Below are 49,911 nucleotides of genomic sequence, written 5' to 3' on the forward strand. Positions count from 1 at the left end.
CGGTCAGCGGGCGTGCGTCGAGCCGCCGGGCGGTCCGGTGGGCGTCGCGCAGCAGCGTCGTGACTGCGGACCGGTCGCCGGAGGCGATGAGGAGGGCCTCGGCCCAGCGGTGACGGATCTGGGCCAGCTCGTACGGGCGTTGCAGAGGGGCGAAGGCGGCGGCGGCGCGGGACCAGTGGTCGGGGGTGTCGAGGCCCTCGGCCCTGGCCAGTTCGGCGTCGACCAGGAGACCGTAGGCGGCCCAGATGGGGATGAGCATCGGCAGCCGCTTCAGGTGGGTCCGGATGCTCGCGAGGATCGCGGGACGGCCGGGTTCGGCGGCGGGCAGACCCCGGGCGTCGGCCTCGGCGGCGGCGGCGACATGGAGCAGCGGCAGCGCATAGCGCTGGGTGCCGGGCGGGAAGCCCTCCTTCGCCTGGGCCTCGAACGCGGCCCGCGCCTCGGAAAGCCTGCCCTGTTGCACGGCGAGGGCCATGGCATGGCGGACGGGGGAGATGAGGTGCTGGGGCTGCGGGTCACGTGTTCCGAAATGGCGCCGGGTCAGGGCGAGTTGGATCTCGGCCTCGGCCAGGTCACCCCGGACGAGGGCCAGTTCGGTACGGCGTGCGGCGACGAGCCCCTGCGCCTTGCTGGACTGGGCGGCGCGGGCCGCCGCGTCGGTGGTGGCCCGGCTCTCGTCCCAGTGGCCGAGGGAGAAGAGCGAGGTCGCCTGGTTGCAACGGACCCATGCCTCCATGTCGACGATGCCGTGGCTGCGGCTTATCTCGATGCCGTGGTCGGCGGCCGCCACGGCTTCCAGGGAACGCCCCATGGCTTCGAGGGTGGAGGGGAGGTTGATGCCGGCCCGGCTCATGATGCCGACCAGGTGCAGTTCGTCGGCGCGGTCGCGGACCGCGTACATCTCGGCGATACCCTCGTCCACACCACCCGCGTCGGCGGTGAGCCAGCCACGGGTCAGTCTGGCGTGCAGTTCGATGTACTCGTCGCCGACGAGTCGGGCGTACTCCACGGCACGGTCGACGGCGCGCAGCGTCTCGGCGCCCGGCCGGTGCAGGGCGCCCCAGCCCGCCACGCTCATCAGGACGTCGGCATGGACGACGGACGGGGGCAGGCCCCGGACCAACTCCTGGGCGTTGGCCAGCTCCTGCCGTCCGTCACCACGGGTGAGGTCCTGCATCAGCCGGGAGCGCTGGACCCAGAACCAGGCGGCACGCAGCGGGTCGTCCTCGCCGTCGAGAACGCGCATGGCCTTCTTGGCGATGGCCAGGGCGCGTTCGCGTTCGCCGCCGAACCGGGCGGCGACGGTGGCCTCGGCCATCAGGTCGAGATAGCGCAGCGGGGTGGCCTCGGGGTCGCAGCCGCAGGCCGGGTAGCTCTCGGCGTAGTCGATGGGGCGCAGGGTGCGGCGCACGCTGTCGGGAGCGTCGTCCCACAGCTCCATCGCCCGTTCCAGGAGACGGAGTTGCTCGGAGAAGGCGTAGCGGCGGCGGGCCTCGACCGAGGCCTTCAGTACGGCGGGCAGGGCCTTGGCCGCGTCGTGAGCGCCGTACCAGTAGCTGGCGAGCCGGGTGGCGCGTTCACCGGCGCGGACCAGTGCGGGATCGATCTCCAGGGCTTCCGCGTACCGCCGGTTGAGCCGGGAGCGCTCGCCGGGCAGCAGATCGTCACTGACGGCCTCGCGGACCAGGGAGTGCCGGAAGCGGTAGCCGTTGCCCTCCGGGGTGGTGAGCAGCAGGTTGGCGCCGACGGCCGCCCGCAGCGCCCCGATGAGCTCGTCCTCGCCCAGGCCTGCGACCGCGGCCAGCAGTTCGTACTCCACGGCGGAACCACCCTCGGCCACGATCCGGGCGATCTTCTGCGCGTCCTCGGGGAGCGCTTCGACGCGGACGAGCAGGAGGTCGCGCAGTGAGTCGGAGAGCCGGGAGCGGTCGCCGCTCTCCAGACTGCAGGCGAGTTCCTCGACGAAGAAGGCATTGCCGTCGGAGCGTTCGAAGATCTCGTCCACGAGGGCGGCCTCGGGGGTGGCGGCGAGGATGCCGGTGAGCTGGCGGCAGACCTCGGCGCGGTTGAAACGGGCGAGTTCGATCCGGCGGACGGTGCGGAGCCGGTCCAGTTCGGCGATGAGAGGGCGCAAGGGGTGGCGGCGGTGGATGTCGTCGGAGCGGTAGGTGCCGATCACGACGAGGCGCCCGCTGCGCACGGTACGGAAGAGGTAGGCCAGGAGATGCCGGGTGGAGGCATCGGCCCAGTGCAGGTCCTCCAGGACGAGGACGACCGCGCGCTGCGCGGAGATGCGCTCCAGGAGTCTGGCGGTGAGTTCGAAGAGTCGGGCGGTGCTGTGCTCGTCGGTCGCGTCCCGGTCGGCCTCGCCGAGTTCGGGGAGCAGCCGGGCGAGTTCGCCCTCCTGCCCGGCGCAGGCCGCGGCCATCTCGTCGGGCAGGGTACGGCGCAGGGCGCGCAGGGCCGTGGAGAACGGGGCGTAGGGCAGACCGTCGGCGCCGATCTCGACACAGCCGCCGACGGCGACGACAGCCTCGCGGCGCACCGCCGCCGCGAGGAACTCCTCGACCAGCCGGGTCTTTCCGACCCCCGCCTCGCCCCCGACGAGCAGCGCCTGCGGCTCGCCGCCGGAGTGGTCGGCCCGGCCGGCGCCCTCGGCGCCGACGCGGGTGAGCGCGTCGACGAGCGAGGCGAATTCACCTGCGCGGCCGACGAACACCGGACTGACGGACCTGGTCTCCACGTCGCCGAGCATCGCACACGGGTCCGACAGTCCGGGCGACGGAATCGGTTCGTCCGACATGACGACGGCCGTCACACGGCCGCTACGCGGCGTGGACGAACCGGTCCCAGTCCGTACTCACCGGCCCCTCCGCCTCCTTGTGCACGGCATCACGGGCGGTCCGGCGAGCGGCCCGGCGAGCGCGGCGCGCCTCCACGGCGAGCCGCTCGTACTCGGCCCGGCGCAGCAGTTCGGCCTCTTTCACCTGGTGCAGTTCAAGCATGTACATGTGCTTCTCCCTGAGAACGACGGCCCGTTCGGGGCCGGGGGCGGCAGTGCCTCTGCCGTGCTCCCACCCTCGTCCGCCAGGGGGTGTCGCCACATCGGGCGAGTTCCGCATCTTCTGGGGCCGGGGCTCCTTAGCCGGGTGCGGACACCGCCGCATACGGCGCGGGGCGGACCGGATCGATGCCTTAGGGTCTTCCGTTCGGACCAGGCCGGATCAGCGATCGGGCACGCGAGCCCGGCATGATCCGAACAAAAGACCTCAGGGTCCGGGGCGGTGCGTACTCACTTACTGATGCCCGCGGTCGGCAGGGACACGATGAGGTCGAAGTACATGCCGATGGAGAGCACCACGCCGAGGACGCCGAGCGCGATGCCGGCGGTCGCGACCGCCCGCACCCAGCCGGGCTGCGGGTGCGGGGACGGTGCGCCGAAGGCCGGGCGTACCAGGGCGAAGACGCCGACCAGCACGGCGAGCAGCGCGAAGAGGCCGTTGACCAGTGCCGTGGAGTGCCAGGCGTCGCCGTAGATCGCGGAGATCTGCTGGGCCGCGGTGCTGCCGGTCGAGGTCTTGATCTGCCCGATGAGGGTCTCACGCTCGGCGGCGACCCTGCCGGTCCAGGACCCGCTGAGCGCGACGACGCCGAGACCGGCGGCGGCCACGGCCGCGGCGGCCGGGCCGAGACCGGAGGGACCCTTGTCGGAGTCCTCGATCTCGGAGTCCGTGAACTCGGAGTCCTCGATCTCGGAGTCCTTGAGGCCCGGGGCCTTGCCGTCGCCGTCCGCGGGGCCGGATTCCCCGGGTCCGGCGTCCGGGCCGAGATCCTGCGCGGGCTCCGGGACGGCACCCGCCGCCGTGTCTCCGGCGGCCACCGCGCGCTCTCCCCCGGCTTCGGCCGCTCCCTGGTCGAGGCTGTGCGCCGTGTCCTCGGGGGCGGTCTGCTCGGCAGCCGTCTTCTCGGTATCGGAAGCGGCGGGGCCTGTGGGGGTGGTGGGGTCAGTGGGGTTGGTGGGAGTCCTGGGGTTCATGCCCCGCACGCTAGGCGGCCCGGATGAGAACCCTCTTAACGCCCCCCGGCCGCCCTCGGCCCGTCGCGATTCCTCCGGCCGCCCTCAGAGCCTGTGGGTGGCCTCTGATCGGGCGGCCGACAGGCCCTCAGGCGTTCCGCGCCCGCCACTCCGGTGCCAGCACGGACCAGATCTCCGAGTCGTGCCGCTCGCCGCGGTACAGGTAGTTCTCGCGCATGACCCCGTCCCGCTTCATGCCGAGCCGCTCGGCCACGGCGATGCTGCGGGTGTTCGCGGCGGACGCGCCCCACTCCACGCGGTGCATGCCGCGCTCGAACACCGCCCAGTCGATCAGTTTCCGTGCCGCCCGGGTGATCAGCCCGCGCCCCTGCGCCGCCGGTTCCAGCCAGCAGCCGACCTCGCAGTTCCCGGACTCCGTGTCGAAGATCCGGAAAAGGACGCCTCCGACGAGGGTGCCGTCCAGCCAGATGCCGTAGAGCCGTCCCGTGTCGGCCGCCTGCTTCTCCGCGTACCGCCGGAGCAGGGCACGCGCCGAGTCCAGGTCGGTGGCGTAGGAGGCGAAGGGGATCCAGGGGTCGACGAGCTCGCGGGCCCGGTCCACGTGGGCGAGGAACTCCTCCGCCTGCCAGATCTCCAACGGCCGCAGTTCGGCTCCGTCATCGTCCAGGGATATCGCGAACATCATGCTCCTTCTCGAACCGCTTCCACCGCGTGCGCCTACTGCGTCACGTCCACCGGATCCACCGGTTGTGCTGTCCGCGGGATCTTCGCACGCGGCGCACGGCACTCGGGGGACTCGATGCTGATCCGCGGCAGCCGCCGGTCCAGCCAGGCCGGCAGCCACCAGTTCGCGCCGCCCAGCAGATGCATGAGCGCGGGGACCAGCAGGGTACGGAGAACGAAGGCGTCGAGAGCCACGGCCGCGGCCAGTGCGATGCCGAACATCGCGATGACCCGGTCCCCGCTGAGGACGAACGCGAGGAAGACCGAAATCATGATCACTGCCGCGGAGTTGATCACGCGGCTGGTCTCGGCGAGGCCGACCCGGACCGCCCGTCTGTTGTCGCCGGTCTCCAGCCACTCCTCGTACATCCGCCCCACCAGGAACACCTGGTAGTCCATGGAGAGCCCGAAGAGCACAGACACCATGATCACCGGAAGGAACGGCTCGATGGGACCGGAACTGCCCAGCCCCAGCAGCTCGCTCCCCCACCCCCACTGGAAGATCGCGACAACGACCCCGAACGAGGAGGCGACGGCGGCCACGTTCATCGCGGCGGCCTTCAGCGGGATACCGATCGACCGGAAGGCCAGCAGCAGGAGCAGACAGCCGAGCCCTATGACGACACCGACGAAGAGCGGGAGTTTGCCGATGATGATCCGGGCGAAGTCGTCGTAGCTGGCCGTCATCCCGCCCACATGGGCCCGGAGCGAGGTGTTCGCCTCGGCCCGTGGGAGGACGTCCGTACGCAGCCGGTCGACGAGCGCGCTGGTCTCCTGCGACTGCGGGGACGACTTCGGTACGACGGTGACGAAGGCCGTACCGCCGTCGCCGTTGTACGTGACCGGGCCGACCGAGGCCACCCCGTCGGTGGCCCGCAGCGTGGCCGGCAGGCCGTCCATCGCGAGCCGGTCGTCCGCGCCGTCGAGCTTCGCGGCGATCGTCAACGGGCCGTTGACCCCCGGGCCGAATCCGTCGGCCAGCAGGTCGTACGCCTGCCGGGTGGTCGACGACGAGGGGTTGTTGCCCTGGTCGGAGGTGCCCAGATGCAGGGAGAACGTGGGCAGCGCCAGGACCAGCATCACCACGGCGGCGAACGCCCCGAGCAGCTTGGGGTGGCGTTCGACGAAGGCGGACCAGCGGGCGGCGAAGCCGGTGGGCAGTTCGGGCTGCGGCCCGCGTTCGGCGAGTTGTCTGCGCTCACGCCGGCTCAACGCCCGCATGCCGATGAAGGACAGCAGGGCGGGCAGCAGGGTCACGGAGGCGGCCACGGTCAGGACGACGGTGAGCGAGGCGGCGACCGCCACACCGTTGAGGAAGCCGAGCCGCAGGATCAGCATGCCGAGCAGCGCGACGCAGACGGTGGCTCCGGCGAAGACGACGGCCCGCCCGGTCGTCGCGACGGCGTTCCGCGCCGCCTCGGTGACCGTCATGCCTCTGCGCAGCCCGGTGCGATGCCGGGTGACGATGAACAGCGCGTAGTCGATACCCACGCCGAGCCCTATCAGCATGCCCAGCATGGGTGCGAAGTCGGCGACGGTCATCACATGGCCGAGCAGCACGATGCCCGCGTACGCCGTTCCGACGGAGACGAGGGCGGTGGCGATGGGCAGAATGCTGGCGGCGAGCGAGCCGAAGGCCAGGAACAGCACGACCGCCGCGACGACGACCCCGATGGCCTCGCTGAAGTGGACGGAAGGCGCCTCGGTGAGGGCCACGGCCGAGCCGCCCAGTTCCACCTGGAGATGGTCGCCCGCGGCCGCCTTCGCGGTGTCGACGACTGCCTGCGCCTGCTGCACCGGGATGTCTTCGGACTGCTGGTCGAAGGTGACCGTGGCGTAGGCGGTGTGTCCGTCCTCGCTGATCTGCCCGGCTCCGGACTCCCCGTACGGCCCGGTGACGGCTCCGACGCCGGGCAGCGCCTCGACCGCGTGCAGGGTCCGGGTCATAGTCTGGCGGACATCGGCGGCCCGCACGGTGGAGTCGGTGGTGTGCCAGACGATGGTGTCGGCGTCACCGCCGAGGTTCGTGAAGCCGTTCTTGAGCAGTTCGGCGGCCCGGCCGGACTCCGTACCGGGCGCCTCGTAGTCGTTGGAGTACGCGGAACCCGCGAAGCCCGCCGCGGTGGCCGCACCGCCGAGGACGAGGAGCCAGATGAGAACGGCGACGAGGCGGTGCCTGATGCACCAGCGGGCAATGGCAGCCAACGGACGTGCTCCCTGAGGGTTCGTGGCTCTTCAGCGGGACAAAACATGAATTACCCGTAAAGAACACATGTCCTGAGAACTGCCACTCTGGCAGCCGATGGTGATCATTTGTCCCTTTCGTGGTCATACTCACAATGGTTTCGGGACACACTGCGGATTCCCGGCTCACCGTGGCCTTCGGACGCACGGCCACCTCCGGGGACCGTGGCCTCGGGATCCACGAAGGCGTCGGGACCCGCCAGGACCTCGTCATGCACCGCCGCATCGGGCCCCACTCCGGCGGCCGGCTCACCCGGCTGTCTGCCGCCTCAGCCGGTCAGCCGCTCCTCCCGGCAGCAGCGGCAGTACGGACTCCAGGCCCTCGATCATGTCGTCGAGCAGCGACCGCTGCCTGATCCGGCCCGACGCCGCGTACCAGCAGGTGGCGTGGGCGACGACGACATAGCCGGCGAGAGCGGCCCGGGTGAGGGTGCCGGGCGGCATGGCGTGGACGTCCAGGTCCCAGAACGGATCGCCGTTCGGATAGTCGTTGAGCACGCTCCCCAGGCTGCTGATGCTGCTCCGGTGGTCCTCCGGGACGATGTCGGGAATGCCCTCCACACTGCCCGGCAGGATCACATCGGCGGCTGCCCGCGCCCAGCCGGCGGCGTTGCGAGGGCAGGCCTCGGCCCGGAGCGCCGCGCCGTCCGAGGACGTACGGCGCCATGTTCACCAGACCGAGGGTGAGCAGGACCGCCTGCTCACCGCCCGGTTCGGCGGTGAGCAGGCGGGCGCACTCCAGAACGACGGGGTCCGCCTCCTCGGGAGCGGCGTCCGGCGCGACCCCGGCCCATTTTCTCGATCAGTTCACTCATGATCAAGGAAAACGCGGCCATGCTCCGACGGTTCCGACAGTTCCGACGGTTCCGACGAGCGTCGAACTCCCGTACGCACAAGGGTCCGCCGGCCGGGCCTGCCGGCCCGTCTCCCCGTCTGCCTGCAGCCCGTCAGCCGTCAGCCGTCAGCCGTCAGCCGGAGACGCTCACCCGGCCGTTCTCGATGTGTCCCATCAGCCTGCGCCGGAAGGCGTCGTCCCCGTCGACGGTGACGGCCAGGTCGTACCAGCCGTGCGCGTCGGCCGCCGAGTGCACCACCGTACGGCTGCGGCCGGGCTTGACCTTGACCGTCCTGGTCCAGTCCCGCAGATCCGCCTCGTCGACGTATCCGAGCGGCCGTACGGTGAAGGTGAGCGTGGTCCGTCCCGTGTTGCGCAGGGTGAGGTGCAGGTCCCGCTCGTGCGCGTCGATCCGCGAGGCGACCTCGGCCCCGGCGGCGACGCCGTCCTTCCCGGGCCCGGCGAACTCGCGCCGGAAGCCGTTCGGTCCCGTCACCGTGAACCGGTACGCCGCACCGGTGATCGGCACCGTCCATTGCGCGGTGCCCGTTACGTCCCGGTGCTGCGGAACGGGGAACTCACCCGCGTACGGGTACAGCGCGAAGTGTGCGGACGAGCGCCCCGTGTTGCTGAGGGCCACCCGCACCGCGCCGCCCACCAGCTTCGCCTGGGCGTCCGGCTGGTACGGCAGCGCACGGGCCGGGCGCGCCCCGGGCTCCTGTACGGGCATCTGCTGCACGAGCGGCGGCTTCGGCGCCCAGCGTCCGCTGAACGGCGGGATGGCGCCCGGCTGTTCCACCTTCGGCCGGCGACGTCCGCGCGTGAAGTCGAAGGCGGAGGTCAGATCACCGGTGACGGTGCGCCGCCAGTCACTGATGTTCGGCTCCTTCACCCCGGTCCAGCGTTCCAGGAAGCGGATCACGGAGGTGTGGTCGAAGACCTCGGAGCAGACGTAGCCGCCGACGGTCCACGGCGACACGACGAGCAGCGGCACCCGCATCCCGAGACCGGTGGGCTTGCCCTCCCACTGCTCCTCGGTGACCTCGGGCGGCGCGACCGGCGGCGGCACGTGGTCGAAGAAGCCGTCGTTCTCGTCGTAGTTGATGAGAACGACGGTGTGGCGCCACACGTCGGGGTGCTTGCCCAGCGCGTCCAGGACCTTGTAGACGATCGTCGCGCTGTGGATCGGCGAGGAGACGCTCGGGTGCTCGGAGTCGACGGCCGACGGCACCAGATAGGAGACCTCGGGCAGCGTCCCCGCCGCCACGTCCTTGGCGAACTCATCGGCCAGCGTTCCGGTCTCCACCCGGCGCAACGCCCGCTCGAAAAGGCTGCGTTCGGCCTTGTCCAGGGTGGCGACCCCCTCTTCGAGCAGACCGAACAGCCGCTCCCGCTCCGCGGCACCGGCGTCCCGTATCGCGGAGTAGAACGACTCCATGTACGTATGCCCGCCGGTCTTCGCGAGTGCCTTGCGGGCGATCGCCTTGAAGGTGGCGAAGAACTCGATCTGGTTGTCGGTGAAGTTCTCCCACTCGGTGTACGTACGCCAGCTGCGCCCTGCCTTCTCCAGCCGCTCCGCGTACGTGCCCCAGCCGTAGCCGGGGTGCGTGCCCTCGTCGTACGCGTCGTTCCCGACGGCCCGCTTGCCGTTCGCCTCGTTGCCCGTCTTCCCGCTCCACAGGTGGTTGCGGTTGGGGCTGGTCGAGGAGTGGATGGAGGAGTGGTAGGCGTCGCAGACCGTGAAGGTGTCGGCCAGTTCGTAGTGCAGCGGGATGTCACGGCGGTCGTAGTACGCCATGGTGGCGGCCGTCTTCGCGGTCACCCAGCCGTTCATCCACCCCCCGGCCCATGCCTTGCCGCCACCGCTCCAGGAGTGGTCGAGCGCGCCGATGTACTGGAGGTCCTTCTTCTGCGCCTCGGCGGCGTCGCGCACCGGGAACGGCAGCACGGAGGCGCCCGCCGCGGCGGGCTGCTCGAAGACCGGCTTGCCGGAGGGAAGCTCGACGGCGTTGCGGTCGCCGAAGCCGCGTACGCCCCGGAGCGTCCCGAAGTAGTGATCGAAGGAACGATTCTCCTGCATCAGGATCACCACGTGCTTGATGGCCCCGAGTTCGCCGCCGCCACCGGACCCCGCCGAGTGCGCCGGCTGCGCGGCCATCGCTGCCTGCAGCGACGGCGGCAGCAGCGACCCCGCCGCCGCGACACCGAGCGCACCGCCGCCGAGCGCGAAGAGCCGCCGCCGTGAAATATCCGTGGTCAAGTGAGCCTCCCGAGTCCGGTCGTACAGCCCGGAAACTAATCAAGCCAGGTGGCGCCGGGAAGGATTTCGTACGGCCCTGTGGTGAACGTCCAACAGGTCGGCCGGAAAATCCGGCCTGGGACCAGGGGACCGCACGGGCCGCGGTCACCAGCACGGCCGCGGGTACGGCGACGGTCGCCTCCGGCAGCCCCCGGGGGCGTACGACGGCAAAGGCCAGTACGCCGAGCAGGAGCACGCAGGAGACGATCTCGGCAGTGACGGTGTTCAGCGGACCGGGCGACTCTGTGGACGGGTGACCGGGGACTCTCTGGACGAGTGAAGGGGCGGCGCACCCGTCCCACGGATGCACCGCCCCTTCAAGGACGTGCGGAAACCGCCCGCGCAGGGGCCGGGATCAGCCCTCGACGCCGAGCTTCTCCAGGATCAGCTCACGCACCCGGGCCGCGTCGGCCTGGCCGCGGGTGGCCTTCATGACCGCGCCGACGAGCGCGCCCGCGGCCGCGACCTTGCCGCCGCGGATCTTGTCCGCGATGGCCGCGTTGGCCGCGATGGCCTCGTCCACGGCAGCGCCCAGCGCGCCCTCGTCGGAGACGACCTTCAGGCCGCGCTTCTCGACGACGGTGTCCGGGTCGCCCTCACCCGCGAGGACGCCCTCGATCACCTGGCGTGCCAGCTTGTCGTTGAGATCGCCCGAGGTGACGAGCTCGGCCACCCTGGCGACCTGCACCGGGGTGATCGGCAGCTCGTCGAGGCCGCGGCCGGTCTCGTTGGCGTTACGGGCCAGCTCGCCCATCCACCACTTGCGGGCCTGGTCCGAGGGGGCGCCCGCGTCGGTCGTCGCGACGATCAGGTCGACCGCGCCCGCGTTGAGAATGGACTGCATGTCGTGCTCGGAGACGCCCCACTCCTCCTTCAGCCGGTTGCGGCGCACCCGCGGCATCTCGGGGAGCCCCTTGCGGAGCTCCTCGACCCACTCACGGGCCGGGGCGACCGGCACCAGGTCGGGCTCGGGGAAGTAGCGGTAGTCCTCGGCGTTGTCCTTGATACGGCCGGCCGTGGTGGAGCCGTCCTCCTCGTGGAAGTGCCGGGTCTCCTGCACGACCGTGCCGCCCGAGCTCAGCACCGCGGCGTGGCGCTGGATCTCGAAGCGGGCGGCGCGCTCGACGGAACGCAGCGAGTTCACGTTCTTCGTCTCGGAGCGCGTGCCGAACGTCTCGGTGCCGTTGGGGCGCAGCGACAGGTTGACATCGCAGCGCATCTGGCCCATTTCCATCCGGGCCTCGGAGACGCCGAGCGCCTTGATGAGCTCGCGGAGCTCGGCGACGTACGCCTTGGCGACCTCGGGGGCGCGTGCGCCCGCTCCCTCGATGGGCTTGGTGACGATCTCGATGAGCGGGATGCCCGCGCGGTTGTAGTCGAGCAGGGAGTGGGACGCGCCCTGGATACGGCCGGTGGCACCGCCGACGTGGGTCGACTTGCCGGTGTCCTCCTCCATGTGGGCACGCTCGATCTGCACCCGGAAGATCTCCCCGTCCTCCAGCTGGACGTCCAGATAGCCGTTGTAGGCGATCGGCTCGTCGTACTGGGAGGTCTGGAAGTTCTTCGGCATGTCCGGATAGAAGTAGTTCTTCCGGGCGAAGCGGCACCACTCGGCGATCTCGCAGTTCAGCGCGAGACCGATCTTGATGGCGGACTCGACGCCGATCTCGTTGACGACCGGCAGCGCGCCGGGCAGGCCGAGGCAGACCGGGCAGGTCTGGGAGTTGGCGTCCTGCTTGAGCTCGGTCGAGCAGCCGCAGAACATCTTGGTCTTGGTGCCGAGCTCGACATGGACCTCCAGGCCCATGACGGGGTCGTAGGACGCGAGCGCGTCCTCGTACGACACCAGGTCGGTGACAGTCACGGTGAAACTTCCCTCTCAGCCCAGCAGTACGTCGTCATCGCCGAGACGCTTGAGTTCGCGCAGCAGCAGGGCGAGACCGGTGGCGATGGCGGCGGCGGAGACAACGGCGTCGATCAGTTGGAGCGTGTCGTGCTCGAAGCGGGCCTTCCTGGCCTGCTTGATGACGCCGACCGCCCCGAACGCGGTGGTGCCGATGGACAGATACGTACCGGCCTTGGACTTCTTGAAGCCCTTGGCCTTGGTCAGTGCGCTCACAGTGACGGAGCCTCCTCCAGCAGCGGGTGCCCCCACTTTTCCACGAAGGCGGCCTCGACGGCGGCTCCGACCTTGTAGAGACGGTCGTCCTTCATGGCGGGGGCGATGATCTGCAGTCCGACCGGCAGGCCGTCCTCCGGGGCCAGGCCGCAGGGCAGCGACATGGCGGAGTTCCCGGCGAGGTTGGTCGGAATGGTGCACAGGTCCGCGAGATACATCGCCATCGGGTCGTCGGCGCGCTCGCCGATCGGGAAGGCGGTGGTGGGCGTCGTCGGGGAGACGATCACGTCGACCTGCTCGAAGGCCTTCTCGAAGTCCTGCGTGATGAGAGTGCGGACCTTCTGAGCCGAGCCGTAGTACGCGTCGTAGTAGCCGGAGCTGAGCGCGTACGTACCGAGGATGACGCGGCGCTTGACCTCGTCACCGAAGCCGGCCTCACGGGTGAGCGCGGTGACGTCCTCGGCGGACCTCGTGCCGTCGTCGCCGACGCGCAGGCCGTAACGCATGGCGTCGAAGCGGGCCAGGTTGGAGGAGCACTCGGACGGCGCGATCAGGTAGTACGCCGACAGCGCGAGGTCGAAGGAGGGGCAGTCCAGCTCGACGATCGTGGCACCGAGCGACTTCAGCAGCTCGACCGACTCGTTGAAGCGCTGGACGACACCGGCCTGGTAGCCCTCACCGGCGAACTGCTTGACGACTCCGACGCGCATACCGTCGACGCTGCCGTTGCGGGCGGCCTCGACGACCGGCGGGACCGGGGCGTCGATGGACGTCGAGTCCATCGGGTCGTGCCCGGCGATCACCTCGTGCAGCAGGGCCGCGTCCAGAACGGTACGGGCGCAGGGGCCGCCCTGGTCCAGGGAGCTGGAGAACGCCACCATGCCGTAGCGGGAGACGCCGCCGTAGGTGGGCTTGACGCCGACGGTGCCTGTGACGGCGGCGGGCTGACGGATGGAACCGCCGGTGTCCGTGCCGATGGCGAGCGGGGCCTCGTACGACGCGAGCGCGGCCGAGGAGCCGCCGCCGGAACCGCCCGGGATACGGGTGAGGTCCCACGGGTTGCCGGTCGGGCCGTAGGCACTGTTCTCGGTGGAGGACCCCATGGCGAACTCGTCCATGTTGGTCTTGCCGAGGATGACGACGTCGGCGGCCTTCAGCCTCTTGGTGAGGGTCGCGTCGTACGGCGGGATCCAGCCTTCGAGGATCTTGGAACCGACGGTGGTCGGCATGCCCTCCGTGGTGAAGATGTCCTTCAGCGCGAGCGGGACACCGGCCAGCGGGCCCAGCTTCTCGCCGGCGGCCTTCTTCGCGTCGACGGCACGGGCCTGCGCGAGCGCGCCCTCGCGGTCGATGTGCAGGAAGGCGTGGACCTTCTCGTCGACCGCGTCGATCCGGGCCAGATGGGCCTCGGTGACCTGGACGGCCGTGAGCTCGCCGGCCGCGATCTTCTCGGCGATCTCGGCCGCGGTGAGCTTGATGATGGTGCTGTTGTCCGTCATGGCTGTTAGTCCTCCCCCAGGATCTGCGGCACCTTGAAACGCTGCTGCTCCTGGGCCGGGGCGCCGAAGAGCGCCTGCTCGGGGGTGAGCGACGGACGGACCTCGTCCGCGCGCATGACGTTGGTCAGCGGCAGCGGGTGGGAGGTCGGCGGTACGTCTTGGTCGGCGACCTCGGAGACGCGGGCGACCGCGCCGATGATGTCGTCGAGCTGACCGGCGAAGTGATCGAGCTCTTCGCCCTTCAGCTCCAGACGCGCCAGCCGGGCGAGGTGGGCGACCTCCTCGCGCGTGATGCCAGGCATGCAGCGATCCTCAGGGGTTGGTGTGTGGTTTTGGCCCAATCCTATGGTGTCGGCCGCCGCGGCTCCCGCCACCCGGGCGAACGCCCTGGTCGGACGCCGGATTCGGGTCCGCCCGGGTTCGGGCGGCACAACGGCCGCCGGCACCCGGGCACGCCCCCCGGATCGCGTACCCCCGTCCCCCCGCGCTCGCACCGTCGCCGCGTCGCACCGGCGTGGGGTTCGACGCAGGCCGGTGCCCCGCGCTCACGTCGTCGCGGGCCTCGGCTTGACCGCCCGCCCGGACGCCCGCTGCTCCAGCTCGGGCTTCACGCCCGCGGCTGCCGCGGCGGCGGCCGCCGCGGCAGCCGCGGCCAGCTCCGCCGGCCGACGCCAGCCGTGCTCGCCCCGCGCTCGCAGCCAGGCCGTCGCCTCCTGCGGCGGCATGGCCGCGGCGACCAGCCACCCCTGCACCGCATCGCACCGCAGATCCCGCAGCCGCTCCCAGGTCTCGTCGTCCTCGACCCCCTCCGCGACGACCAGCAGGCCGAGCGAGTGGGCCAGGTCGATGGTGCAGCGGACGATCTCCGCGTCCTCGTTGTCCACGGCCAGACGGGCCACGAACGACCGGTCGATCTTCAGCTCGCTGACCGGCAGCCGGCGCAGATGGACCAGCGAGGAGTACCCCGTGCCGAAGTCGTCGAGGGACATCTTCACGCCGTGCCCGGTCAGCCCGGCGAGGGTGTCGGCGGCGCGTTGCGGGTCCTCCAGCAGCACGTGTTCCGTTATTTCCAGCTGCAGTGCCCCGGCCGGGACGCCGTGCCGGGCCAGCCGGGCCGCCACACCGCCCGCGAATCCGGGAGTGTGCACGTCGCGCGGGGAGACGTTGACCGCGACCGGGACGAACAGCCCCTGCGCCCGCCACCGGGCGACCTGGGCCAGCGCCGTCTCCAGGACGTACTCCGTCAGGTGCGGCATCAGGCCGGACGACTCCGCGATGGCGATGAACTCGTCCGGAGGGACCCGCCCGCGCTCCGGATGCACCCAGCGGACCAGCGCTTCGAGGCCGGCCACCTGTCCGTCGAAGCGGACCTTCGGCTGGTAGTGCAGCTCCACCTCGCCGGCGTCCAGCGCCCGCCGCAGATCACCGAGCAGCCCGAGCCGGTCCGGGGTGTTGCTGTCCCGCTTCGACTCGTACACCTCGACACCCGTACGGTCGCGCTTGGCCTGGTACATCGCCACGTCGGCGCGCCTGAGCAGTCCTTCGGCGTCCAGCGCGTGGTCCGGGTGGACGGCGACCCCGGCGCTGGCCTCCAGCACCAGGGTCAGACCGTCGAGGTCCAGCGGGGAGGACAGTTCGGCGACGAGGTGGCGGGCGACCCGCTGGGCGCTGGTGGTGGAGTCCGCGGTCGGCAGGAGCACCGCGAATTCGTCACCGCCGAGCCGCGCGGCCTCCGCCCCCCGTGGGAGCGCGAGTCGCAGGCGTTCCGCTATCTGCAGCAGCAGCCGGTCCCCCGCCAGATGCCCGAGGGTGTCGTTGACCGCACGGAAGCGGTCGAGGTCGATCAGGACGAGAGCGGATCTGGCACCGACGGACTCGGCGTCCTCCAGGGCCGTCCAGGTGCGCTCCAGCAGCCACTGCCGGTTGGGCAGTCCGGTCAGCGGGTCGCGCAGCTGCTCCTCGGCCCGCGCGCGGGCTATCCAGAGGGTGGAGTCCAGGGCGATCAGGGGGACCGCGAAGAGCGGCAGGAGTACGGGCATGGCCATCGCCACCACGCAGATCAGCGGTGCGATGCCGAGGAGGGCGACCGCGACGAGGCCCTGGCGCAGCAGCGCGGTGCGGGCGACGGTGGGCAGTCCGCCGCCCTGGGGCGCCCGTGCGTACCACAGCAGGACCCGGGTGACCAGAAGATAGGTGGAGGCGGCCAGGAGAACCTCGGGGACGGCGGCGATGCCCCAGTCGAGTGGCCGCCAGGGCGATTCGACGGTCTGGACGTCGCCGAACGCGGCGAGCACCAGGGCCGCCGCGCCTATCCCCAGGATGTCCACGGCGCCGTGCAGCAGCCCTTGCCACCAGCGGTGTCTGCGGGCCGCGCCGACGAGGACGACGACGACCAGGCTGACCAGGCCGGCGGGCACCCAGCCGTAGAGGAGCAGTACGGCGAGAGTGAGGGCGGCGCCGGAACCGGTGCCGCCCCACCATCGGTCGCGTCCGAGCGCGACCAGGTGGCCGACGACGATTCCGGTGAGGACGGCCAGGGACCATCCGACCCTGCCGTCGGGGAAGAGCGCGCGTCCTTCGCTCACGGTCCGGTAGAAACCGGTCGTGAGCTGAACAACGGCGATCACCACGAAGACGGCACCCACTTTGGGCGTGAGGCCGACGAAACCTTGCAGCCGCGACACCGGTGCGGCGCTCTCGGTCGGTTTCATTCCGTCCCTCTCACAGCCGGCGGTGCCGATGTCGCCTGATGGTTCAGCTCCAAGCCACCACGACCCGATGTCCCACCTCGTGGCCGGGCGCGGCAGTTGCATCTCTCAACAGTAGGCCGCGGAACGCTTCTACGGGCAGCGCTCTACAGCTCTTGCCCGAATGCGAACCAACCGTCCGTCAGCATCTGCTATGCACCGATCGGGTGAACCCGATCCCTCGGCGACGACCTCTGCCCCCGTCCGTCCCCCTACACCCTTTCTGTGCACCCTTGTTCACTGTTCGCCCATTGATCGATCACGATGTGGGGTTCTTCGACGGGGATCTGTCCCATTGTGTTAATTCTTCCGCGAAGATCCCGCCATATTCCGCCTATTTTCGGTCAGGGATCTGTCCTATTCCGCAGGTTCCCCGACAGTCACGGCCGCGGCGCGCGCCGCGTCCGGCCCCTCTTCGAGCAGCACGGCGAAACCGCCCTCGTCCAGCACGGGCACCTTCAGTTGCATCGCCTTGTCGTACTTCGAACCGGGGTTGTCACCGACGACCACGAAGGAGGTTTTCTTCGAGACGGATCCCGTCACCTTCGCCCCCCGGCTCTGGAGCGCGTCTTTCGCGCCGTCCCTGGTGTGTCCGGACAGCGTGCCGGTGACGACGACGGTGAGGCCTTCGAGCGGGCGCGGACCCACGTCCTCCCGCGACCCCTCGTCCTCCATCCGGACTCCGGCCTCCCGCCACTTGCGCAGGATCTCCCGGTGCCAGTCCTCGGCGAACCACTGCTTCACCGAGGCGGCGATGATGGAACCGACCCCGTCGGCCTCGGCCAGTTCCTTCTCGGACGCCTCGTCGATCCGGTCGATGGAGCGGAACTGACGGGCCAGTTCCTGGGCCGCGATCGGGCCCACATGACGGATGGAGAGGCCGGTGAGAATCCGGGCCAACGGGGCTTCCTTGGCCGCGGCCACGGCGTCGAGCATGGCGAGGGCGTTCTTCTTCGGCTCGCCCTGCTGGTTGGCGAAGACCCACGCGGTCTTCTCCTCGCCGGTCTTCGGGTCGCGCTTGGGCAACCCGCTGTCCTGGTCCAGGACATAGGCCCGGATCGGCAGCAACTGCTCGACGGTCAGACCGAAGAGATCGCCCTCGTCGCGCAGCGGTGGCTCGGCGGGCTCCAAGGGCTTCGTCAGAGCCGCTGCCGCGACATAGCCGAAGTGATCGATGTCGAGGCTCTTACGACCCGCGAGATAGGCGACGCGCTCGCGCAACTGTGCAGGGCAGGAACGCGCGTTGGGGCAGCGGACATCGATGTCGGCCTCCTTCATGGGCCGCAGCTCCGTGCCGCACTCGGGACAGTGCGTCGGCATCACGAACGCCCGCTCGGTGCCGTCGCGCAGATCGACGACCGGACCGAGGATCTCCGGGATCACGTCGCCGGCCTTGCGGAGCACCACCGTGTCCCCGATGAGGACGCCCTTCGCCTTCACCACGTTCTGGTTGTGCAGGGTGGCGAACTCGACCTCGGAACCCGCCACCTCGACCGGCTCGACCTGCGCGTACGGCGTGACCCGCCCGGTGCGTCCGACGCCGACCCGGATGTTGACCAGCTTGGTGTTGACCTCCTCCGGCGGGTACTTCCACGCGATCGCCCAGCGCGGTGCGCGCGAGGTGGAGCCCAGTCGGCCCTGGAGCGGGATCTCGTCCAGCTTGACGACGACGCCGTCGATCTCGTGCTCCACGGAGTGCCGGTTCTCGCCGAAGTACGCGATGAATTCCCGTACCTCGTCCAGGGAGGCCACCACCTTGTTGTGCCTGGCGGTGGGCAGACCCCACTCATGGAGCAGCTCGTAGGCGTGCGAGAGGCAGTCGATGTCGAAGCCTTCGCGGGCGCCGATGCCGTGCACCACCATGTGCAGCGGGCGGGTGGCGGTGACCTTCGGGTCCTTCTGGCGCAGCGAACCGGCCGCCGCGTTGCGCGGGTTGGCGAAGGGCTTGTCCTCGGCCTCGACGAGCCGGGCGTTGAGCTCCTCGAAGGCTTCCATCGGGAAGAAGACCTCGCCGCGGATCTCGACCAGCGCCGGGACGCGGTCGCCCTTCAGCCGGTGCGGGATCTCGGCGATCGTGCGGACATTGGGGGTGATGTCCTCGCCGGTGCGGCCGTCGCCACGGGTCGCCGCCCGGGTCAGCCGCCCGTGCTCGTAGGTGAGGTTGACCGCGAGACCGTCGACCTTCAGCTCGCACAGGAAGTGGTAGTCGGTGGTGCCGACGTCCTTGGCGATCCGCTCGCCCCAGGACGCCAACTCGACGTCGCTGAAGGCGTTGTCCAGTGAGAGCATCCGCTCGCGGTGCTCGACGGAGGTGAACTGCGTCTGGTACGGCCCCGCGACCTTCTGCGTCGGCGAATCCGGCGTACGCAGCTGCGGATACGTCTCCTCCAGGGCCTCCAGCTCACGCATCAGCCGGTCGAACTCGGCATCGCTCACGACCGGCTGGTCGTTCACGTAGTACCGGAAGCGGTGCTCCTCGATCTGCTCGGCCAGGAGCGCGTGCTGCTCCCGGGCCCGTGCGGGCACTGCCATCTGCTGTTCGCCGGCCATCGTCTCGTCCTCCCGTTACCCGTTGCCCCGTTACTCAGGGTTGTCTGCGAGCGATCTCGCGGCCCGGACGCAGTGGGCGAGCGCGGCACGCGCGTACGCGGGCGAGGCACCCGCGAGCCCGCACGAAGGGGTGATCACCACGGACTGCGACAGCGTCCCCGGATTCAGCCCCAGCCTGCGCCACAGCGTCCTGACACCCATGACGCTACCTCCCGGGTCGGACAATGCGCCCGAGGCCGGGTCGGTGCCCGGCACCACCCCGAGGAAGAGCTGGGTGCCGCCCTCGACCGCTTCCCCGATCGCGTCCTCCTCACGCTCGGTGAGCAACGAGAAGTCGAAGGAGATGCCGTCGGCCCCCGCCCGGCGCAACAGTCCGAACGGCACCTCGGGCGCGCAGGTGTGCACCACCGTCGCCCCGTCCCCGCCCGCGGCCAGGACATCGCGCAGGGTGCCTTCCACGACCTGGCGGTCGACGGCCCGGTGGGTGCGGTACCCGCTCGCCGTCCTGATCCGTCCGCGCAGTACGGCGGTCAGTGACGGTTCGTCGAGCTGGAGGATCACCTCGGCGCCGGGCACCCTGCGCCGTACCTCGCAGAGGTGGTCGCGGAGCCCCTCGGCCAGTGAGCCCGCCAGGTCCCGGCAGGCCCCCGGGTCACCGAGCGCGGCCTCGCCGCCCCGCCGTTCCAGCGCGGCGGCCAGGGTCCAGGGCCCGACGGCCTGGACCTTGAGCGGCCCCTCGTAGCCCTGGGTGAACTCCTCCAGTGCGTCGAGGTCCTCGCCGAGCCAGGACCTGGCCCGGCGGGTGTCGCGTCCGGGCCGGTCGCTGATCCGCCAGCCGCTGGGCTCGACATGCCCGTACAGGTCGACGAGGAGCCCGATGGTCCGCCCGATCATGTCCGCACCGGGCCCGCGGGCCGGCAGTTCCGCCAGATGCGGCAGGCCCTCGCCGCCCCCGAAGGACCCGGTGACGGTCTTCGCCGTCTCCCGTGCGTCTCCCCCGGGCATGGAACCGATTCCGGTGGCCGGGCACCCGCTGAACTTGCTCTTCTCGCTCACGTGGGAAGCCTAAGGCCGTGCCCGGCCCGTCCGGTCGGTGGTGTCAGCGCCCGGGGCGCACCGTGAGGTCGTTGACCTCCGCGTCGCGCGGGAGGTCGATGGCCATCAGGATGGTGGTGGCGATCGACTCCGGGTCGATCCAGCGGGAGGCGTCGTACTCCTTGCCCTCCTGCTGGTGGACCTTGGCCTGCATGGGGCTGGCGGTGCGCCCCGGGTAGACGGAGGTCACCCGGACGCCGTTGGCGTGCTCCTCCTGACGCAGCGAGTCGGCGAGCGCCTTCAGGCCGTGCTTGCTCGCGGCGTACGCGCTCCACTCGGCGTGCGCGGCGAGGCCTGCACCCGAGTTCACGAAGAGCACATGGCCCTGGGAGACGCGCAGTTGCGGCAGGAAGAGCCTGGTCAGCTCGGCGGGTGCGACCAGGTTGGTGTTGAGCTGGAAGTGCCACGCCTTGGGCGTGAGGTCACCGACCTTGCCGAGCTCGACGACGCCCGCGACGTGCAACAGCGAGTCGACCCGCTCCGGCATCGCCTGCTGGGCGAACGCCCAGGAGAGCCGGTCCGGGTTGGAGAGGTCACCGACGAGCGTACGGGCGCCGGGGTGGAGCGCGGCCAGCTCCTTCGCGCGGCCTGCGTCACGGGCCAGCAGCACGGTCTCGTCGCCGCGCTCCAGTAGACGACGGGTGACGGCTGCGCCGATGCCGGAGCCGGCGCCGGTGATGACATGAGTGGACATCCCGCCATGATCTCACCCGTCATGGCGTCACCGCAGGCCGGACCACTCCTCCAGGTAGGCCAGGGCGCCCACGCCGTCCTTCGCGAAGAACACCAGGTCGGTCAGCGGGAGGGGCAGGAAGCCCTCGTCCTCCATCCGCTGGAACTGCTGGCGGAGCCCGTCGTAGAAGCCCGCCGTGTTGAGCAGGACGACCGGCTTGTCGTGCTTGCCGTGCTTCTTCAGCTCCAGGATCTCGGTCGCCTCGTCGAGCGTCCCGGTACCGCCCACCATGATCACGACCGCGTCCGCCTTCTCCAGGAGCAGCGCCTTGCGCTCGGCGAGATCGCGCGCGATCACCATCTCGTCCGCGTTGCTCCGGGCCTTGGCGGCCAGGAAGCCGACCGACACCCCGACCAGTCGGCCGCCCGATTCCTGCACGCCGTCGGCGACGACCTTCATCAGACCGCTTTCCGACCCTCCCCAGACCAGTGTGTGTCCGCCCCGGCCGAGCAGCTCGGCGAATTCGCGGGCTGGCCGGGTGTAGCGGTCGTCGAGGTCGGCGGCGGAGAGGAAAACACAGATGTTCATGCAGCAACCGTAAAGGCCACCACTGACACGCCCGGGCAGCCGGGTGGAGATCCGGCCGGCGCCGGGGAAGAAAGGGGAAGAAATCGGCCCGCGAGACGGCTGTACCAGACATGACTTCCACACAAGGCCACGTCATCACCGTCGAACCGGGCACCGAGCATGTACGTGTGGTGCGCGACGGGCAGGTGCTCGCCGAGAGCCGGCGCCCGCTCGTGCTGCGCGAGACGGGCTGTCCGGCCCGCTACTACGTGCCGCCCGAGGACGTCCGTACGGAGCTGCTGACGGCCTCGGACACCCACACCCACTGCCCGTTCAAGGGCGAGGCCTCCTACTGGTCGCTGCCGGACGCGGCCGATCTCGTCTGGGCCTACCCCGAACCGAAGCCCGAAGTCTCCGCGATCAAGGACCACTTCTGCTTCTACGACACCGAGACGGTTTCCGACTGATCGCCAAGCACCGCTCCGACCTGGGGAATTGAAGAATCTCAAAAAAATTCACGGCCGAAGCGATGACTTTTCCGCGCCATCGCAGTCAACCTTCACATGGACAAGATTCTCTCCCGCGACGGCACCTTGATCGCGTATCGGCGCCGAGGTGAAGGGCCGCCGGTGATCCTGGTCGGCGGGGCTCTGAGTACGGCCGTGACCGAGACCCCCCTGGCACGGCTTCTCGCGCCGCACTTCGAGGTGGTCACGTACGACAGACGCGGTCGCGGCTCCAGCGGCGACAGCGGGCCGTACCGGGTGGAGCGCGAGATCGAGGACCTGGCCGCGCTCGTCGCGGCGGCCGGCGGACGGGCCTCGCTCTTCGGCACGGGGGCCGGCGGGGCGCTGGCCCTGGAGGCACAGGCCGCCGGGCTCCCCGTCGACCTGCTGGCGGTGTACGAGCCGCCCTACACCCCCGGTGCCTCGGGAGAGCGGTTCAAGGCCTGCTGCACGGCCCGGCTGCACCGGCTGCTGGCCGCCGGGGACCGCGCCGGGGCCGTGGAGCTGTTCCTGTCCGTGACGGGCGTCCCGGCCGACATGATCGCCCGGATGCGGCGCGCGCCGCTGTGGCGCGATCTGGTGTCGATGGCGCACACCCTCGCGTACGACGACGCGCTGCTCGGCAACGGCGCGATCCCGGCCGAGCGGTTCGCGTCCGTCACGGCGCGCACCCTGGTGGTGTGCGGCGGCTTCAGCCCCGCACGGGCCCGGCTGTCGTCCCGCGCCCTCGCGGACGCCCTCCCGCGCGCCCGTCATCGCACCCTGACGGGCCAGACGCGCGAGTTGGCGCCCCAGGCGATCGCGCCCGTCCTGGCGGAGTTCTTCGCCCGTGACATGTACGCGCACCAGGCCTCCTGAGCCCAGGATCCACCCCGCCCGGTCACGTCCGTACAGGGGTCGGACGTGACCGCGCGGGGCGTCGCCGTCCCGGCAGGCCGCCGGCCGGGGATGCGGATCACCGCTGCTCAGCCGCGCTGCGTGGCCAGTAGGGTCATCCGGTGAGAAGCAACAGGGGATCAAGAAGAATTCGTTCGGCGTGGGCCGCGCTCGTCGCTCTGTCCACCGCGGCGGTCACTCTCCTCGGAGTGCAACCGGCCGCCGCGGCGGGGACGTTCGCACAGGTCGACGCCGGTGGCTTCCGGATGCACATCGACTCGGAGACGACGACCGACGGAAAATCCACTTTCGAGGAATACGGCGACATCATCCGCAATGTGGAGGCGTCCGGAGCCGTGAGCAAGGTGACGCCGTTGGACGTTGCTCAGTCCCGGCAGCACACGGGGCGCGCCCTGTGCCACTCGACCGGACTCAACGGCACCTTCAAGTACAACGGTTTCTGCTGGGACGAGGGGGACGACAACACCAGCGCGTACAACCCGGCGGGCGGATGGCACCCGCAGGGGCTGACGGCTTCGCACGACGCCTACGCCGGTGGGACCGTGGACGGCCACCATCTCTACGTGGCCTCCTGGTACTTCGGCCATGGCGGCAGCGCGGACCCGGACGTGGACCGCGACAAGCTCGCCCGGATCTCTGTCGTCGAGTCGACGGGGAGCTCCTGGACCTACGGTCACGTCATGCTCGTGCAGCCGTCGCCCTTCTACGGGAACGCGCAGTTCGAGCCGGTGACGAGGGTCCACGCGGACGGCGTGGTCTGGTACGGCAACAAGCTGTTCGTGGCCAACGGTGGCGAACTGCAGGTGTACGACTTCCAGCACATGTGGAAGATGGGCACCACCTCGGTCGACAGAACCGGCATCTTCGAGGGGGTCTCCTCGGCCCGGTATCACCAGTGGGCCCTGCCCATGGTGGGCCGCTATCTCATCGGAACCTCCGCGGACCACCCGCGCGCCTGCCCCGGTGAACGGGCCTGCCTCAGTTCGCTGAGCCTGGACCGCAGCGGCACCACCGACCATCTCGTCTCGGGCGAGTACCTGGGGCTCGGTGACGGACGCACTGCGAACGTGATCCGCTGGCCCCTGGACGGGGCCACCGGCCTGCCCCGGAGCGACAGCTCGGGCACGGTCACCGCGTCAGCCGCCTACGCCGCGCCGGTCGACCAGTTGCAGGGTGTTGCCACGGACGGCCGGCACTACTACTTGTCGGCCCAGTGCCCCACGGGATACATGGGCGACCCCGATACCCGTGACGGATACTCGTGCATCTACGAGGCGCTACCCGGTTACGCCCCGACAGTCCTGACCCGCTCACCCAGTCTCACGCAGAACCTGTCGTACGCGCCGTCCTCCGGGCGCCTGTGGGGAACGAACGAACTCACCGGCAAGCGGGTCGTCTTCTCGTTGCTGCCGAGGGAAGCCGATGGGACCGTCTACCTGAGCAACGACTACAGCAAGTTGTGCGCGGGCGGCGGAAACAAGATCAACAATGGTGATCCCGTCATCCAGTGGGGCTGCACGAACGCCCGGGACGAACGCTGGCTGTTCGAGGGGACGAAGGACTCGAACGGGAACCCCGCGTACTTCGTCCGCAACGAGTACTCGGGCAAATGCATGGGAGTGGCTTCGAGCCTCGCCGATGGGGCGGGGCTGATCCAGTACACCTGCAACGGCGCGGTCGACGAGAAGTGGTGGTACGACTCCGCCACCCACGAGTTGCGGAACGTCTATTCCGGTAAGTGCCTCGGACTCGGTTCGACTGCCACGAAGGGCACCCAGTTGATCCAGTGGACCTGCAACGGCGCGCAGGACGAGAAATGGACCAGGATCCCGCGCTGATCCGCGGTCCGGCGGTCCCGGTCCCGGCGTTCGGCCGGGACCGGGGCGGACCGGGGCCGGTCAGCCCGACGCCGCCGCGGTCTCCCGCCGCACCGTCGCCGCGATCGTCGCCGAGCCGACCACGCGGCTGCCGTCGTAGAGCACGACCGCCTGGCCGGGGGCCACGCCCCGCACCGGCTCGGTGAAGGTGACGTTCAGCGTGCCGCCGACCAGTTCCGCCGTCACCTCGGTCTCGCCACCGTGGGCGCGGAGCTGGGCGGTGTACGTGCCGGGGCCGGCCGGGGCGGTGCCACACCAGCGGGGCCTGATGGCGGTGAGCGCGGTGACGTCGAGGGACTCGACCGGGCCGACCGTCACGGTGTTGTTCACCGGGGAGATGTCCAGGACGTAGCGCGGCTTGCCGTCCGGGGCGGGGTGGCCGATGCGCAATCCCTTGCGCTGGCCGATGGTGAAGCCGAAGGCGCCCTCGTGGGTGCCGACCTTCGTACCGGACTCGTCGACGATGTCGCCCTCGGCGGTACCGAGCCGGCTCGCGAGGAAGCCCTGGGTGTCGCCGTCGGCGATGAAGCAGATGTCGTGGCTGTCGGGCTTCTTGGCGACGGCGAGGCCCCGGCGCTCGGCCTCCGCGCGGATCTCGTCCTTGGTGGTGAGGGTGTCGCCGAGCGGGAACATCGCGTGGGCGAGCTGCTTCTCGTCCAGGACACCGAGGACGTACGACTGGTCCTTGGCCATGTCGGAGGCACGGTGCAGTTCGCGGCTGCCGTCCTCACGCAGTACGACCGTGGCGTAGTGGCCGGTGCACACGGCGTCGAAACCGAGCGCGAGGGCCTTGTCGAGCAGCGCGGCGAACTTGATCTTCTCGTTGCAACGCAGGCACGGGTTGGGGGTGCGCCCGGCCTCGTACTCGGCGATGAAGTCGTCCACGACGTCCTCGCGGAAGCGTTCCGCCAGGTCCCAGACGTAGAACGGGATGCCGATGACGTCCGCGGCGCGGCGCGCGTCGCGGGAGTCCTCGATCGTGCAACAGCCCCGCGCTCCGGTGCGGAAGGACTGCGGGTTCGCGGAGAGGGCGAGGTGCACACCGGTCACGTCGTGCCCCGCCTCGGCGGCGCGGGCCGCGGCGACGGCGGAGTCGACACCGCCCGACATGGCGGCGAGTACGCGGAGGGGACGCTGGGAAGTCTGAGTCATAGCTCCACCAGAGTACGGGGCGCCGGGAACCGAACGCTCGCGGATATGCGTTGTGGATCACATGGGGACCAAGGGGACATCGGGCGCCGGGAGCTCCGGCGGCGCGAAGTCCGGGCACGGCATCGGCCGGCGCGGGCTGCTGATCGGCGCCGCCGTCACCGCCGTGGGCACGGCCGCACTGGCGCGGGAGAAGCTGGAGCACGCCTGGTGGCGGCTGCCCGGGGTGGACAAGCCCCGGACGCCCGGCGAGGTGGACTACGCGCGGGCCGAATGGATATCGGCGTCCCCGGCGAACTGGCGGCGGGCCGACCGCCCCGCGGACTATCCGGTCGACCGAATAGTCATCCATGTCACCCAGGGCGGCTACCGGGGCGCGGTGACGGCCTTCCAGGACCCGGGGCACGGGGCGGCGGCGCACTACGTGGTGCGCAAGGACGGCCATGTGACGCAGATGATCCGTGAGCTCGATGTGGCGTTCCACGCGGGGAACAGGTCGTACAACGAACGCAGCGTCGGCATCGAGCACGAGGGCTTCGTGGACCGTCCGCAGGACTTCACGGCGGCGATGTACGGGGCGTCGGCGCGGCTGGCGGCGGCGATATGCGGGCGGTACGGGATGCCGGTGGACCGCGAGCACATCATCGGGCACGCGGAAGTGCCGGGCACGGATCACACCGATCCGGGGAAGCACTGGGACTGGGACCGCTATCTGAAGCTGGTCCGGGCGGCACGTTCGAAGCCGTCCGGCGCCTGAGGAGGGAGCGGCTGGGGGACGGGCCCCGTTTCAGCTGAGTCCCGCCGTCCGTGCCCGCTCCACCGCCGGTCCGATCGCGCGGGCCACCTCGTCGATGTCCTGCTTGGTGGACGTGTGGCCGAGCGAGAAGCGCAGAGTGCCCCGGGCCAGGTCCGGGTCGGTGCCGGTGGCCAGCAGGACATGGCTCGGCTGGGCGATTCCGGCGGTGCACGCGGAGCCGGTGGAGCATTCGATGCCCTGGGCGTCCAGCAGCAGGAGCAGGGAGTCGCCCTCGCAGCCGGGGAAACTGAAGTGGGCGTTGGCGGGGAGTCGGCCGCCCGGGGCCGGGTCGCCGCCGAGGACGGCGTCCGGCACGGCGGCCAGCACGGCCGCGACCAGATCGTCACGAAGGCCGCCGATCTCCCGGGCGAAGTCCTCGCGTCCGTCGGCAGCCAGGCGCCCCGCGAGGGCGAAGGCGGCGATGGCGGGCACGTCGAGCGTGCCGGAGCGGACGTGCCGCTCCTGGCCGCCACCGTGAAGCACGGGTACGGGGGTGTACGCACGGCCGAGCAGCAGCGCGCCGATGCCGAACGGTCCGCCGATCTTGTGCGCGCTGACCGTCATCGCGGCCAGCCCGGACCGGGCGAAGTCGACTTCCAGCTGCCCGAACGCCTGGACCGCGTCGGCATGCATCGGTACGTCGAACTCACGGGCCACGGAGGCCAGTTCACGTATCGGCATGATCGTGCCGATCTCGTTGTTGGCCCACATCACCGTGACCATCGCGACGTCGTCGGGGTTGCGGAGGATCGCCTCGCGCAGTACGTCGGGATGGACGCGTCCATGCTGATCGACGGGGAGGTATTCGACGTGCGCGCCCTCGTGTCCGGCGAGCCAGTCCACGGCGTCCAGCACCGCGTGGTGCTCGACCGGGCTGGCCAGCACCCGGGTGCGACGGGGGTCGGCGGCGCGGCGGGCCCAGTACAGGCCCTTCACCGCGAGGTTGTCGGCCTCGGTGCCGCCGGAGGTGAAGACCACCTCGCTGGGGCGTGCGCCGAGGGCGTCGGCGAGGGTCTCTCTCGACTCCTCGACGGTGCGGCGGGCCCGGCGCCCGGCGGCGTGCAGTGAGGACGCGTTACCGGTGACGGCGAGCTGGGCGGTCATCGCCGCGATCGCCTCCGGAAGCATCGGCGTGGTCGAGGCGTGGTCGAGGTAGGCCATGGTGGGCTCGATTCTACGAGCCCTCGGTGGGGCGTATGCCGGGCGCATCGCAGCCCCGCGCCCGCGCACCGGGCAGGGCACTCGATCGCCCGCCCCGATCCGGAGCCCGATCCGGTCAGGGACGGCACCGACGGAGACCGCCGGTGCGGGCCGTCGGCGCCGGGCTGCCGAGTGCGGGCCGCGTATCTCGGCCGTACGTGTCGGCCGGACCTGTCGGCCGGACCTGTCGGCCGTTTTGGCCGGCCTCGGTCAGCCGGCGAAGTTCCAGGAGACGGTTCCGTTGCTGATGACCAGGAGGGCCAGCACCACGAGGTCGGCGATGCCGAGGGCGAGCCCGAGGAAGGCACGACCGCGCCGGGAGGTGGAACGGGCGAGGGCGATGACCGCCATGACGATGGCTGCCGGGCCGAGCAGGATGTTCATCACCAGCAGGCCGACGAGCCCGAGCACGAAGGAGGCGACGGCCAGCCCGTCGGCGTCCCGGGCGCGGCCTGTGCGCCCGCCCGGCGGGATCCCGTCACCGATCTCGGTGCCGGGAGCGACGCCGACGCCGGTGTCGGTGCCGGTGCCGGTGCCGCCGGCGGGCTTCCCTGCGGGGCGGCGGACGGATGCGGTGAGTGTCATGGTGCGAGCTCCTTCAATCGTGATCGGACGATCGGCGATCGGGCATTCGGCAGCCGGTAGGGAATGCGGGGGCAATGCGGACAGGCGGTCACCGGGGCCCGCGCTGCACACCCCGCCACTCCCGTACGGCGAAGATCAGCAGCCAGCAGCCGATCACGGCGGCGAGCGCGAAGGTGAGCGGGAGCGGAATCTGTACCACCGCTCCGAGTACGACTCCGAGCAGGAGCAGGGCGGCGACGAGGACGACCATGTTCAGCCTTTCTGCGGGCTCTCCCCGAGCACTTGAGAGTACGACTGTTCACTGACTGCTCAGTCTAGACCGCTGCCTCCTTCCCCACCCCGGAGAACAGTTGTTTACTGAATGGCATGAGTCACACCGTCGGCATCCGCCGGACCCAGAAGCTGAGGACCCGCCAGGCACTCCTGGACGCCGCGCTCGGGCTCCTGGAGCACCAGAGCCTCAGCAGCCTGGGACTGCGCGAGGTGACCCGGGCCGCGGGACTCACACCCACCGCCTTCTACCGGCACTTCGACGACACCGCCCGACTCGGCGTGGCACTCGTCGAGGAGACGCTGGGCAGCCTGCACGGGATGATCGGCGCGACACTCGCCGAGACCGGCGACAGCGAGGAGCGGTTGGACCGCAGCGTGGAGCTGATCACACGTCATGTACGCGAACAGCCCGCCCACTTCCGCTTCATCGCCCGTGAGCAGCACGGTGGCGTGGGCCCGGTCCGCGAGGCCATAGCGGCCCAACTGCGAGGCTTCGCCGAGGAGGTGGCCGCGGCACTCGCCGAGGAGCCGCAGTCCCGGGGCTGGAGCGACGAGGACCTGCTGATGCTGGGCGGCCTGTACGTCGACCACATGGTGATCACGGCCTCGGCCCTGCTGGACGCGGGGCCGGGCGGCGAGCAGCGAGTGGCGGAGGTGGCCCGCCGTCGGCTGAGACTCGTCACCCTCGGCAGGCTGCACTGGCTGGACGGCACGACCGAGGCCCTTCGGCTCATCACCCGCACCGGCGAGGATCCCGCCGCCACATCCGACAGGTCACGCCCCGGGCCCGCATGAACGCGTCGGAAATATTTGACGCGTCGGATTTTTCCGACGCATAGTGGTGCCATGCCTACCGACGTGTTCAGCGTGCTGGCCAACCCGGTGCGTCGCAGACTGCTCGAAAGCCTGCGTGCGGGACCCCGCTCCACAGGTGAGCTGGCCGGGATGTTCGAGCTCGGGAGGCCCGCGGTCTCCGAGCACCTGGCGGTGCTCCGTACCGCCGGACTGGTGCGCGAGGAGCCGCGTGGCCGACACCGCTTCTACCACCTCGAACCGGCCCGGCTGTCCGAGGTGAGCGAGTGGCTGCATCCGTTCGAGCACTACTGGAAGCAGCGCCTGGAGGCGCTGTCCGATCTCCTGGACGAGGACAACGAGACATGACCGAGAGCAACACGATCACCTGCGAGAAGTTCCTGCCCCACCCGCCGGCAGCGGTGTGGAAGGCCCTGACCGACCCCGATCTCCACGCCCGCTGGTGGGCCGCCGGCGACGTCGAGCCCGTCGTCGGGCACCGTTTCACCCTCGACATGGGCGGCTTCGGCAGCCAGCCCTGCGAGGTGACCGAGGTGGACGAGCAGCGTTTGCTGGCCTACCGGTTCGCCGAGGGCACACTCGACACCACCATCACCTGGGAGCTGCGGCCGGAAGGCGAGGGCACCCGTCTCGTCCTGACTCACGCGGGCTTCGACCTGGACTCCCCGATGGGCCGACAGGCTTATGACGGCATGGGCAAGGGCTGGCCCCATGTCCTCGGCCGCCTCGACACCGTCCTGGGCGAGGTCGCCCGACCCTGAGCGGCGGGTCTGCGTACGAGTGGGCCTCGACCGGCGTACCGATCACCCCTGGGCCGTGCCTCACGCCACCCGCATCGGCGTCCGTTCACGGCGTCGGCCCCTGATCCTCATCCGCCTCCGCGTACAGCGCCACGACCGCCGCCGCGTGACGGGCGAGCACGGCCCGCGCCTCCGGCGGGGAGAGCACTTCGAGGTTCGGGCCGAAGGAGAGCGGTAGTCCAGCCGCAACCGCCGGCATCGCGCTGCCGGTGCGCCGTGCCCGTACGGCTACGCGCGGGGCGCCCGCGCCAGTTGGCGGGACTGGGCCACCAGCCGCTCCGCGCTGTCCCAGACGTCCGCGTCCTCCTCCAGGTAACCGCCCGCCAGGTTGCGGGTGGTGATGGAGACGCGCAGCGGGCCCGGGGCGGGGCGGCAGCGGATGTGGGTGGTGAGTTCGACGGTCGGCGTCCAGCCCTTGAGGCCCAGCTCGAACGAGGTGGGGGGCAGTGCGTCGACGGTCAGCAGCAGCGAGAGCGGGTCGGCGTCGCGGCCGTCCGCGAGACCGAACCAGCCGCGCATCTCGCCCTTGCCGGAGGGGGCGCCGACGGCCCAGCCGACCGTCGCCGGGTCGAGCTTGATGTCGAGCCGCTCGGTGATGGCGGAGCTGCCGGGGATCGCGGCCGGACCGTCGGCCGGGCCGAGGCAGTGCTCCAGCGGCGGGATGGCCGGCGGCTTCGCCGAGGTGCGCACCTCGTCGGACAGCGCACCCAGATCACCGTAGGTGGCGATCACCCGGATGCGCTCGACCTCGGTGCCGTCCTGTGCGTACTGGAAGAGGGAGGCCTGGCCGGTGGAGAGGGTGCGGCCGGTGCGGACCGTCTGGGTGCGGATCACCGCCGGGCCCGGGACGGAGGCGGTGAGGTAGTGCGCGGAGACCGAGAAGGGGTCCGGGTGCGGCAGGGCCTCGCCCAGTGCGCGGCCGAGCATGGCGAGCAGATAGCCGCCGTTGACCGCGTGGATGATCGTCCATCCGGCGGAGAGCTCGGCGTCGTAGACGCCTTCTTCTCGAAGGGTGACGGCGGTGTCGCGGTCGAACTCGCTGTCGCCGATGGTCGCCTGCGCGGTCCGCGCGGCCTGCTCTGCTGCGTGTGCCATGCGAGGCACCGTACACCGATATTATTACTGAGCGGTAGCTTTTTTGTGGCCGGAAGATGCCGGCGGCGCACGTCGTCGACCGGGCCGCGAGAACCATGTCAGGTGGTCGCGGGGCCCTCCTCGGCCGTCGCCGACCGCCGGTTGTAGGCGCGCGGTGCCCGCCAGTGGAAGCGCATCGCGAGCAGCCGCAGCAGGAACGCCAGGATCACCGCGGCGCCGCTGGTGAAGGCGTTGAGCACGCCGAAGCGGATGCACAGCACGATCATCGTGGCGCCGACGATCGCAGGCACCGCGTACAGGTCGCGGTCCCAGCGCAGCAGCGAAGGCACCTCGTTGGCCAGCACGTCGCGCAGCACACCGCCGCCGACCGCGGTGGCCAGCCCCAGGGCCGCCGATGCGGTGAGGCCGAGACCGTAGGCGTACGCCTTGACCGTGCCCGTGACGCAGAACAGCCCGAGGCCGGCCGCGTCGAAGACGTTGACGCCGACCTGGATCCGTTCGACGTGCGGATGCAGGAAGAACACCAGGCCGGCGGCGAGGAGCGGGGTGGTGAAGTAGCCGAGGTCCGTGAAGGCCGCGGGCGGGACCGCACCGATGACGATGTCACGGAACAGCCCCCCGCCCAGCGCGGTCACCTCGGCGAGTACCGCGATGCCGAAGACATCGAAGTTCTTGCGTACGGCGAGCAGTGCGCCGGAGATCGCGAAGACGAAGATCCCGGCGATGTCGAGCGCATGCTGGACGGAGGGCGTGAACAGTTCGTTGAGCACCGGGCAATTGTGCCGGTACTACTCCTTCGGGCTGCCCTCCGGCGTATCGGACGATCCGGTGCCGCCGTCCGGGGCGGCTTCCTCGCCCTCCTCGGCCTCGGGCTTCGGCGCCGCGGCGGACTCCGGATCCTCCGCCGTGACGGCCTCCGCCTCCTCCGCCCCGGCCGGCTCCGGCTGCCCTGTCGTGACGATCTCGATCGCCTCGCGCGCCGCCGCCGTCACCGTCTCACCGGGCACTTGGTCGGGCGCGTTCTCCGGGTGGTGGCAGGCCACCTGGTGTCCGGTCTTCAGCGCGACCAGCGGCGGTTCCTGCGTCTTGCAGACCTCCGTGGCCTTCCAGCACCGGGTGTGGAACCGGCAGCCGCTGGGCGGCGAGATCGGCGACGGCACGTCGCCCTTCAGCAGGATGCGCTCGCTCTTGGCCGAACGGCGCTTCGGGTCCGGAATCGGAACCGCCGAGAGCAGCGCCTTGGTGTACGGGTGCATCGGCGCCTTGTAGAGCGACTCGCGGTCGGCCAGCTCCACGATCTTGCCGAGGTACATCACCGCGATCCGGTCCGAGACGTGCCGGACGACCGACAGGTCATGGGCGATGATCACGTACGTGAGACCCAGCTCGGTCTGGAGGTCGTCGAGCAGGTTCACGACCTGGGCCTGGATGGAGACGTCCAGCGCCGAGACCGGCTCGTCCGCCACGACCAGCTTGGGGTTGAGCGCGAGCGCGCGGGCGATCCCGATGCGCTGGCGCTGGCCGCCGGAGAACTCGTGCGGATAGCGGTTGTAGTGCTCGGGGTTGAGGCCCACGACCTCCAGCAGCCGCTGCACCTCCTTCTTGACGCCGCCCTCGGGCGTGACGCCCTGCAGCTTGAAGGGGGCGCCCACGATCGTGCCGATCGTGTGCCGGGGGTTCAGCGAGGAGTACGGGTCCTGGAAGATCATCTGCATGTCGCGGCGCATCGGGCGCATGGCACCGACGCCGAGGTGCGTGATGTCCCTCCCCTCGAACTCGATCTTCCCCGCGGTGGGTTCGAGCAGCCGGGTGATCAGCCGGCCCATCGTCGACTTTCCGCAGCCGGACTCCCCGACCACGCCCAGGGTCTCGCCCGAGCGCACCTCGAAGTCGATCCCGTCGACGGCCTTCACGGCACCGGCGTTGCGCTGCAGCATCCCCTTCTTCAGAGGGAAGTGCTTCTGCAGCCCGGTCACCTTGAGCAGCACCTCGCGGGAGGCGGCGTCCTCGACCGGCGCGCCGCTCCCGGCAGACCTCTGCGCCGGAACGTCCACGCCCTTGTCCTCGCTCGTCACGGCCTTGTCCTCGCTCACAGCTTGGGCGCAATCTCTTCGGTCCAGATACGCTCCCGCTGCTCCTGCGACATGTGGCAGGCCGCCCAGTGCCGGCTGCCGACCTCCTGCAGCTCGGGCCGAACGGTGCGGGTCACGTCGTCCTTGGGCACATCCGCGTACGGACAGCGCGGGTTGAAGGCGCAGCCCGAGGGGATGTTGATGAGCGACGGCGGGGACCCCTTGACCGGGATGAGCCGGTCGGTCTGGTCTCGGTCGAGGCGCGGCATCGAGCCCAGCAGACCCCAGGTGTAGGGGTGCCGGGGCTCGTAGAACACCTTCTCGGCCGGTCCGCGCTCCACGCAGCGCCCGCCGTACATCACCAGGAGGTCGTCGGCGAGCTCCGCCACGACGCCCAGGTCGTGGGTGATGATGATGACCGCGGAGCCGAACTCCTTCTGCAGATCCCTGATCAGGTCGAGGATCTGCGCCTGGACGGTCACGTCCAGCGCGGTCGTCGGTTCGTCGGCGATCAGCAGCTCGGGGTTGTTGACCAGCGACATGGCGATCATCGCGCGCTGGCGCATCCCGCCGGAGAACTCGTGCGGGTAGCTGTCGACACGCTTGTCGGGCTGCGGGATGCCGACCCGGTCGAGCATCTCGATCGCACGCTTGCGGGCGGTCTTCTTGTCCACGTCGTGGTGGACCCGGTACGCCTCCACGATCTGCTTGCCGATCGTGTAGTACGGGTGCAGCGCGGAGAGCGGGTCCTGGAAGATCATGGCCATGTCCCGGCCGCGCAGCTTGCGCACCTCGTCCGGGTCCGCGGACAGCAGTTCCTTGCCGTCCAGCCAGATCTCGCCGGAGACCTGCGCCTTGCGCTTTCCGTACTGGCCCGTGGTGTGCAGGCCCATGATGCCCAGGGACGTGACGGACTTGCCGGAGCCGGACTCACCGACGATGCCGAGGGTCTTGCCCTTCTCCAACTGGAAGTTGAGCCCGTCGACGGACTTGACCAGGCCGTCGTCGGTCGGGAAGTGCACCTTGAGGTCGCGCACTTCGAGGAAGGCGGTGGGAGCGGGCGAGCCGGCCGGGGCGGGTTCGCCCAGCGCGGCACCACTCTTGTGCAGTTCGGTCATCCCAGCCTCACTCGCGGGTCGATGACGGCGTACATGATGTCGACGACGAGGTTGGCGACGGCGATCGCGAGAGCCGCGAACAGGGTGACACCGAGAATCACCGGCAGGTCCTTGTTGCTGATGGCCTGGACCGCCGCGAGCCCGAGCCCCGGCAGGTTGAACGTGGACTCGGTGAGGACGGCGCCACCGAGGAGCACGCCGATGTCGAGGCCGAAGACGGTGAGGATCGGGGTCATCGCTGAACGCAGGGCGTGCCGGGTGATGACGGTGCCCTCGCCCAGGCCCTTGGCGCGGGCGGTGCGGATGTAGTCCTCGCCGAGCACTTCGAGCATGGTGGCTCTGGTGAGCCGGGCGTACATCGCGGCGTTCAGGAAGGCGAGCACGATCCACGGCAGGACCAGTGACTGGAACCAGGTGCCGATGCCGTCGTCCGTGGAGAGGTTGTCGGCGATGTGCACCCAGCCGAGGTTGTGTACGAACAGGCCCATCGCGATCATGCCGGTGAAGAAGATCGGCAGGGAGACGCCGCCGAGGGCGGTGGTCATCGCGGCACGGTCCCAGATGCTGCCGCGCCGCAGCGCGGACACGACACCGGTGGCGACCCCGCCGAGGAGCCACAGGACGCAGGCACCCGCGGCGAGCGCGCCGGTCACGGGCAGGGCGTCCTTGAGCGTGGTCCAGACCGGCACTTCGGTGCGGAAGGAGTAGCCGAAGCAGGGTGCGGCGCAGTGGGTGACGTCGTCACCGTTCGCGTAGTCGCGCCCCATCGGGATGCCCTTGACGAAGTCCCAGAACTGGACAAGGAGGGGGTCGTCGAGACCCAGTTTGATCCGGATGCCCGCGAGCTGCTCGGCACCCGTGGCCTTGCCGGCGAAGAGGACGGCGACGTCCTGACCCGCCCACTTGGGCAGCATGAAGAAGATGGTGAAGGTCGCGAGCAGTACGACGAGCACCATGATGACTACGGCGAACAGGCGCCGGATGAGATAAGCAAGCACTGTGCGCGGCCCGCCGGTGGCCGGGAACCCCTTGTGGGGGCTCCCGGCCACCGCCCCGGGCCATCACCTGCCCTTCGGACTGGCGGGTTTCGGCGGCGGTGGAGCAGTCAACCGGGTTGACTGCACATGCTGTTGACTACAGCGATTACTTGACGACGCCGAGCGAGACGTAGTCGTAACGGCCGTTGTACGCGTCGGACATGTAGGCGTTCGTCAGTCGCTTACCGCGCCAGGTGATGTTCTTCTCGTAGATGAAGGGCATCCAGTCGGCCTGGTCGAGGATCCGCTTGTCGAGCTGCTTGTAGATCTCGCCGGCCTTGTCCGGGTCGGTCTCCGCGATCGCGTTGTCGAAGAGCTTGTCGATCCCCGGGTCCTTGAGCTGCGACTCGTTGTAGTTACCGGTCTCGGACAGGAACCGGCTGTCCCACAGCGGCTGACCGAAGCCCTGGCCGGACGGGAAGTCCGGGCCCCAGCCGCTCATCGTCATGCCGTAGCCGCGCTTCTTCACGACGGACGGCGAGCCGGTGATGCTGGAGGCCTCGGCGCCGTCGATCGGGTCGACCTCGATCTTGATGCCGACCTTGCCGAGCTGCTCCTGGAGCGCCTCGGCGGTGTCGACCTCGCCCGGGTTGTTGTTACGGGCGCTGAGCTTGGTGGCGAAGCCGGTGGGCTTGCCGCAGGCCTTCAACTCTTCCTTGGCCTTGGCGGCGTCCGGCTTGCCCTTGCGGGCGAGGACACCGTACGGGTCGTAGTCGCTGTGGCCCTTGATGGAGGCCGGCAGGGTGCTGTTGGCGATCGCGCCACCGGCGATCTCGCCACCGCGGGTCTGCTGCAGGGCCGCGAAGTCCGTGGCGTAGAAGACGGCCTTGCGGCAGTGGACGTCGTCCAGCGGCTTCGCCGTGTGGACGAGCGCGACGTAGCGGACGAAGGACGTCTGCATGTTGTCGACGCTGTCCTTGTGGTCCTGGACGGCGGTCACACGGCCGGACTGGGTCATGCCGGTGCCGTTGAGGTCGACGTCGTAGTCGCCCTCCATCAGCTTCTTGTCGTTCTCCTCCAGGTTGGCGGAGATCGTCACCGTGACCTTGTCCGGGAGGGCGGCACGGACCGGGTCCGAGGACTTGTCCCACTTGTCGTTGCGGACGAGCACGATGCTCTTGCCCGGCTTGTACGTCTCGAACTTGTACGGGCCCGAGGAGAACGGCCGCTGGGTGTACTTCGCCTTGGTGTCCTCCGACGCCTTCACGGGCGAGCCGGACGGCATGGCGAGGAACTGCTCGAAGTCACCGTTGGGCTTGGGCAGCTTGAAGATGATGGTGTTGTCGTCGGGCGTCTCGATCGCCTTCAGGCCGAGCTTGTCCGCGGACGTGTCCTTGTACGGGCCCTTGTACTCGTGCTTGGGGTCCAGCGTCTGCATCAGGTACTGCGGGCCACCGGTGATGGTGTCCGTCGCCCAGATGCGCTCGATGCCGTACTTGACGTCCTTGGAGGTCAGCTTGGAGCCGTCCTCCCAGGTGAGGCCGGACCGCAGCTTGTACGTGTACGTCTTGCCGCCGTCCGAGATCACACCGGGGCCGGTGGCGAGGTCGCCGACCAGCTTGGTGGACGCGGCGCCGGGCTTGGTGTCGTACGTGACGAGCTGGCGGGTGTAGAAGCGCATGAAGTCCCACGCCATGCCGTAGTAGGCACGCTGGGGGTCGGCGGAGTCGAGGTCCTGCTTGCCGACCATCTTCAGCGTTCCACCCTTCTTGGTGGACGCGTTGGCGACCTTGTTGAACGCCGCGTTGAAGCCGGCGCCCTTCGCCTTGCTGTCGCCGCTGCCGCCGTCGTCGCCACCGCCGCACGCCGTGGTGGTCATCAGCGCCGCGACCACGAGGGCCGCACCAGCGGTGAGCCGTCGTTTCGAGGTAACTGTGGACATTTTCTCGTAACCTCCGAGATCGCGGTCCCAGGCCATTGCTTGCCGGAGAACCATGGGAAGAGCCACCTGACAGTGCGGCAGGGGCAAGTCGTGGGCTATCGGGTCCCCTTGGGATCCAGGGCGTCGCGCAGCCCGTCCCCGAAGAGGTTGAAGGCCAGTACGGTGATGAAGATCGTCACGCCGGGAAAGACCATGAACATCGGGTCGTGCTCGTACGTCTCCAGGGCGTCCCGCAGCATGCCGCCCCAGGAGGCCGTGGGCGGCCGGACACCGGCTCCGAGGAAGCTGAGGGCCGCTTCGGTGAGGATGTTGGTGGGGATCATGAGCGTCGCGTAGACGGTGATCGGCGCCACCAGGTTCGGCAGCAGCTCCCGGAAGAGGATGTGCCCGCGTCCGCCGCCGAGGCTGCGCGCCGCCTCCACGTACTCGCGCTCGCGCAGCGAGAGCGTCTGGCCCCGGACGATGCGTCCCACATACGGCCAGCCGAAGAAGCCGATGACGGCGACCAGTACGGCGATGCGCACCCCGCTGCCGGTGAGGCCGAGCAGATCGTCGGGGAGAACGGAGACGAGGGAGATGATGAACAGGAGCTGCGGGAACGACAGCAGCACGTCCATGACCCGGCTGATCACCGCGTCGACCCAGCCGCCGAAGTAGCCGGCGATGATCCCGAAGAGCGTGCCGAGCGCCACCGCGACCAGGGCCGCGAGGAACGCCACGAGCAGCGAGATCCGGGCGCCGTAGACGATCCGGCTGAAGATGTCGCGCCCCTTGTTGGGCTCGACGCCGAAGAGGAAGTCGCCGCTGACGCCGCCGAGGCTCCCCTGGGGGAGGTTGGTCAGCGGGTCGAGCTTGTCCTGGTGGAAGTCGTTCGGCGGGTGCCCCAGCAGGCCCACGATGAGGGGCGCGAAGATCGCCACCACGATCAGGACGAGGACAACGATGCCACCCGTCAGCGCGACCTTGTCCTGCTTCAGGCGGTTCCAGGCGATCTGCTTGAGAGACCGTCCCTCGACCTTCTTCACCCCTGAGTCGGCTGCGGGACCACCGGTCGCGATCGGGTCCGCTTCCGTGGTCGGCTCATGCAGTGGTGCCGTCATCGTGGCAAGGACCCCTCTCAACCGGCGGTGGCCGGGCCGAACTGGCCGCTGTGGCGGCACGGATCAGTCAGTCGTACACAGAGGCGGCAGGACGCCCTTGCTGCGGGAGTCTTCATTGCTGTTGCGCGCGGTAGCCATACCGTCAGGCGAATGGATGCCTAACCGTGATGCGGTCAGGGGTGTTCCGTTATCCGGACGGATGTGAACGCCCCTCGAACACGGGCCAGTTGAGGCGGAAGAGGGGCACGCGCGTAGATTCACGCCGCTTTCACCACCAGACGTCCCCAGCGCGGAAATCCCGGACATGGAGGGCGAGATGCACCGGAAGCCGTGAACACGCGCCCACATTTCGGGAGTTGGCCCTCTATGTGTATGTCCAGGAAATCAGGAACGTACACCTGCATTCCGGGCACACCGGGCTCACGCGGTCGCGTCGCGGACACCGGGTACGGCCGACCGCGCACCCCTACCGGTACGCGCGACTCCGACGGCGCGCGCTCAGTACGCGCCCTGCGGCGGCGGATAGCCGTAGCCCGCCACCGGGGCCGCCGGGGCATGGGCCTCGCGGTCGTAGAACGGGCGGGCGTTGGCGCGCAGCCACATCGCGACCGGGTCGTACTCGTCGGACATCGCGACGGTGGAGACGGGCAGCCCGTCCGGGACCGCGCCGATCGACTGCTGCATCATCGCGCGCACGGCGTCGACCGAGGTCTGACTCGTGTCGTAGAGGTCGAGGCCGATGGCGAGATAGGGGACGCCGAGCGCGGGCTGCACCCAGGCACGGCGCAGCGAGCGGATCGCGGGGGTGTGGTGGGCGTTCTGCGCGAGCAGGGCGTAGAACTGCGGGATCTCGATGGCCGGCTCGGTGAGCCGGAGGGGGCCCGCGGGCATCCGGTCGAGGCCGGTGGCGATCCGGCGCAGATCCAGCCAGGGGATGCCGATTCCGCCGCCCGGGGCGTGCGGGTTGAGCCAGATGCCCCAGCGGTCGGGGAAGAGGGCACGGGCGATGTCGCGCCCGCCGACCAGTTCATGGGCCCGGTTCCAGCCACTGGCCGAGAGCTCCTGGGCGGAGGTCACACAGGGGGCGTAGCCGAGGCCGTCGATCTCCATGTTTCCGTACTGGGCGTCGGGCGAGCCCGCCTGGCCGTGCCAGAGGAGCATCCAGATCCGGCCGTTCACGAGGGCCTGCAGCAGCGCCTCGTACGCGTCGTAGCGTCCCGGCGTCACTTGGCGCAGCATGTGCTCGACCTGCCCGGCCGCCGCGGTGCCTGACGCACTCACCTGGTCCCGCCCCTCTTCGATCCACTGTGTCGGCCCGCCGCTCCCGGGGCACACGGGTGCGGCATGATGCCGAGGCACCAGCCATCAAACCAGCTTATGCGTCGGTCCTGACACCGACTTGACTCCATGGGCCGACGTGGCAATCGGCCCTGGAGCCGTCGGCGTGCTACGGGGTCTCGCGCCGGTAGAACGGCCGGACCTTCTCCCGCATCCAGTCGCCGACCGGGTCCTGTGCCACGTCGAGCAGGACCAGGTTGACCGGCCAGGGCACCTCGACCCGGCCCAGCGCACGGCCGAGGGCGTCCATCGGGGCGTTGCGTCCGGCGCCCTCCCAGGTGGAGAACTCGACCCCTATGAAGAGGACGGGCTCGCCGCCCTCGATGCTGGCCAGCGTCCGGCGGGCGGTGAGCACGACGCCGCTCTCCTCGAATTCGCCGGCCGCCGCGGCGAGGAAGTCGACGGGCTCCTCCTGCCAGGACGGTTCGTACAGCCGGACCCGGCCGCCGCCGGCCGGCCCGTCCAGCGGGGTGCGTCCGGCGCGGCAGAGCTCGGCCACGGCGGGCGGCGGCAGCGGCATCCCGACAGCGCCGCCCGGATTCACCGCGATACCGAGCTGCGGGGGCAGACCGCGGGCGAAGTCGCGGGCGGGTGCGACGGTGACGGACATACGGGTGCCGACGCAGGCGAGGAACTGCTGTTCGGAGCTGAAGACAGGAACGTACGCGGCGCCGTCGATCTCCAGTGTCGGCAGGTCCAGGTCCGGGGAGTCGGGTCCGCCGCCATTGGGCAGGGGCACCCAGACCTGGCTGCGCCCGAGCACCTCGACGAGCCGTCCGCCCGCCTCCGGGCTACCCACCGAGGCCATCAGTACCTCTTCGAGCTCATTGGCCGGCCATCCGCTCTGCGGATGGGACTGGACCTGCGCCGGAATGTCCACTGCTTCCCCTTCTTGCCCGAGCCTTCCCGCAGAAGATTACGGCCTGCCGCCCGCGCCTTCGGTGCCGTGGCGAACGTGATCCGGCCCAGCGCCCTCGCCGCCTCGCGGTCCAGCAGCACCGCCGAGGCGCAGCCGGGCGGCAGCAGGCCGGTCTCGGTGACCCGCAGCAGCTTCCCCACCGCCCTGCGATGCCGGGCGAAGGCGTATCCGGAGACACCCCGCCCGCGCTCCCGCTGGCCCTCCTTCGCCGTCTGCGGTGTGACGTCGAGCAGGACGAGATGGAGGACGCGGCCCCGGCGCCGGGCGTCACGGGCCAGCCAGCCGCGCACCCACGCCTGGGTTCCGCAGTCGTGGACGACGACGGACTCGCCGGAGCGCAGCGCGCGCCACAGTCCCCGGTAGTGGGCGGCGCGGACCAGCGGACGGTAGAGGGCGTACGGGAGTAAGCGGGGCATCAGCCGGGCCCAGCGGTCCCGGGTGTCCTGGGAGTCGATGGCGCGGGCCGTCGTCACCGTCCGCCGGATGAGCGTCGATTTGCCGCTGCCGGGCAGTCCGGAGACCACCACCACGTCGCCCGCCGCGAAGCGCAGGCTGCGCGGGCCGCGCCCGGCCCGCCCCCGCAGGTCTCGTACGACGGGCGCGCGCGGGCCGAGCATCTCCCCGGCCGGGACCCCCGGCTGTGCGGGCATCGCGTCGTGCGCGACTCCCGCGGTTGTCGCGTACCGCTGCAACGTCATCGCCCTCCCCCTGTCGGGTCACCCGCGTATGCCCCTGAAGTGTAAAGAAAAGGTAATGCGACACAACCGTCCACGCCGTCGATTCCGAGAGGGGACCGGGGCCCCACTCCGACGGAATGCGTGCGATGATGACCCGGCCAACTGCATAAAGGCCGCTTGAATCCGCGCGGGAGAGTTCCGGTCACTGCATGTGCCGGGCGCCGAAGGAGCAAGTTCCTCCCTTGAATCTCTCAGGCCCCGTACCGCGTGGATGAGGCAGATCTGAAAAGCGGGCCGCTCCGCGGCTCCACCCAAGGTGCAAGCCGAACCCCTCAGGGGCTCTCGGCGAACCTCTCAGGTTCCGATGACAGATGGGGAGGGATTGTCCTCGTCGTCATGCCCCGGGAGTCACATCCATGAGCACCGCCCCCCGTCTCACCGCCCTCGATGCCCTGCACCGTTCGCTGGGCGCGACCATGACCGACTTCGCGGGCTGGGACATGCCCCTGCGGTACGCCAGCGAGCGCGACGAGCACAACGCGGTGCGCACCAGGGCCGGTCTCTTCGACCTGTCCCACATGGGCGAGATCACCGTCACCGGCCCCGAGGCCGCCGCCTTCCTGAACTTCGCGCTGGTCGGCAACATCGGCACCGTCGCCGTCGGCCGCGCCCGCTACACCATGATCTGCGCCGAGAACGGCGGCATCCTGGACGACCTGATCGTCTACCGCCTCGGTGACGACGAGTACATGATCGTCGCCAACGCCGGGAACGCCCAGATCGTGCTGGACGCGCTGACCGCGCGGGCCGACGGCTTCGACGCCGCGGTGCGCGACGACCGCGACGCGTACGCGCTGCTCGCCGTCCAGGGCCCGGAGTCCCCCGCCATCCTGGCCTCGGTCACCGACGCCGACCTGGACAGCCTGAAGTACTACGCCGGCCTGCCCGGCACGGTCGCCGGTGTGCCCGCGCTGATCGCCCGCACCGGCTACACCGGCGAGGACGGCTTCGAGCTGTTCGTCGCCCCCGAGCACGCCGAGCAGCTGTGGAAGGCCCTCACCGAGGCCGGCGCCTCCCACGGCCTGATCCCGTGCGGGCTCTCCTGCCGCGACACGCTGCGCCTGGAGGCGGGCATGCCGCTCTACGGGCACGAGCTGACGACCGAGCTGACCCCCTTCGACGCCGGCCTCGGCCGGGTCGTGAAGTTCGAGAAGGAGGGCGACTTCGTCGGCCGCGAGGCCCTGACGGCCGCCGCCGAGCGCGCCGAGACCGCCCCGCCCCGCAAGCTGGTCGGGCTGATCGCCGAGGGCCGCCGGGTGCCGCGCGCCGGTTTTTCCGTGGTCGCCGGGGGCGAGATCGTCGGCGAGGTCACCTCGGGCGCCCCGTCGCCCACCCTGGGCAAGCCGATCGCCATCGCGTACGTGGACGCCGCGCACGCCACGCCCGGCACCACGGGCATCGGGGTGGACATCCGGGGCAGCCACGAGCCGTACGAAGTCGTGGCGCTGCCTTTCTACAAGCGTCAGAAGTGACGTCCGCGCACCTCAGAAGTGACGCATTCCCGTCTCACACCGTAAGACCACCGTTCATCAGCACTCCCACGCGTACAGGAGAATTCAGGTCATGAGCAACCCCCAGCAGCTGCATTACAGCAAGGAGCACGAGTGGCTGTCGGCCGTCGAGGACGGTGTGGCGACGATCGGCATCACGGAGTTCGCCGCCAACGCGCTCGGCGACGTCGTCTACGCCCAGCTCCCCGAGGTCGGTGACACGGTGACCGCGGGCGAGACCTGCGGCGAGCTGGAGTCGACCAAGTCGGTGAGCGACCTGTACTCGCCGGTGACCGGTGAGGTCACCGCCGCGAATCAGGACGTCGTGGACGACCCGTCGCTGGTGAACTCCGCTCCGTTCGAAGGCGGCTGGCTGTTCAAGGTACGTGTGGCGGAGGAGCCGAAGGACCTGCTCTCCGCCGACGAGTACACCGAGTTCTCCGGCAACTAAAGACCCCAAGGGACCACCTGATGTCGCTTCTCAACTCCTCCCTCCACGAGCTGGACCCGGACGTCGCCGCCGCCGTCGACGCCGAGCTCCACCGTCAGCAGTCCACCCTCGAAATGATCGCCTCGGAGAATTTCGCTCCGGTCGCGGTCATGGAGGCCCAGGGCTCCGTCCTCACCAACAAGTACGCCGAGGGCTACCCCGGCCGCCGCTACTACGGCGGCTGTGAGCACGTCGACGTCGTCGAGCAGATCGCCATCGACCGCATCAAGGCGCTGTTCGGCGCCGAGGCCGCGAACGTCCAGCCGCACTCCGGTGCGCAGGCCAACGCCGCCGCGATGTTCGCGCTGCTGAAGCCGGGCGACACGATCATGGGCCTGAACCTGGCCCACGGCGGTCACCTGACGCACGGCATGAAGATCAACTTCTCCGGCAAGCTCTACAACGTGGTCCCGTACCACGTCGACGAGACCGGCGTCGTGGACATGGCCGAGGTCGAGCGTCTGGCCAAGGAGTCCAAGCCGAAGCTGATCGTCGCCGGCTGGTCCGCGTACCCCCGTCAGCTGGACTTCGCCGCCTTCCGCCGCATCGCGGACGAGGTCGGCGCGTACCTGATGGTCGACATGGCGCACTTCGCCGGCCTGGTGGCCGCGGGTCTGCACCCCAACCCGGTGCCGCACGCCCACGTCGTCACGACCACCACGCACAAGACCCTCGGCGGTCCGCGCGGTGGCGTCATCCTGTCGACGCAGGAGCTCGCCAAGAAGATCAACTCGGCGGTGTTCCCGGGCCAGCAGGGCGGTCCGCTGGAGCACGTGATCGCGGCCAAGGCGGTCTCGTTCAAGGTCGCGGCGACCGAGGAGTTCAAGGAGCGCCAGCAGCGCACCCTGGACGGCGCCCGCATCCTCGCCGAGCGGCTGGTCCAGCCGGACGTCACCGAGGTCGGTGTCTCCGTGCTGTCCGGCGGTACGGACGTCCACCTGGTCCTCGTCGACCTGCGCAACTCCGAGCTGGACGGCCAGCAGGCCGAGGACCGGCTGCACGAGCTGGGCATCACGGTCAACCGGAACGCCATCCCGAACGACCCGCGGCCGCCGATGGTCACCTCGGGTCTGCGGATCGGTACGCCGGCCCTGGCCACCCGCGGTTTCCAGGCCGAGGACTTCACCGAGGTCGCGGAGATCATCGCCTCCGCGCTCAAGCCGTCCTACGACGCGGACAGCCTGAAGGCCCGCGTCGTCGCGCTGGCCGAGAAGTTCCCGCTGTACCCCGGTCTGAAGTAGTCCGGAACGCGGCTCGTCCCGAGTAATACGGGACACAGTTCGTCACCTTTCGGGCGGGGCACCACGCACACTGGTCAGTGAGCGCGGTGCCCCATCCCTTGTCCCCGCTGCTCTTCGGGCCGACCGGTCCGTACCGCACCACCCGGCAGACAACGGCGTCTACCAACCCTTAGGAGTCTTCCGTGGCCATCTCGGTCTTCGACCTGTTCTCGATCGGCATCGGCCCGTCCAGCTCCCATACGGTCGGCCCGATGCGCGCCGCCCGCATGTTCGCGCGCCGGCTGAAGAACGAGGGCCTGATCGCCCACACCGTCTCGATACGGGCCGAGCTGTACGGCTCCCTCGGCGCAACCGGTCACGGCCACGGCACCCCCAAGGCCGTCCTGCTCGGCCTGGAGGGAGAGTCGCCCCGCACCGTGGACGTGGAGTCCGCCGACGACCGGGTGGAGCGGATCCGCACCACCGGCCGGATCAACCTGCTCGGCATGCACGAGATCGACTTCGACGCCGACGAGCAGCTGGTCCTGCACCGCCGCAGGGCCCTGCCGTACCACGCCAACGGCATGACGATCTTCGCCTTCGACCACGAGGGCGCCTCTCTCCTGGAGAAGACGTACTACTCGGTCGGCGGCGGCTTCGTCGTGGACGAGGACGCGGTGGGCGAGGACCGGATCGTCCTCGACGACACCGTGCTGAAGTACCCCTTCCGCACCGGCGACGAACTGCTGCGGCTCTCCAAGGACACCGGCCTTTCCATCTCCTCGCTCATGCTGGAGAACGAGAAGGCCTGGCGTACCGAGAACGAGATCCGCTCGGGTCTACTGGACATCTGGCACGTCATGCAGGCCTGTGTCGCGCGCGGCATGTCCCGCGAGGGCATCCTGCCCGGCGGTCTCAAGGTCCGCCGCCGTGCCGCGACCACAGCGCGTCAGCTGCGTGCCGAGGGCGACCCGCAGACCCACGCGATGGAGTGGATCACCCTCTACGCGATGGCGGTCAACGAGGAGAACGCGGCGGGCGGCCGCGTCGTCACCGCACCCACCAACGGTGCCGCGGGCATCATCCCGGCCGTGCTGCACTACTACATGAACTTCGCGGCGGGCGGCGCCACCGAGGCGGAGAAGGAGGACGGCGTCGTCCGCTTCCTCCTGGCCGCCGGAGCCATCGGCATGCTCTTCAAGGAGAACGCCTCCATCTCCGGTGCCGAGGTCGGCTGCCAGGGCGAGGTCGGCTCCGCCTGCTCCATGGCCGCGGGCGCCCTCGCCGAGGTCCTCGGCGGCACCCCCGAGCAGGTAGAGAACGCCGCCGAGATCGGCATGGAACACAACCTCGGCCTGACCTGCGACCCGGTCGGCGGTCTCGTCCAGATCCCGTGCATCGAGCGCAACGGCATGGCCGCGGTCAAGGCCGTCACGGCGGCGAAGATGGCGCTGCGCGGCGACGGCAGCCACAAGGTCTCCCTGGACAAGGTCATCAAGACCATGAAGGAGACGGGCGCGGACATGAGCGTGAAGTACAAGGAGACGGCGCGGGGCGGGCTCGCGGTGAACATCATCGAGTGCTGAGGCCGGAGCCCTTGATCAGGGGTTCCTCGTCCTCGTCCTTCGGCCACCACTTGCCCTCGGTGTCGCTCACAGGTAGAGCTGTCGCCTGCAGGTGCGGCAGTGGATCTTGCCATCGCGCTTCTCGGTCTGCCGGTGCTCGCACGTCACCGCCTTGGCCGTAACCCCGTTCCCGTTCCTGTTCCCGTACCTGGTCTCCGTCCCCGCCGTCGCGTCTCCCCCGCAAGCAGGATCGGCGGACCGCGCGGCGGGGCCGGTGGGCGCGTCCCTGGCGTGCGACTGGACGCGCACCAGGTGGTCGAGTTCCGCGACGCACGGGCCGCACGCGTACAGGTCGCCCGTCGCGCCGGGCGTGTGCACGGAGCCGACCCACAGCACGCGCACGCCCTCGCGTCGGCAGTACAGCCGGCAGTTCCCCGTCACCCACGCGTTGCCGTCGTCCGTCCGCGCGGCCGGCGGCCACGCATCGCGCCACGGACGTGCGACGGCCGGGGCGAAGCTCACCCCGCGCCTCCGCCCGCCCGCACCGGCTCACCGTGCTCGGCCGTCGGCCGCATGACCGCCGCCCCCTTCTCGATGACCGCCGCCAGCGCGCGGGCCACGGGCGCGGAGCAGTCACCGAGGGTCACCAGCGCGTATCCGGTGCCGTCGGTGCGCGACACGGGACGGATGTCCAACGCAGGAAGCTGGATGCCTGCCCGCCGAAGCGCCGCGCCGAGTGCGTCGCGCGCCTCCTCGGCTTCGTTGATCTTCCGCACCGCTCGCCGTCGTGTCGTCATGGAGTTCCGTTCCGTTTACCCAACATCGGTGTGAGATGTGGGGGCTTGGGCTACTGTGCGTGTTCCGGGCATTACGAGAATGGACCCGGAACAGGGAACGGACACCATCGACGGGCTGTACTTCCCCGGCTCCGGCGGTAGTTCCACACCTTCCACGGAGGAGCGCACTATGCCGCCGAGACGGGTGGTCACGGGTCGGAGCCAGCAGCCACGTCAGCGGTTCGTCGAGGAGCTGCGGATACTCCGCTCGCAGAGGGGCCACAGCCTGCGCAAGCTCGGCGAAGTCCTTGGCTGGGACTGGTCGTTGTTCGGCAAGATGGAGAGCGGGGAGACACTCGGCGGTCCGGAGGTCGTGCAGGCGCTCGACCAGCATTACGGGACGCCCGGCCTCCTCCTCACGCTGTGGGAGCTCGCGGTCGGCGACCCGACCCAGTTCCGGGAGCAGTACCGCCGGTACATGACCCTGGAGGCCGAGGCGGTGAGCCTGTGGCAGTACTCCGCGAGCGCCCCGCCGGGCCTGCTCCAGACGAGCGAGTACGCGCGCGAGGCACTCGCGGCGGGCGGCATCAACGGTGAAGAGCTGAACCAGCAGGTCGAAGCGCGCATAGGGCGGCGGAAGGTGCTGGAGGGGGACGACGCACCGCCGTTTCGCGTCATCCTCTCCGAGGCGGTGCTGCGCACGCACCTGAGCGACGCCCAGGCCTGGCAGGAACAGGTGGAGTATCTGGCCGAGGCGTCGGACCGCCCGAACATCACCCTCCATGTGCTGCCGTTCAGCGCCGGTCCTCATAGCCTGATGAGCACCGACGCAATGTTTCTGCGGCTGTCGGACGGCCGTACGGTGGCCTACACCGAGAACGACGTACGTGGTGAACTGATCGAGGAATCAGGCAGGGTTGAGCATGTGCAGCGCAGATATGATGCGGTGCGTGACCTGGCACTACCCCCGGTCAAGTCACGGAAGTTCATCCTGCGGATGTTGGAGGAAATGCCGTGCGAGCCATCGACGTCAGCAACGTGACATGGCGCAAGTCCAGCTACAGCAACACGGACGGCGGCAATTGCATCGAGGTGGCCGACGGCTTCCCCGCCGTCGTGCCCGTACGTGACAGCAAGAACCCGGGCGGCCCCGCGCTCGTCTTCGAGTCGGCCGTCTGGTCGTCGTTCGTGACGGCCGCCAAGGGCGGGGAGTTCACCGTCTGAGCCACGCGACAGCCTTCGATTGACCGGCCCTCGCCCAGTGGCGGGGGCCGTTGTCGTTCCGGAACACAAGCGGTGCCCACCTTATGCTGCAAGCAAGGTGATTGACATACCGTCATGATGGTTCAGGCGTAACCTGACGGACCCGCGACCCGGTCCGCGCGAGGTTCGCGGGCCGCGGGTGGGGTGGATCCTCCGGCAGCGGGCACTGTTGGAATGTCCAAGAAGGGGGCCCGATGAGACGCACGGAAGTAGCCAAACAGCTGGGCGGATTCGTACGAGAGCACCGGACCGACGGTGCGAAACGCCTGCGGCAGGCGGGAATCTGGCTGGTGATCGGGGCGGTGGGCACAGCCGTCGGGCTGCCGGTGGCGATCGCGTCGGTGGGCACCGTCCATGGGGCCCCGAAGCTGGCGGGGCTGCTGCTCGGGGTGGGTCTGGTGGGGTGGGGGCTGGGGATCTGGCGCCTGGTGCAGGCGTTCCGTACCCGGGAACAGTCCTTCGACATCCATGAGCGGGGGTTCACCCACCGTGTGGCGGGCGACGCCACCGTCATCCCCTGGGAGGACGTGGCGCAGGTGAGCGCCTCCGCCGGCGACGGCCGGGCGCTCGCCGATGCTCGCGGCATGGGCTCCACGTGCGAGATACGACTGCACAGTGGACGCCGGATTCGCGTGGACACCTTCACCGAGGACATGCGGGAGCTGGCCACGGTGGTCCATCGCGCGGTTCATCTCGGAGAGTGCCCCCGGGGCCGGGGCCGCTGACCGGCTCTGTCGGGGGCTCACGCGGCGAGGAGTGCCGCCGCAACGCAAAGCGCACCTGATAGCCTCAGCAAGAGGGGCGATTGATTTCGTCTCTTTTTGCTTTTCTCTGCGTCTTTCCCCTTTGCGCCTCCCCCTCCCCCTTTCTCTCTGTCACCCCGGGACGTGAGCGATGTCTGAGAACTCGAATATCTGGGAAGTGCGGCTGGGTATCTACGCCACCCAGCAGCAGGCCGAAGAGGTCAAGGAACGCATCGTCAGGCTGCTGTGCCCGGACCCGGACCACGCACCGCCGTGCCCGATTCCGTGGTCGGCGTCCCTTCACCACGTGTCGGGGCAGTCTGCGGAGGACGACTCCTACGCGGAGTTGATCGAACAGGCCGAGGCGGAGAAGCATCTCCGCCTGTAGCCGCCCGAACGCCCCCGGCGGCTCCGAACAGTCCGGAGTGGTCCCGTGCACTCATGATGCGTCGACTCACGGAACGCGGCCGGTGACAAGTGCGCCACGTTCGCACCTCCTTGCCCGCGCCGGTTCTTCGACGGCTCTGTCACAGCCTGTCCACAGCCTTGAGGTACTCGATTGCTTCGGCGCCGCCGGAGTTGATAGGGATGAGGGGCACATTTGTTTGCTCAGGCTCGGCAGGGGGACTGGATGAAGTTCGATATGGGGGCCCAGGTTCTGACGACTCTGTCGTCGAAGTCGCGTGGCTCGAGTACTGATCTGGGGACGTTGATTCGTCAGTTGGTGCAGGCGGCGGCGCCGTTGGAGGGGAAGTTCAATGGTGCGGGGCGTGTGGCGTTCGA

47 protein-coding genes, 1 pseudogene and 1 riboswitch (1 of these 49 cut by a window edge) are annotated in these 49,911 nt (G+C 70.0%); of the genes and pseudogenes, 15 read left to right on the forward strand and 33 right to left on the reverse strand.

Going from position 1 to position 49,911, the window contains the following annotated elements:
- The 16 genes from ACF1B9_RS28225 to ACF1B9_RS28300 all read right to left on the reverse strand — a co-directional run.
- Nucleotides 1–2,755: the 5' portion of an AAA family ATPase gene (locus ACF1B9_RS28225; RefSeq protein WP_391742942.1), read on the reverse strand. It extends 398 nt beyond the left edge of the window; 2,755 of the gene's 3,153 nt are visible here — the first part of the coding sequence; its start codon is at nucleotides 2,753–2,755; its stop codon lies beyond the left edge, outside the window.
- A gap of 70 nt (nucleotides 2,756–2,825) precedes the next feature.
- Entirely contained in the window at nucleotides 2,826–3,011 is a 186-nt protein-coding gene (locus tag ACF1B9_RS28230; protein WP_391742729.1) for a hypothetical protein, read from the reverse strand.
- 281 nt (nucleotides 3,012–3,292) lie between these two features.
- Nucleotides 3,293–4,036, reverse strand: a complete 744-nt coding sequence (locus ACF1B9_RS28235) for a hypothetical protein (protein WP_391742728.1) — start codon at nucleotides 4,034–4,036, stop codon at nucleotides 3,293–3,295.
- A 127-nt stretch (nucleotides 4,037–4,163) separates the two neighbouring features.
- Nucleotides 4,164–4,718 carry a GNAT family N-acetyltransferase gene (locus tag ACF1B9_RS28240; RefSeq protein ID WP_391742940.1) on the reverse strand — a complete coding sequence of 185 codons (555 nt, stop codon included), beginning with the start codon at nucleotides 4,716–4,718 and terminating at the stop codon, nucleotides 4,164–4,166.
- Between the two features lie 35 nt (nucleotides 4,719–4,753).
- A complete protein-coding gene (locus ACF1B9_RS28245) occupies nucleotides 4,754–6,964 on the reverse strand; it encodes an MMPL family transporter (protein WP_391742727.1) in 2,211 nt (736 codons plus the stop codon).
- A 288-nt stretch (nucleotides 6,965–7,252) separates the two neighbouring features.
- Nucleotides 7,253–7,564 carry a hypothetical protein gene (locus ACF1B9_RS28250; RefSeq protein ID WP_391742726.1) on the reverse strand — a complete coding sequence of 104 codons (312 nt, stop codon included), beginning with the start codon at nucleotides 7,562–7,564 and terminating at the stop codon, nucleotides 7,253–7,255.
- 407 nt (nucleotides 7,565–7,971) lie between these two features.
- Nucleotides 7,972–10,098, reverse strand: a complete 2,127-nt coding sequence (locus tag ACF1B9_RS28255; protein WP_391742724.1) for a phosphocholine-specific phospholipase C — start codon at nucleotides 10,096–10,098, stop codon at nucleotides 7,972–7,974.
- A gap of 394 nt (nucleotides 10,099–10,492) precedes the next feature.
- A complete protein-coding gene (gatB, locus tag ACF1B9_RS28260) occupies nucleotides 10,493–12,001 on the reverse strand; it encodes an Asp-tRNA(Asn)/Glu-tRNA(Gln) amidotransferase subunit GatB (protein WP_365690974.1) in 1,509 nt (502 codons plus the stop codon).
- 15 nt (nucleotides 12,002–12,016) lie between these two features.
- Nucleotides 12,017–12,256 carry a hypothetical protein gene (locus tag ACF1B9_RS28265; protein WP_391742723.1) on the reverse strand — a complete coding sequence of 80 codons (240 nt, stop codon included), beginning with the start codon at nucleotides 12,254–12,256 and terminating at the stop codon, nucleotides 12,017–12,019.
- Nucleotides 12,253–13,755: an Asp-tRNA(Asn)/Glu-tRNA(Gln) amidotransferase subunit GatA gene (gene gatA, locus ACF1B9_RS28270; protein ID WP_391742722.1), complete on the reverse strand. Its 1,503-nt coding sequence runs from the start codon at nucleotides 13,753–13,755 to the stop codon at nucleotides 12,253–12,255. Before gatA ends, ACF1B9_RS28265 begins: the two co-directional genes overlap by 4 nt.
- 5 nt (nucleotides 13,756–13,760) lie before the next feature.
- Nucleotides 13,761–14,057: an Asp-tRNA(Asn)/Glu-tRNA(Gln) amidotransferase subunit GatC gene (gene gatC / locus ACF1B9_RS28275; protein ID WP_037690057.1), complete on the reverse strand. Its 297-nt coding sequence runs from the start codon at nucleotides 14,055–14,057 to the stop codon at nucleotides 13,761–13,763.
- Nucleotides 14,058–14,300: 243 nt separating this feature from the next.
- Nucleotides 14,301–16,466 carry a putative bifunctional diguanylate cyclase/phosphodiesterase gene (locus ACF1B9_RS28280; protein WP_391742720.1) on the reverse strand — a complete coding sequence of 722 codons (2,166 nt, stop codon included), beginning with the start codon at nucleotides 16,464–16,466 and terminating at the stop codon, nucleotides 14,301–14,303.
- 393 nt (nucleotides 16,467–16,859) lie between these two features.
- A complete protein-coding gene (gene ligA / locus ACF1B9_RS28285) occupies nucleotides 16,860–19,052 on the reverse strand; it encodes an NAD-dependent DNA ligase LigA (RefSeq protein ID WP_391742719.1) in 2,193 nt (730 codons plus the stop codon).
- 30 nt (nucleotides 19,053–19,082) lie between these two features.
- The gene (locus ACF1B9_RS28290; RefSeq protein WP_391742718.1) at nucleotides 19,083–20,108 is read right to left on the reverse strand and encodes a methionine synthase; all 1,026 of its coding nucleotides are present in this window, start codon (nucleotides 20,106–20,108) and stop codon (nucleotides 19,083–19,085) included.
- Between the two features lie 43 nt (nucleotides 20,109–20,151).
- Complete coding sequence (locus ACF1B9_RS28295; RefSeq protein ID WP_391742717.1) at nucleotides 20,152–20,841, reverse strand: SDR family oxidoreductase; 690 nt, start codon at nucleotides 20,839–20,841, stop codon at nucleotides 20,152–20,154.
- Between the two features lie 27 nt (nucleotides 20,842–20,868).
- On the reverse strand, nucleotides 20,869–21,408 hold the full coding sequence (locus ACF1B9_RS28300; RefSeq protein WP_391742716.1) for a TIGR00730 family Rossman fold protein: 540 nt from the start codon (nucleotides 21,406–21,408) through the stop codon (nucleotides 20,869–20,871).
- Nucleotides 21,409–21,518: 110 nt separating this feature from the next.
- On the opposite strand from ACF1B9_RS28300, the gene ACF1B9_RS28305 reads away from it, so the two are divergent.
- From ACF1B9_RS28305 to ACF1B9_RS28315, 3 genes are all read left to right on the forward strand, one after another.
- A complete protein-coding gene (locus tag ACF1B9_RS28305) occupies nucleotides 21,519–21,854 on the forward strand; it encodes a DUF427 domain-containing protein (RefSeq protein WP_391742715.1) in 336 nt (111 codons plus the stop codon).
- Between the two features lie 96 nt (nucleotides 21,855–21,950).
- Complete coding sequence (locus tag ACF1B9_RS28310; protein ID WP_391742713.1) at nucleotides 21,951–22,751, forward strand: alpha/beta fold hydrolase; 801 nt, start codon at nucleotides 21,951–21,953, stop codon at nucleotides 22,749–22,751.
- 140 nt (nucleotides 22,752–22,891) lie between these two features.
- Nucleotides 22,892–24,628, forward strand: a complete 1,737-nt coding sequence (locus ACF1B9_RS28315; protein ID WP_391742711.1) for an RICIN domain-containing protein — start codon at nucleotides 22,892–22,894, stop codon at nucleotides 24,626–24,628.
- Nucleotides 24,629–24,688: 60 nt separating this feature from the next.
- On the opposite strand, the gene mnmA is transcribed toward ACF1B9_RS28315, so the two are convergent.
- Entirely contained in the window at nucleotides 24,689–25,819 is a 1,131-nt protein-coding gene (gene mnmA / locus ACF1B9_RS28320; protein WP_391742709.1) for a tRNA 2-thiouridine(34) synthase MnmA, read from the reverse strand.
- A 61-nt stretch (nucleotides 25,820–25,880) separates the two neighbouring features.
- Between mnmA and ACF1B9_RS28325 the strand changes: the two genes are divergently transcribed.
- Complete coding sequence (locus ACF1B9_RS28325) at nucleotides 25,881–26,573, forward strand: N-acetylmuramoyl-L-alanine amidase (protein WP_391742707.1); 693 nt, start codon at nucleotides 25,881–25,883, stop codon at nucleotides 26,571–26,573.
- A gap of 30 nt (nucleotides 26,574–26,603) precedes the next feature.
- On the opposite strand, the gene ACF1B9_RS28330 is transcribed toward ACF1B9_RS28325, so the two are convergent.
- The 3 genes from ACF1B9_RS28330 to ACF1B9_RS28340 all read right to left on the reverse strand — a co-directional run bounded on the left by ACF1B9_RS28330 (nucleotide 26,604) and on the right by ACF1B9_RS28340 (nucleotide 28,647).
- Nucleotides 26,604–27,773 carry a cysteine desulfurase family protein gene (locus tag ACF1B9_RS28330; RefSeq protein WP_391742706.1) on the reverse strand — a complete coding sequence of 390 codons (1,170 nt, stop codon included), beginning with the start codon at nucleotides 27,771–27,773 and terminating at the stop codon, nucleotides 26,604–26,606.
- A gap of 249 nt (nucleotides 27,774–28,022) precedes the next feature.
- The gene (locus tag ACF1B9_RS28335) at nucleotides 28,023–28,397 is read right to left on the reverse strand and encodes a DUF4190 domain-containing protein (RefSeq protein WP_391742705.1); all 375 of its coding nucleotides are present in this window, start codon (nucleotides 28,395–28,397) and stop codon (nucleotides 28,023–28,025) included.
- Nucleotides 28,398–28,485: 88 nt separating this feature from the next.
- Nucleotides 28,486–28,647, reverse strand: a complete 162-nt coding sequence (locus tag ACF1B9_RS28340) for a hypothetical protein (protein WP_391742704.1) — start codon at nucleotides 28,645–28,647, stop codon at nucleotides 28,486–28,488.
- A 116-nt stretch (nucleotides 28,648–28,763) separates the two neighbouring features.
- On the opposite strand from ACF1B9_RS28340, the gene ACF1B9_RS28345 reads away from it, so the two are divergent.
- From ACF1B9_RS28345 to ACF1B9_RS28355, 3 genes are read left to right on the forward strand one after another with little or no spacing between them, the layout of a single operon-like run.
- On the forward strand, nucleotides 28,764–29,465 hold the full coding sequence (locus tag ACF1B9_RS28345; protein ID WP_391742702.1) for a TetR family transcriptional regulator: 702 nt from the start codon (nucleotides 28,764–28,766) through the stop codon (nucleotides 29,463–29,465).
- Nucleotides 29,466–29,516: 51 nt separating this feature from the next.
- Complete coding sequence (locus tag ACF1B9_RS28350; RefSeq protein ID WP_391742701.1) at nucleotides 29,517–29,831, forward strand: ArsR/SmtB family transcription factor; 315 nt, start codon at nucleotides 29,517–29,519, stop codon at nucleotides 29,829–29,831.
- A complete protein-coding gene (locus ACF1B9_RS28355) occupies nucleotides 29,828–30,244 on the forward strand; it encodes an SRPBCC domain-containing protein (protein ID WP_391742700.1) in 417 nt (138 codons plus the stop codon). The genes ACF1B9_RS28350 and ACF1B9_RS28355 overlap by 4 nt, the downstream gene beginning before the upstream one ends.
- 85 nt (nucleotides 30,245–30,329) lie before the next feature.
- Here the strand turns inward: ACF1B9_RS28355 and ACF1B9_RS28360 are convergent, their stop codons facing one another.
- The 11 genes and pseudogenes from ACF1B9_RS28360 to ACF1B9_RS28410 all read right to left on the reverse strand — a co-directional run.
- Nucleotides 30,330–30,482 (reverse strand): hypothetical protein, encoded by a 153-nt coding sequence (locus ACF1B9_RS28360; RefSeq protein WP_391742699.1) that lies wholly within the window; start codon nucleotides 30,480–30,482, stop codon nucleotides 30,330–30,332.
- Nucleotides 30,483–30,511: 29 nt separating this feature from the next.
- A complete protein-coding gene (locus tag ACF1B9_RS28365) occupies nucleotides 30,512–31,378 on the reverse strand; it encodes a thioesterase family protein (RefSeq protein ID WP_391742697.1) in 867 nt (288 codons plus the stop codon).
- A gap of 98 nt (nucleotides 31,379–31,476) precedes the next feature.
- On the reverse strand, nucleotides 31,477–32,148 hold the full coding sequence (locus ACF1B9_RS28370) for a trimeric intracellular cation channel family protein (protein ID WP_391742695.1): 672 nt from the start codon (nucleotides 32,146–32,148) through the stop codon (nucleotides 31,477–31,479).
- An 18-nt stretch (nucleotides 32,149–32,166) separates the two neighbouring features.
- Complete coding sequence (locus ACF1B9_RS28375) at nucleotides 32,167–33,432, reverse strand: ABC transporter ATP-binding protein (RefSeq protein ID WP_391742939.1); 1,266 nt, start codon at nucleotides 33,430–33,432, stop codon at nucleotides 32,167–32,169.
- A 35-nt stretch (nucleotides 33,433–33,467) separates the two neighbouring features.
- Complete coding sequence (locus tag ACF1B9_RS28380; RefSeq protein WP_391742694.1) at nucleotides 33,468–34,568, reverse strand: ABC transporter ATP-binding protein; 1,101 nt, start codon at nucleotides 34,566–34,568, stop codon at nucleotides 33,468–33,470.
- Nucleotides 34,565–35,566, reverse strand: coding sequence for an ABC transporter permease (locus ACF1B9_RS28385; RefSeq protein WP_391742937.1), 1,002 nt, complete (start codon nucleotides 35,564–35,566; stop codon nucleotides 34,565–34,567). Before ACF1B9_RS28385 ends, ACF1B9_RS28380 begins: the two co-directional genes overlap by 4 nt.
- Nucleotides 35,567–35,711: 145 nt before the next feature.
- Nucleotides 35,712–37,487 carry an ABC transporter substrate-binding protein gene (locus tag ACF1B9_RS28390; protein ID WP_391742692.1) on the reverse strand — a complete coding sequence of 592 codons (1,776 nt, stop codon included), beginning with the start codon at nucleotides 37,485–37,487 and terminating at the stop codon, nucleotides 35,712–35,714.
- Nucleotides 37,488–37,582: 95 nt separating this feature from the next.
- Nucleotides 37,583–38,587 carry an ABC transporter permease gene (locus tag ACF1B9_RS28395; protein WP_391742690.1) on the reverse strand — a complete coding sequence of 335 codons (1,005 nt, stop codon included), beginning with the start codon at nucleotides 38,585–38,587 and terminating at the stop codon, nucleotides 37,583–37,585.
- A 498-nt stretch (nucleotides 38,588–39,085) separates the two neighbouring features.
- The gene (locus ACF1B9_RS28400) at nucleotides 39,086–39,868 is read right to left on the reverse strand and encodes an enhanced serine sensitivity protein SseB C-terminal domain-containing protein (protein ID WP_365690987.1); all 783 of its coding nucleotides are present in this window, start codon (nucleotides 39,866–39,868) and stop codon (nucleotides 39,086–39,088) included.
- 166 nt (nucleotides 39,869–40,034) lie between these two features.
- Entirely contained in the window at nucleotides 40,035–40,805 is a 771-nt protein-coding gene (locus tag ACF1B9_RS28405) for an enhanced serine sensitivity protein SseB (RefSeq protein ID WP_391742689.1), read from the reverse strand.
- A 53-nt stretch (nucleotides 40,806–40,858) separates the two neighbouring features.
- A pseudogene (locus ACF1B9_RS28410) lies at nucleotides 40,859–41,542 on the reverse strand (AAA family ATPase); the annotation flags it as partial.
- Nucleotides 41,543–41,699: 157 nt separating this feature from the next.
- A riboswitch (glycine riboswitch) is annotated at nucleotides 41,700–41,797 on the forward strand.
- 140 nt (nucleotides 41,798–41,937) lie between these two features.
- On the opposite strand from ACF1B9_RS28410, the gene gcvT reads away from it, so the two are divergent.
- The 4 genes from gcvT (at nucleotide 41,938) to ACF1B9_RS28430 (ending at nucleotide 46,367) form a co-directional block, all read left to right on the forward strand.
- A complete protein-coding gene (gcvT, locus tag ACF1B9_RS28415) occupies nucleotides 41,938–43,053 on the forward strand; it encodes a glycine cleavage system aminomethyltransferase GcvT (protein WP_391742687.1) in 1,116 nt (371 codons plus the stop codon).
- A gap of 91 nt (nucleotides 43,054–43,144) precedes the next feature.
- On the forward strand, nucleotides 43,145–43,522 hold the full coding sequence (gene gcvH / locus ACF1B9_RS28420) for a glycine cleavage system protein GcvH (RefSeq protein ID WP_391742686.1): 378 nt from the start codon (nucleotides 43,145–43,147) through the stop codon (nucleotides 43,520–43,522).
- A 20-nt stretch (nucleotides 43,523–43,542) separates the two neighbouring features.
- Nucleotides 43,543–44,802 (forward strand): serine hydroxymethyltransferase, encoded by a 1,260-nt coding sequence (gene glyA, locus ACF1B9_RS28425; protein ID WP_361456694.1) that lies wholly within the window; start codon nucleotides 43,543–43,545, stop codon nucleotides 44,800–44,802.
- Nucleotides 44,803–44,984: 182 nt separating this feature from the next.
- The gene (locus tag ACF1B9_RS28430; protein WP_391742684.1) at nucleotides 44,985–46,367 is read left to right on the forward strand and encodes an L-serine ammonia-lyase; all 1,383 of its coding nucleotides are present in this window, start codon (nucleotides 44,985–44,987) and stop codon (nucleotides 46,365–46,367) included.
- 66 nt (nucleotides 46,368–46,433) lie between these two features.
- Here the strand turns inward: ACF1B9_RS28430 and ACF1B9_RS28435 are convergent, their stop codons facing one another.
- Both ACF1B9_RS28435 and ACF1B9_RS28440 read right to left on the reverse strand, forming a co-directional pair.
- Nucleotides 46,434–46,868 (reverse strand): hypothetical protein, encoded by a 435-nt coding sequence (locus ACF1B9_RS28435; RefSeq protein WP_391742683.1) that lies wholly within the window; start codon nucleotides 46,866–46,868, stop codon nucleotides 46,434–46,436.
- Entirely contained in the window at nucleotides 46,865–47,143 is a 279-nt protein-coding gene (locus tag ACF1B9_RS28440; RefSeq protein WP_391742682.1) for a hypothetical protein, read from the reverse strand. The genes ACF1B9_RS28435 and ACF1B9_RS28440 overlap by 4 nt, the downstream gene beginning before the upstream one ends.
- 169 nt (nucleotides 47,144–47,312) lie before the next feature.
- Between ACF1B9_RS28440 and ACF1B9_RS28445 the strand changes: the two genes are divergently transcribed.
- From ACF1B9_RS28445 to ACF1B9_RS28460, 4 genes are all read left to right on the forward strand, one after another.
- The gene (locus ACF1B9_RS28445) at nucleotides 47,313–48,164 is read left to right on the forward strand and encodes a helix-turn-helix domain-containing protein (protein WP_391742681.1); all 852 of its coding nucleotides are present in this window, start codon (nucleotides 47,313–47,315) and stop codon (nucleotides 48,162–48,164) included.
- Complete coding sequence (locus ACF1B9_RS28450; protein ID WP_391742679.1) at nucleotides 48,137–48,346, forward strand: DUF397 domain-containing protein; 210 nt, start codon at nucleotides 48,137–48,139, stop codon at nucleotides 48,344–48,346. Before ACF1B9_RS28445 ends, ACF1B9_RS28450 begins: the two co-directional genes overlap by 28 nt.
- Nucleotides 48,347–48,579: 233 nt before the next feature.
- The gene (locus tag ACF1B9_RS28455; protein WP_391742678.1) at nucleotides 48,580–49,110 is read left to right on the forward strand and encodes a hypothetical protein; all 531 of its coding nucleotides are present in this window, start codon (nucleotides 48,580–48,582) and stop codon (nucleotides 49,108–49,110) included.
- A 169-nt stretch (nucleotides 49,111–49,279) separates the two neighbouring features.
- Nucleotides 49,280–49,516 (forward strand): hypothetical protein, encoded by a 237-nt coding sequence (locus tag ACF1B9_RS28460; RefSeq protein ID WP_391742676.1) that lies wholly within the window; start codon nucleotides 49,280–49,282, stop codon nucleotides 49,514–49,516.
- The last annotated feature ends 395 nt before the right edge of the window (nucleotides 49,517–49,911 follow it).

Source organism: Streptomyces sp. NPDC014727, from assembly GCF_043083485.1.
Taxonomy (GTDB): Bacteria; Actinomycetota; Actinomycetes; order Streptomycetales; family Streptomycetaceae; genus Streptomyces.

What these genes read in the sequence shown, in the direction of transcription:
- ACF1B9_RS28230 (WP_391742729.1), bottom strand. Translation starts at nt 3,011, where the DNA reads ATGTACATGCTTGAACTGCACCAGGTGAAAGAGGCCGAACTGCTGCGC.
- ACF1B9_RS28235 (WP_391742728.1), bottom strand. Translation starts at nt 4,036, where the DNA reads ATGAACCCCAGGACTCCCACCAACCCCACTGACCCCACCACCCCCACA.
- ACF1B9_RS28240 (WP_391742940.1), bottom strand. Translation starts at nt 4,718, where the DNA reads ATGTTCGCGATATCCCTGGACGATGACGGAGCCGAACTGCGGCCGTTG.
- gatA (WP_391742722.1), bottom strand. Translation starts at nt 13,755, where the DNA reads ATGACGGACAACAGCACCATCATCAAGCTCACCGCGGCCGAGATCGCC.
- gatC (WP_037690057.1), bottom strand. Translation starts at nt 14,057, where the DNA reads ATGCCTGGCATCACGCGCGAGGAGGTCGCCCACCTCGCCCGGCTGGCG.
- ACF1B9_RS28280 (WP_391742720.1), bottom strand. Translation starts at nt 16,466, where the DNA reads ATGAAACCGACCGAGAGCGCCGCACCGGTGTCGCGGCTGCAAGGTTTC.
- ligA (WP_391742719.1), bottom strand. Translation starts at nt 19,052, where the DNA reads ATGGCCGGCGAACAGCAGATGGCAGTGCCCGCACGGGCCCGGGAGCAG.
- ACF1B9_RS28295 (WP_391742717.1), bottom strand. Translation starts at nt 20,841, where the DNA reads ATGTCCACTCATGTCATCACCGGCGCCGGCTCCGGCATCGGCGCAGCC.
- ACF1B9_RS28300 (WP_391742716.1), bottom strand. Translation starts at nt 21,408, where the DNA reads ATGAACATCTGTGTTTTCCTCTCCGCCGCCGACCTCGACGACCGCTAC.
- ACF1B9_RS28305 (WP_391742715.1), top strand. Translation starts at nt 21,519, where the DNA reads ATGACTTCCACACAAGGCCACGTCATCACCGTCGAACCGGGCACCGAG.
- ACF1B9_RS28310 (WP_391742713.1), top strand. Translation starts at nt 21,951, where the DNA reads ATGGACAAGATTCTCTCCCGCGACGGCACCTTGATCGCGTATCGGCGC.
- mnmA (WP_391742709.1), bottom strand. Translation starts at nt 25,819, where the DNA reads ATGACTCAGACTTCCCAGCGTCCCCTCCGCGTACTCGCCGCCATGTCG.
- ACF1B9_RS28325 (WP_391742707.1), top strand. Translation starts at nt 25,881, where the DNA reads ATGGGGACCAAGGGGACATCGGGCGCCGGGAGCTCCGGCGGCGCGAAG.
- ACF1B9_RS28330 (WP_391742706.1), bottom strand. Translation starts at nt 27,773, where the DNA reads ATGGCCTACCTCGACCACGCCTCGACCACGCCGATGCTTCCGGAGGCG.
- ACF1B9_RS28335 (WP_391742705.1), bottom strand. Translation starts at nt 28,397, where the DNA reads ATGACACTCACCGCATCCGTCCGCCGCCCCGCAGGGAAGCCCGCCGGC.
- ACF1B9_RS28340 (WP_391742704.1), bottom strand. Translation starts at nt 28,647, where the DNA reads ATGGTCGTCCTCGTCGCCGCCCTGCTCCTGCTCGGAGTCGTACTCGGA.
- ACF1B9_RS28345 (WP_391742702.1), top strand. Translation starts at nt 28,764, where the DNA reads ATGAGTCACACCGTCGGCATCCGCCGGACCCAGAAGCTGAGGACCCGC.
- ACF1B9_RS28350 (WP_391742701.1), top strand. Translation starts at nt 29,517, where the DNA reads ATGCCTACCGACGTGTTCAGCGTGCTGGCCAACCCGGTGCGTCGCAGA.
- ACF1B9_RS28355 (WP_391742700.1), top strand. Translation starts at nt 29,828, where the DNA reads ATGACCGAGAGCAACACGATCACCTGCGAGAAGTTCCTGCCCCACCCG.
- ACF1B9_RS28360 (WP_391742699.1), bottom strand. Translation starts at nt 30,482, where the DNA reads ATGCCGGCGGTTGCGGCTGGACTACCGCTCTCCTTCGGCCCGAACCTC.
- ACF1B9_RS28365 (WP_391742697.1), bottom strand. Translation starts at nt 31,378, where the DNA reads ATGGCACACGCAGCAGAGCAGGCCGCGCGGACCGCGCAGGCGACCATC.
- ACF1B9_RS28380 (WP_391742694.1), bottom strand. Translation starts at nt 34,568, where the DNA reads ATGACCGAACTGCACAAGAGTGGTGCCGCGCTGGGCGAACCCGCCCCG.
- ACF1B9_RS28390 (WP_391742692.1), bottom strand. Translation starts at nt 37,487, where the DNA reads ATGTCCACAGTTACCTCGAAACGACGGCTCACCGCTGGTGCGGCCCTC.
- ACF1B9_RS28395 (WP_391742690.1), bottom strand. Translation starts at nt 38,587, where the DNA reads ATGACGGCACCACTGCATGAGCCGACCACGGAAGCGGACCCGATCGCG.
- gcvT (WP_391742687.1), top strand. Translation starts at nt 41,938, where the DNA reads ATGAGCACCGCCCCCCGTCTCACCGCCCTCGATGCCCTGCACCGTTCG.
- gcvH (WP_391742686.1), top strand. Translation starts at nt 43,145, where the DNA reads ATGAGCAACCCCCAGCAGCTGCATTACAGCAAGGAGCACGAGTGGCTG.
- glyA (WP_361456694.1), top strand. Translation starts at nt 43,543, where the DNA reads ATGTCGCTTCTCAACTCCTCCCTCCACGAGCTGGACCCGGACGTCGCC.
- ACF1B9_RS28440 (WP_391742682.1), bottom strand. Translation starts at nt 47,143, where the DNA reads ATGACGACACGACGGCGAGCGGTGCGGAAGATCAACGAAGCCGAGGAG.
- ACF1B9_RS28445 (WP_391742681.1), top strand. Translation starts at nt 47,313, where the DNA reads ATGCCGCCGAGACGGGTGGTCACGGGTCGGAGCCAGCAGCCACGTCAG.
- ACF1B9_RS28455 (WP_391742678.1), top strand. Translation starts at nt 48,580, where the DNA reads ATGAGACGCACGGAAGTAGCCAAACAGCTGGGCGGATTCGTACGAGAG.
- ACF1B9_RS28460 (WP_391742676.1), top strand. Translation starts at nt 49,280, where the DNA reads ATGTCTGAGAACTCGAATATCTGGGAAGTGCGGCTGGGTATCTACGCC.